This window comes from Vibrio harveyi NBRC 15634 = ATCC 14126 = KCTC 12724 (genome assembly GCF_001591145.1).
Lineage (GTDB): Bacteria > Pseudomonadota > Gammaproteobacteria > Enterobacterales > Vibrionaceae > Vibrio > Vibrio harveyi.
This window is the reverse complement of the sequence record NZ_BCUF01000005.1, coordinates 114,182-164,371: the sequence shown is the minus strand read 5'-3', so window position 1 is coordinate 164,371 and position 50,190 is coordinate 114,182. Positions and strand designations below refer to the sequence as shown.

The window sequence follows — 50,190 nt, the reverse complement described above, 5'->3', positions numbered from 1 at the left end:
ATTACGCTGCGTCGTTTTCCTTGAAGTCAAATCAATAACAACGCTCTGAACTCTGCATCTTGAAGTCACTTGGGTATATCTGTATCGTTTGTTTGAAAGAATAAGGCATAAAAAAACCGAGCTCTTAAGCTCGGTTTTCGTCTATCAGTTTTGTCACTTTCGCTAAAGATTAATCTTCAGAACTTGGTGCTGCTGGCTTCTTTTTAGGGATAAACACGTTATCACCCACTGCCACGTTTTGATAGAAACCTTTGTCGCGCTGAGCTGGTTTCTTCGGCGTTTTCTTAGCTTGAGGACGTGCTTTCTTAGGAGCCACTTTCTTATTGCGGAAATCTGGCTTACGTGGCTTCAGACCTTTGAATTTACCTTTTAGATCTTCAAACACAGAGAAGCTCAAATCTTGCTGTAAGTATGTTTCTACACGCTTGAAGCTATCCCAATCTTTAGGGCCGACCAATGAAACTGCATCACCTTTGTTACCCGCACGACCAGTACGACCAACACGGTGAACGTATTCTTCTGTATGCTTAGGCATATCGAAGTTAATTACGTGTGTCACAGTCGCGATATCAAGACCACGAGAAGCAACGTCCGTTGTCACCAGAATCTTAAATACCGCACGCTCAAACTGGCTCATGATGGTATTACGTTGAGTCTGGTTCAAGTTACCGCTTAGTGCGATAGCTTTCAGTTTCTTCTCGTTCAACTTCGCTGTTAGACGCTCAGTATCATCGCGAGTCGCAGTAAAGATGATCACCTGACGGTATTCAGCTTCTTCTAGAACTCGTTCAAGAATCGCTTCTTTGTGATCTAAGTGATCACATAGGTAGAATTTCTGAGTAATGTCTTTGTGTTCTTCGTTCGAAACACCAATTGCAATACGTTTTGGCGCATTCAGCATTTCTGCCGCGATGTCATTCACTTCTGCGTGATCAAGTGTTGCAGAGAACATCAAAGTTTGACGACGACGGTGTTTTGCCGCTTTATGAATGCGACGCAACTCCGGAGCAAAGCCCAGATCCAACATACGGTCAGCTTCATCTAGAACCAATGTTTCCAGACCATCAAGGAACAAAGAACGGTGCTCCAGATGATCAGCCAAACGACCTGGAGTGGCAACGATAAACTTAGGGTAGCGACGCAGTGCTTTAACCTGATCGTTAAAGTTTTCACCACCAAGAATCAATGCAGCGTCGTAGGACAAACCACCAAGCATTGAGCGAAGCTCACCATATACTTGTTTTGCTAGCTCACGCGTTGGCGCAAGAATCACAGCTCGTGGGTCTTTTGCAGAAAACGACTTATTCTTTAGTGACTTATGTAGCATTGGCAATACAAACGCCAAAGTCTTACCCGAACCCGTTTTCGAAGATGCCAATAGATCCTTGCCTGCAATCGCAACAGGAATCGCCTGCTGCTGAATGTCAGTCGCTTTTTTGAAATCGTAGTGTTTTAGGTTCTTCAACAATCGGTTGTCTAGGCCTAGATCTTTAAATTGCAAAGTATTCTCCAATAAATAGTCAGCGTCTTGAGCGCTTTTTCAGTGTCGTTTCCGCTCTAACGCAGCAAAAAATAAAAGCTCGATATAATACCGCAAATCATAGGAGTATAGATAGAGATCACACAAACTAATTCCAATAGAAAAAATAAAGTTTCCGCTTAGAAACTTTCATTTGTGTCAATATCGTCTAAATTATTGATATCAGGTAGTAGCAAAAGAGCTGCTGTACTACCTGATACTGGCGTTAGCAAGTGAGTAATCACTTACATTTGTAAGAAGAAAGTTAGCGTCCGTATCAGGTACTCTATGAAATCCTTGGATTTTTTTGACTTTTGCTACATCATGTTCTGATAGAATGTATTCACATTTGTCCCTATGACTATATGACACAGAATTTATAGCGTAGGAATTTCACTATATGCAAGGAGTTCTAATATGAACAAAACGTTGATCGCAGCTGCAGCAACTTCAGTACTTCTACTAGCAGGTTGTGCTTCTTCTGACGAAGCAGCAACAGCTACTAAACTAGACGAACTAAGCAACCAAGTTAGCCAACTAAGCCAAGACGTACAGTCTCTACAATCTGACGTTCAAAAGTCTAACGACGCGGCTATGGCAGCTCAAGAAGAAGCTGCACGTGCTAACGAGCGTATCGACAACATCGCTCAGTCTTACACTAAGTAAGATTTGATTCCGCGCTTTAACGCCCGTTAAGGCGCGGTTATTTCAACTGGAACACCATTCTGCGCAGCAATCGCTGCTTTCGCTTTAGCATTCGTCATACCAAACTCATCAAGCCACCAGTCCAATTCTTTTGGAATGACTAAGTGATCCTTCTCGCCATTGCTGCGAGTTAACGGCTCGTGGGCTTCAACAAACACACTACGATCTGGTTCTAATGCGACTTTAACCGGTTGATTGATGATTTTTACTTTTTCGCCACGACGTACTTTATCAAATAACCATTCGATGTCTCTTGGGTCCATACGAATACAACCCGCACTCACACGCATACCAATACCAAAATCTTTATTGGTGCCGTGGATCAAGTATTCACCATGCCCATATGCCAAACGAAGTGCAAACATACCTAGTGGGTTATCTGGTCCAGCAGGAACGACAGCAGGTAGGTCAATCCCCTTTGCTTTGTACTCTGCACGAATAGAGGCAGGTGGCGTCCAAGTCGGATTAGGACGCTTTTGACTGATGCTTGTAGTCATTTCTGGAGTGTCTCGACCAATTCGACCTATACCTACAGGAAAAACATGAACCACGTTTTCGTTTTCTGGGAAATAGTAAAGTCGCAATTCGGCAAGGTTAATGACAATACCTTTATGAGGGACATCAGGAAGAATAAGCTGAGTAGGAATCGTTAAAACGTGACCATCTTGAGGGAGAAACGGGTCAACCCCTTTGTTTGCAGCCATTAGCGCAAGCATGCCAACATCATATCGCTTCGCAATATTCGCCATGGTTTCGCCTTGTTCAACCACATGGTTTTCCATGCGACCTATAACGCGAGCTCCGTCCTCTGGTAGTTGGTACATTTTAGCGAATGACAAACTACTCACTAAAGACAACGATACAGACAACAGGGTTCTTTTAGCGATACTCATTGGACGCTTCTTGCTAGGCATCTCTCTCTATTCCTTGGCATTTTTGAAGAGCCGTAAGGTTATCTCTCTTTCCACCTTGTGATCAACCATCGGCTTGTGATAATCCAGTAAATTAAAGCCACTCCATAGCCAAGGGTTATGAATGAATTTGTTTGGTACTTGTTTTATTTCCGGCACCCAATGGCGAACAAAGGTTCCGTCAGAGTCAAATTTCTCGCCTTGGCTGATCGGATTGAATATGCGGAAGTAAGGCTGCCCGTCGCACCCTGTTGATGCCGACCATTGCCACCCACCATTGTTGGCGGCAAAGTCTCCATCCACCAGCTTACTCATAAAATAAGCTTCACCCCACCGCCAATCGATATGAAGATCTTTGGTTAAGAAGCTTGCCACTATCATACGTAGTCGATTGTGCATCCAACCTGTTGTATTAAGTTGGCGCATTGCCGCATCCACGATAGGGTACCCAGTATTTCCTGCTTTCCAGCGCTCGAAGGCTTGCTCATCGTACGACCACTGAATCTTGTCTTCCCAAGCAATGAAGCCTCTGCCCTTGACCAACTTTGGCTCGAATACCAATAAGTGTTGATAAAATTCTCGCCAAATGATTTCGCTCAGCCACGTCGCTTTACCATCTGATAGGTCAACCATAGGGCTTTCAGTATACAACCTAGCGATGCACTGCCTTGGTGACAGAGCGCCGATAGCCAAATACGGAGACAATTGACTCGTACCATCAACAGAAGGGATATCCCTTTCAGCTTGGTAGGCATCACTACGGTCTCGAGCAAATTCTCGCAAATGCTGAACAATATCACTGATTGCTGCGAACCATCGCTTGCTAGATTCTCTAGGATAAGAGAATGCGACACCATCATGGTAGCGATCTGGCTGAATCGGCTGGATGGTAAACGGTGACAGCTCGGCTTGCGGCTCAGGTTTCGATACAACTGGCATTTGAAACTTTGCCAACCAAGCACGTTTAAACGGGGTGAATACTTTAAAGTACTCCCCCTGTTTATTTAAAACGGTAGTCGGAGCATGAACGCACTTATCGTGAAAAGTATCAAAGGCAATGCCTCGAATTGAAAGTGCGTGAGAAACCTCTCTATCTAGTGCTTGTTCATTAACCTCGTAATGGATGTTCGCCATGACACGTTGAGCGCTTAAAGAAGTAGCCCAATCATTTATGACCTCTGTTACATCGGCAAACTCGGGCACCTCTTTGTATAAAAATGGGATGTTGAGTTTGGCGAGCTCTTCATTAAGGTGAGATAAACGTCGAGCAATCAAATCAGCTTGCATCGGTGCCATATGGTGCTCTCGCCACTGCTCAGGGGTCGAAACAAAACAAGCAACAACCGGAAGCCCAGTATCCAATGCAGCCTTAAGTGCTGTGTGGTCTAACGTTCTTAGGTCACGTCGAAACCATACAAGAATCATGTCGCCTCCTTACGAGGATGGATTTATTGCGGGAAATGCAGTTTTTCGATGACTTCAGATAGCTGCACTTGCTTCGGAGCTTGCTCTAATAACGTCGCCAAAGCTTCAACTTGCTTGATAGGCAGCGCTTTATTCGAGAAGAAATGCACGTATTGGTAACGTGACATCACATCATGCTCAACTAAACCCGAGATGTCTTCGACTTTATCAATCAGAGTAATGTGATACCCCTGTTCACACAGCTTTGCCGCCTGAATCCAGCTCTCTGAGTCACGAACTTGTTCAAAACTCAAAAGCAAACATTTTCCCTTGGAAGATGCCTTATTTTCCGAATCGACAACCAAGGCTAATCGAGTAATCAAGCAAGTTTGGAACAAACCAAGCTGTAAAGAACGTAGCGAGACTTTCACCAAATCTAACGCTTCAAACACAGGATTGACCAGCTGTTCAATGACAATGTTGAGTGGGTACTCTTTTAGCACATTCGATAACAGCGTTTCTGTTTTGCCACGATTGAGTTCAGATAACGCTTTGAGCATTGACTCCACTTCTTCTAGTCGTTGGATATCGGTCACTAAATCCACATCTGATTCCTGACCTAGCAAGCCTTTGACTTTGCCAATCGCAACGCCTTTTGCAAGCCAACCTTGAATTTCACGAATAGTATCTAAATCCTGCTGTCGATACAGGCGGTGACCCTTCTCTGTTCTTTGTGGTTGGATCAAGTTATAGCGTCTTTGCCAAGCGCGCAGAGTAACGGGTTTTACTCCCGTTAACTCTGATACATCTCGAATTGCGTATAGTTTTTCTTCTTGGCTACAATCCATAACGAAGTCTCATCTCCTGTGGATACGGTTCTAAGTATTTTTGTTTCTGTAAGTACGCGTCGGGGTACGTATTGAGATAGTGCTTAATTAACGTTAACGGGGCAAGTAATGGTAACAAGCCCGTACGATAATCACTGATTACCGTCGCCAGCTCCGCTTTTTCATTAGCGGTTAAAGAGCGTTTAAAATAGCCTTGCAAATGCATCAGGACGTTCGTGTTGTTTTTTCGACTGGCGCGATTCTGTAACGCTTTCATCAGACCTAGACGATATTCGTTGTAAAACTGTTCCATTTCGTAACTTGATACATCTGCAACCAAGCGTCCCAGCGAACGATAAGACTCTGGATGGTGCGCCATTAAAGTCAGCTTATAGCGAGAGTGAAAATCAATAATTTTGCCGCGTGTGGGCTCGCCGCCCATCGACTCATAAAAGTCATTCAAACAGTAAACACGCGTAATGAAATTTTCTTTTAAAACTGGATCGTTTAGACGACCGTCTTCTTCTACAGGCAACCACGGCATTTTTTCCATTAATGTTCTGGTATACAAACCAATACCTTCTTTCGCCGCACTATTTTTGCTGTATACCTTCACTCGCTCCATACCACACGTTGGTGACTTCGCACAGACGATGTAACCACACAGCTCTTCACCCTCTAATTCGTTCACTTTATTTTCTGAGTACGCAAGCATGTTGTCAGTGTGGTCGTTTTCTGGATTTTTCGTTTCTACCAGCGCGATTCGCTCCTCATTGCTTACCAAACGAATGGTAGGGCGGGGAACAGACATACCAACACCGACTTCTGGACATACGGGAACAAAGCTAAAGTAGCCGTCGAGCTCTTTCGTTACGAAGTTACTGATTTTATGTCCCGAATCGAAACGAACTCGTTCGCCTAGTACACAAGAACTGATACCAACTTTGATTGAAGATTCCATAACGAAGCGTCCTATACAAAATGTTTTGTTGTATAACTTATAGCAAGTCAGATTACATTGTACAAGAAAATAAATTGTACAATTTAATCGTTTTACTCACTCTCTTCGAATATCGATCAGAAACTTTTAAGAAAAAATTTTGTGCTGAAAGACGAGATTTTGTGCGCGCAATCGACAAACTGCTCAAAAGCAAATCGATTGCCTTTTTGCTTTCAACAGATTTAGTTATCAACAGATTATTTAAACAATAAAACCGACCATTTTGTGACTCAACTCTCATGCCCCCTTACCCCGTCCCGATATTATTGCCTCAACGAAAACGAACAAGTTCAACAGAATTGGTAATAGCATTCTATAATTGATGCGTTTTACCTGAACAAAACTTTGGAGAGCACTTATGGCAACCCCACACATCAACGCACAACCAGGTGATTTCGCTGAAACAGTACTAATGCCAGGCGACCCGTTGCGTGCAAAATACATCGCAGAAACTTTTCTAGAAGATGTGAAACAAGTTTGTGACGTTCGCAACATGTTCGGCTTTACTGGCACATACAAAGGTAAGAAAGTGTCTGTTATGGGTCACGGTATGGGTATCCCATCTTGCTGTATCTACGTACACGAGCTAATCGCTGAATACGGCGTGAAAAACGTTATCCGCGTAGGTAGCTGTGGTGCAGTACGTGACGACGTGAAACTAATGGACGTTGTTATCGGTATGGGTGCTTCTACAGACTCTAAAGTTAACCGTATCCGTTTCAACAACCACGATTTCGCAGCAATCGCTGATTACGGTCTTCTAGAAGAAGCGGTTAACCAAGCGCGTGCTCAAGAAGTACCAGTTAAAGTAGGTAACGTATTCTCTGCAGACCTATTCTACACACCAGAAGCTGACATCTTTGAGAAGATGGAAAAACTAGGCATCCTAGGTGTAGATATGGAAGCGGCAGGTATCTACGGCGTAGCTGCAGACCTAGGCGCGAAAGCTCTAACTATCCTGACAGTTTCTGATCACATCATCCGTGGTGAAAAACTAAGCTCTGAAGAGCGTCAAAAGTCGTTCAACGACATGATGAAAGTTGCTCTAGAAACAGCAATCAACATCTAAGAAATACTTAAGTAGTAATTTGCAGCCGGAGCCTGACCGGCTGCCTGAATTATCCCGAGGGGGCGATTGTGTCTAACGGCGAACTGCCAAAGGACGCAGATGGGTTACAACTCAACTTTTGTAAAACATTGGCGTGTGACAACTTTGGATTGAGTGATGCAAAGCGTTACGTCTTGCAGCATGCTAACCCTAAACGTCCGGCGATGGTGTGCCGTGAATGTGGAGCTTTCCCCCCCTTACTTAACAACCGCGATGTGGTCAACGAACTTCATCGTTTGAGACACGTCCACAGTGATGGACTACCTGCTTGTCGCAATGATGACTGCGACAACTTCGGACTTTCTGTCCATACTCATAAACACCTCTATCACGCTTTTGGTTACAGTGGCGATCGCCAACGTTACCGCTGTAAAGTGTGTCAAAGTACTTTTGTCGATAAATGGTCTGGTGCCAACAAAAAGCTTCAATTTCAAGAGAACTTGATGGGCTTGCTGTTCACGGGATATTCCGTCCGAGAAATCTGCCGTAAACTGAGCATCAATCCAAAAACCTTTTACGATCATGTTGATCACATTGCTAGTCGTTGCCGCCGTAAGCTTGCAACCATTGATGCACGCTGGGTAAACCACGCGCAGCATTATGAGCTCGCTTCTAGCTACGTTGCATTGCAACCCCATAGTAATAATGGCGTGTATTGGATTGCTTCTGGTGAGGCACATTCGGGCTACATTCTTTGTCAGCATGTGAACTATTCATCTGATGATGAGCCAGTGGCGTCCTTGGATCACAATCCATACGATGAAGTTTCTCGCTTTGTATCACAAGAATACACCGCTGAAGCAAGTGAACCACCACCAGAGCCATCAAAAAAGCTGCGTGAGCGCATCGATCAGAAATACCAAACGATTTTGGCCCGTGGTAACGTCGAAGATCCAATGGGAAATCTCTCTGTTTTCCACTATCCGTCTAAAGGTGCCTTAATTCGTCCACCTTATACCTCGTACGCACACTATCTTCATGTATTAGATATGTGTTGCCCAGAGAAGCGCGTATCGATCTACATGCCACAAGATCCCCTGCTCCGCTCAGCGGCGTTGAGCGTCTGTTTGTCTCGTATTCAAGAGAAAAACGTCGATCTTATGTACGTAGAAGAAGACGCAATTTGGGATATGAATGCCCCGTTTGGTAAGGTAGATATCGCTTATATGAGTTGGTGGCGAGATCGCTGGGCGATTTCTAGTCAATACGAATGTAACAAAGGTATTTGTTATCTAGCTGGTGATAAAAATGAACCTGAAGCTTGGTTCAATGTAGCAACAACTCGCCACATCCAATTCTATCAAAACCGTTTCCAACTGCTGTTTGAGAGCTTCATCAACGAGCCACGTCGCAAATTAAGACCTGCTGGTATATTGCCTCTTTTAGATATATTCAGAGCTTGGCATAATTTGTGCTATCAGGATAAGCAAGGACTCACTGCCGCTCAGAGACTGAAAGTCACCGACGCACCACTAACGATCAAACAATTGTTGTCATGACTATTTAACAGTTTACTCATTTAGAAGTGGTAAGTAAGCGCTGAACACGGTATACATTACAGTATCCGATCCCTTATTGGTGTGGCGATTTTCCACACCGAAATGATAAACGCATCTAACCACTTGTTTTTAGGTGTAAATTCCAGTTCTATAGTCATGGATGTGAACGTTGGATAAAAGCCAAATTCAGCTCGAAACTGAGCTAACTGCGCTTGAAGGTCAGATAAAAACTGATCCTGAGCGCGCATTTCGAATTGCAGAACAATGCCGGATACGCGCAGAACAAATTTTGTTTGTTGACGGTGAGATTCGTGCGCTTATTGTTATGTCCCATGCCTGCTGGTGTAGCATGGATTATCGACACGGCTTAAAGCTGGTTAAAGACGCCTATAACCTTCAAATTCAACTCGACACTGACGACCACTTACCTGAAATACTTCACTTATTTGCCCTACAATACTGGGGACAAGCTAAGTACTACTCTGCTCAGCAATACTGGATTAATGCTCTAGAGCAGTCTGCGCTAGTCGACGATATCGAGATTCAAATCGAAGCTTTGATTGGTCTTGGTAATGTTTGGCGAATCACCAATGAACACAAACTTGCCGCCTCAACCCATGAGCTCGCGGTAAAAGTGGCAAACAACGTTCGCATAGCTTGGCTAGAAGGGAAAGCCAGAATCCTGCTTGCTTGGGATTACTACTTGCTGAATAACTTTGTCGAAATGCTAACAGTGCTCGACGGTGCAACCGAAGTACTTCGAGATCACGAAGACAGCACTTGGCACGCAGAAATCTGGGATTTCAAAGGTCTCGCTCTACTGGGTTTAGAACGTTTAGACGCAGCGGAAGAAGCTACTCAAAAAGCCCACCAGCTCGCAATTGAACAAGATCTTACGTGGATGAAAGCGCATTCTTTCATCAGCCGAGCAAGACTCGAATTACTGCGTAAAAATACCGAAAGTGCATCTGAGCTACTGCAATCAGCAGAACAATCCGCCCTCGCGTTTGATAACGGCGAATTGCTCAGTCAAATTTGTTTCCAACAATCGCGCGTAGCGGAAGAGCAAGGTGACTATCAAGGTGCTTTCCAAGCGTTTCAGAAATACCGCAAACACGCACTCAAAATGCTGAAAGAGCAAACGCATCGAGTCAGCATGGACAAAGCACGAGGCTCAAAACGCCAGTTAGAACAGCGAGCACGCAAGCTCATCAATCGTATCCGTGCTCAACATGAATATGACCCAGAAAAGCAGTTCTCAAATGTAGTATCAGAAACTTACTGGTGGGAACAACTGGTTCTATTTAAGACCGAATTAAAACGCTCTAATCATGCGATCATCATGATCCGCCACGCTGAGCCCGCATTTCTCGATATTTGTACCGAGCTGGTTCACTCATTGACCACTTCCAGTGATTTAATTTCCCGCCTAAGCAGCGATCGCTTAGCCATGCTTATCGCAGAAAAAGACCAAGCGGCAGAAGATTTGTATCAAACCGTGTGTTCGATGTTAGACATCTATCCTTGGAAGCGTCGTGGTCTTGATGGTCCAAAACCGACACTTTATCTACAGGACATCCTAACCTTCCCGTTCACCTTAGAGCAATTGGAAGAAAGCCATATTGAGGTATTGAAGAATGGAACAACTGCTTAGTAAGGTCACTGATGCGGGAATGGATCCCTCTTCTGTCGCCGGTGAAGAGGCATTGATTCTGTGGGAGCACATTCGCCTTCATATCGCCTCGACCAACAAAGAAAAAGCGCATTGCTACATCATTAGTGCTGAATATCGTAGCAAGATTAAACAGTTAACCGAGAGTATTGAAGAGCTACGTCTCGCGCTTGATCTACTAAAACTCCCAGAGGATGTAGAAGATATCCTATCGGTAAAAGCGAGTTTAAGTGATCGCTTGGTAGAAAAAGGGGACTATAACGCAGCACTGACCGAATACATCGCCTCAACCAACATCGCCGTTGAGTACGGCTATATCGATGAATATGTTCTCGCCATCATTGGTATGGGCAATCTTTGTGATGCGTATGGGGATCATAATCGTGCCCTACGTTATTACCAGAAAATCGACGCGATTGACCATGCAATCGGTAGCCGTTCACTAAGACTGCGTTACAAACTCTACATGCTAGCGTGCTACATCAGCCTGCAACGCATCGGCGCAGCAACCGAGCTACTAAGTGAATGCGAAGAACTGAGTATCCTAGTAAGTGATAAGAACTTAACTGGGCAAATTCATTTATATCGCGCAAAGTTATCTCGTCTCCAAAAGGAATATGAACAAGCCTTACTTGCGATTTCGCAAATCCAGTATGCGACAGGCAAGCAACATACTTACTGGCTCTCAACCATGGTAAAAATTGAAACGGCTTACTGCTTAAATGAGGTCGGTCATCAATCTTTAGCGAACTTGCTGCTGGCATCAACGGGCAAACGCATTAATGAGCACTCCTCACCACTTATTGCGAACAGATTCTACAATGCAATGAGCCAAGTATGCGCGTCGCAAGGCTTGTTCAAAGAAGCGTTAAACTACGAGAAGAAAGCTTTTCGAGTTGAGTCTGACTTAGTCAAACATATTCCGATTAGTGAGTTGGGACCAGCACAGTTGCGCCGCCTCACTCGCTTTGAGCTGCAACTAAAACTCATTCTGTCTGAGATTGAAAACAAAGAACTCAAAGAGACCACCAAGCAACACAAAAATACCGTAGCTCAGCTTCAACAAGATGTATTCACCGATCCGCTGACTTCTTTACATAACCGACGTTGGTTGGAAGTGAAACTAAAAGATCTGCTGCTGCACGACACGCCATTTGCACTTATGGTGATCGACATTGACCACTTCAAATCGATTAATGACGAACTCAGCCACCTTGTTGGTGACAAGGCGATCGTCAATGTGTCGAAAGAACTCTCAGGTTACTTCAAGTTCCGCGGTTCATCGTGTGTGCGCTTCGGTGGAGAAGAGTTCTTGGTCATTTTAGAGAACACCGAAGTGAACAAAGCAGAAATGCACGCAGAAAACTACCGAGAACGTATTTACCAATTTGGGTGGCATGAGATTCTTGGTGAACGAGGTCTGACCGTGTCGATAGGCATTACTTTGCATCGGGAGGGAGAGAATACGCAACGTACCTTCTATCGCGCCGACAAAGCCCTATACCGCGCCAAAGCCAATGGTCGAAACCAAGTCTGCACTGAACTATAAAAAACGCCCCAGCAACAACTGGGGCGTTTTGATAAGCCGAATGACAAGCTTAAAGAAAAAACAAAGAAATACCGCCAAGTGCGACTAATGTACCAAGCATACTCTTCACGCCGACCTTTTCTCCTCGCAGAGCATAAATCACCAAAATAAACAGTGGGCTGGTTGCAATTAACGTCTGAGCAATGGCGGGGTTAGCGTATTTCAACGCGATTTGTTGTAGCCATAATGCCAGAAATGTCCCCACGAAAATTGCCAACAACAGCCAAACTAGCGCTTTGTTGCCCATTGCTTTTAGGTGCTGTTTAATGCTGCTAAACGGCGCCGGTTCGACAATTTTCACCACCAAACACACTGCCAACACGCCAACACTAAGACGAATGAGAGCACCGAGTAGCGGTGGAAGATCGCCCGCAACCAACGCATAGTGAGAGATCACCACACCTGAGGCTTGGCACACACTCGCGAGTAACCCAAATCCGATACCGCTCCAGTTTGTTGCCGCTCCCGAGGTTGATGGTTGAAATACCACAAACGTAACCGCAACCGTGGCCACTACCACGCCCAGCCAACTTTGTAGTGTGAGTTCAGACCCAAGAAAAACCATGGCAAGCACGCCGGATAAAGGCGGTGCAAGGGATTCTAAGAGTAATGTTTTGTTCGGACCAATGCGCTTTAATGCAGCAAAATAGGCACTGTCACCAACAGCAATACCAATCACACCAGAAATTGCCAACACCGCGAGATGTAACGGCTCAATGTACGCAGGTATACCTTGAGGTAGAAAAGGAATAACAACCACCATCATCATTGAGGCGATCACACCTTTTACTATGTTCAACTGCATTGCTGAAAATCGGTGGCTGAATTGGCTGTAAATCCAAGTCGCAACCGCCCAAACGATGGCTGCACTTATCGCGGCAAGTTCACCAGAATAATGCACTACTCACTCCTTAGTATTCCATGCCGTATCTCTCAATAACTGTGTATCAAATTATAAATTACTTGATCCACCTATTGTTCTATCAAATACTTAAACAGTTAATTTACGTAAGTTTTTCTATTTAGCAACAAGCACAGGGAAGTAAGATGTTTCTAGACTATTTTGCACTTGGGTTACTCATTTTCGTTGCTCTGGTTATCTTCTACGGGATCATTGTCATTCACGATATTCCTTATGAAATAGCGAAGGAACGTGAACACCCTCATCAAGACGCCATTCACTATGCAGGCTGGGTCAGTCTTTTCACACTTCATGCTCTTTGGCCATTTCTGTGGATCTGGGCAACCTTATGGCGCAAAGAACGCGGATGGGGTTTCAAACAACTTGAGCAAGAAACGCATGATATCCATCATCGCCTCGAAGAGCTAATTGACGAAGTCAATGAATTGAAAAAAGAAGTCTCAACACTCAAAGGTCAAAAACCTGCACAAAGTGTTCCTGCACAAAAAGAACAAGGTAAGGAGGAGCAATAATGGATTTACTACTGGTTCTGACTTACGCCGCATTATGTATCGCCATTTTCAAAATCTTTAACATTCCACTTAACAAATGGACAGTGCCAACCGCAGTGCTTGGCGGCGTTGTATTGGTCGGCACACTAATCTTGTTGATGAACTATAACCACCCGTTCACACAAATTGGTAATCAAGTATTCTCTACCACACCGGTGGTGTCAGGCGTTCGTGGGCGCGTCATTGAAGTACCTGTACAACCAAACCAACCTCTACAAAAAGGCGACGTTCTTTTCCGTATCGACCCGATTCCATTCCAAGCAGAAGTCGATAAGTTACGTGCAAAAGTGAAAGAGGCAAGCCAAGGTGCACTTGGGCTTGAGTCTGGCGTGCAAGAAGCGGAAGCAGCGGTTATCAAAGCGCTTGCCGAGCGTGACAAAGCACAGCGAGAATTTGACCGTTATCAACGCGGTTTTGATCGCGGAGCATTCACTGAGCAGCAATTGGATACTCGACGCCAAGCATACAAAGCCGCACAAGCCGCATTGGAAGTCGCACAATCTAAGCAACAACAAGCGCAAATCGCGCTGGATTCTGAAGTGGGTGGTGAAAACACCCAAGTCGCTTCATTGCTTGCAGAACTTCGCCAAGCAGAGTTCAACCTAGAACAGACCGTCGTTACAGCTCCTACTGATGGCTATGTTACCCAGCTCGCACTGCGTCCTGGTGTTATGGCAGTACCATTGCCTCTTGCTCCAGTGATGACCTTTGTTCATACCGAAGATAAACTCTATACCGCTGCGTTTCGCCAAAACTCACTACAGCGTTTAGAACCGGGATTTGAAGCGGAATTTATGTTCCGCGCGCTACCAGGCAAAGTCTTTAAAGGTGAGGTTGTTGATGTATTGCCAGCCATCGGCGAAAGCCAATTCCAAGCTCGTGGCTCCCTGCTTGGTACAGAGGCATTGCGTACCAGCGGTCGTGTATTCGTGACGCTGAAAATTACCGATGACCTTGCTGAATATCACCTGCCTATGGGTACGGCGGTAGAGGTTGCCGTTTATTCTGACAGCTTCACTCATGTCTCCATCATGCGTAAGGTTCTCATTCGAATGAAGAGCTGGCAAAACTACCTATACTTAGACCATTAATTTATCGATAAAAATCGCATTAACAAGTGTAATCAGGGGCTGACAGTTAGCCCCTGATTTCATTCTAGCCATCCAGACAGATAGCATTCCCACTTTTATCAATATTCTGTATAATGCGCGCCTTATTTTTGATGCTTGCTGAAAAACTAAGCCAGTCAATAGAGTGCGTGAATCCAATCACACATTTCTTGAAGAAAAACAGAGCAAACAATAAGCAGCTTGGTTGTTTCTTAACTTTGTTACACAATCAGCGCTATACAAAAAAGCAAGTGAACGTTCTTTAAAATCGACAATTGAACTGAGGTTATCTATGAATCTTTCCGCTAAAACCGTTGTGGTTATTGCAATCGGTGCTGCATTGTACGGCATCGGTGGTCTGCCAATGTTCGGTATTCCAGTATTTGCAAACACGACGCTAAAACCAGCAATGGCGGTATTAGCATTGTTCTCAGTACTATTCGGTCCTCTTGTGGGCTTCTTGGTTGGATTTATTGGCCACTGGGTCACTGACCTGTTCGCAGGTTGGGGGGTATGGCTTACTTGGGTACTTGGTTCAGGTATTGTCGGTTTAATTATCGGTCTTTTCCCTTCTCTGACGCGCAACCGCTTGGAGAAAGGTGATTTCAATATGAAAGACTTTGTGTTGTTCGTGGTACTTGCTCTATTGGGTAACGTATTTGGTTACGGTTGCTCAGCCTTCCTAGACACCATCTTGTACGCAGAACCGTTCACTAAGGTATTTACTCAGCTATCTATCATTGCAGCTGGTAACACCATTCTTATTGCTATTGTGGGCTTCTTCATTCTTAAGTCTGTCGCAAAACGTAACAAGCAAAGCCGCAACTTAACAGAGGCTTAATGTCGAATGACAATCGAATTTTCTAACTTCTCTTTTAGATATGAGTCGCTGGACAAACCGACGCTAAAAAATATCAATCTAAGGATAGAGAAAGGAGAGAAAATCGTCATTATCGGTCCAAGTGGTAGTGGTAAATCTACCCTTGGCCAATGTCTTAACGGACTAATCCCACACGCAATCAAAGGGGAGAACAGTGGCAAACTGACCATCAATGGTCAAGACACAACCCCTTTTGACATGCACCAATACACCGAGCAAGTTGGCACCGTTTTACAAGATACAGATAGCCAATTTGTTGGGTTAAGCATCGGCGAAGACATCGCGTTTGCACTAGAAAACCAGCTCACTTCTAACATCGACATGTACCCGTTAGTCAAAGCAACGGCGAAAATGGTCGACCTAGAACAAATGCTAAACCGCTCCCCTCATGATCTATCTGGTGGTCAGAAGCAGCGTGTTTCTTTGGCTGGTATTTTGGTGGACGATGTCGATATCCTACTGTTTGACGAGCCTCTAGCGGCACTCGACCCGAAAACCGGTAAAAAGACCATTGAAATCATCGATGACTTGCACCGTGAAACAGGGAAAACCATCATCATTATCGAGCATCGTCTTGAGGATGTGCTGCACCGTTCTGTCGATCGCGTTATTTTGATGGAAAGTGGTGAGATCATCGCCGATACAACACCTGATGCAATTTTGGCGTCCCCATTGCTGGAAGAATATGGCATTCGTGAACCTCTGTATCTTTCTGCATTGAAAGAAGCGGGCTGCGCGATTGAAGGTGACGCGAAACCATCAAGCCTAGATACGTTGCCACTGGCTCAGTACCAAGCAGCTGTCGACTCTTGGTTTAACACTTCACAAGAGACTTCAATAGCCGCCCCACTCGACTCACTGCTAGAAGTGCGTAACTTAACCTATTCTTATGACGGCGAGAAAAATGCCCTCGAAAACGTCAGCTTTGATGTTAAACGTGGCGAGTTCGTTTCTGTTTTGGGAAAAAATGGTTCTGGTAAATCTACGATAACAAAGTTGGTGATGGGCGTTATCGAAGCTGATCAAGGCTCGATGTCGCTAAATGGTCAAGACCTTAGTGAACTCTCCATCTTCGAACGCAGCCAAAAGGTTGGCGTAGTCATGCAAAACCCAAATCATATGATTTCACATCACATGATTTTTGATGAAGTGGCATTTGGTCTTCGCAACCGTGGTGTTGAAGAAAAACAAGTCGAAGCGAAAGTACTCGAAGTCTTAGAGTTATGCGGTCTCAGTAAATACCGTCATTGGCCAATTGAAGCTCTTAGCTACGGTCAGAAAAAACGCGTAACCATTGCTTCTATTTTGGTGCTAGAACCTGAGCTATTGATTCTTGATGAGCCTACAGCTGGTCAAGATTACCGCAACTACACATCGATGCTGAGCTTTATCGAGAAACTCAACAGAGAACTCGGCATCACCGTGATGATAATCTCTCATGACATGCATTTAGTCTTGGAGTACACCACTCGTTCCATCGTGATTGCCGACAGCAAACTCATTGCTGACGCGCCGATGACGGCAGTTTTCAGTGACCCTGCACTGTTAGATCAAGCAAACTTAACGACCACCAGTTTGTATGAACTCGCAACTAAGTTGAATATTGAGAATACGAACGGCTTTATGCAGCACTTTATCGATGTAGAGAAAGCGAGGCGAGCAAACAAAACCGAAGCTGAGATTACCGTTCAAGCACGAGAAAACGTTGAGAAAGTAGTGGCATGAAAGACAACAAAATGAAGTTTGGTATCAACTATATTGATACACAGTCGCCACTGCACAAGCTGAACGGCATCACTAAGTTCTTGATGTTTATCGCTTGGGTGACAGTAGTGCTGACGACATTCGATTTACGCATCATCGCATTATTGATCATTGTCGGTCTTGCCCTGCTCAAAATGACTAAGGTGCCATTCCACGTATACAAGCCATTGTTAATTGGTACAGGTAGTGTATTGCTTATCAACGCATTGTTTATGTTTGCATTAGCCCCACAACAAGGCACTGAGTACATGGGGTCAACGACCGTTTTATTCTCATTGCCAGGTAACTACTCCCTGACTCAGGAAACCTTGTTTTACCTTGTAACGGTAACGCTGAAATACTTCAGTATGTTCCCTATCGCTTTGGTGTTTGTGTTTACGACACATCCTACTGAGTTTGCGGCAAGTTTGAACCGTTTGGGAGTGCCTTACAAAATCGCTTATGCCGTCAGTTTGACCTTACGATACTTACCTGAGGTGAAGAAAGACTTTGTAAATATCATGCATGCACAACAAGCTCGTGGCGTAGAACTTAGTAAGAAAGCACCGTTGTTTACTCGAATGAAGAATGTCGCCAAGATTCTGGGGCCGTTGATTTTCTCTAGCCTAGATCGCGCAGACCAAATCTCCAATGCAATGACATTACGTGGTTTTGGTCGTCACTCATCTCGCACTTGGTATAGCTTAAAACCGCTAACTAAAGCAGACATGCTGTATATGGCGGGCATCGCTGTTATTGTTGCGGCAGCAATCGCTAAACGAGTATTAGACGCTCAACTGTTCTGGTATCCGCTGTAATACCGCAACACTAACAATAAAAAATGGGATGCCGCAGCATCCCATTTTTGTATCTAACATCTCATTTATTGAGAAGTGAGCACTAACTCAGTTCCATCTCAACACGCGTGTTTCATTACCCTCTTGCGGCTTGGCTGGGATGTTCAACGAAAGCAACAGGCTCACCACCGCCATGCCTGCGCCTATATAAAATACGCTTGATGGCGATACCAACCAAATCACCCCGAAAGTAACTGGGATGACGACAGCTGCAATGTGGTTAATCGTAAACGCCACGCCGGCAGTTGAAGCCATATCGGCAGGATCGGCAATCTTTTGAAAATACGTTTTGATCGCCAATGCTAACGCGAAGAACAGATGATCAATAACGTAAAGCGCAGCTGCCCATTCCGCTGTTTGAACCAAACCATAGCCAACAAAAACAAAAATCAAACCAACGTATTCGAACATCAAAGCCTTACGCTCACCAACAGCGCCGATAAAACGTCCAATACGTTTAGCAAACAAAAAGTTAAAGACGTAGTTAATAAGGAAAAGTAACGTAATGTCCGCAGCCGAATAACCGAACTTCTCTACCATCAAAAAGCCAGCAAATACGGTGAAAATTTGGCGACGCGCCCCGCTCATAAAAGTCAGAGCGTAATACAACCAGTAACGCTTACGTAAAACCAGCTTCTTATTTTGTGGTACTTCGGTTTTAAACTCAGGGAAAGCAAACGCCATCACGATAATCAAGACAAAACCAATCCCCCCAGCAAGTAAGTAAACGGTTTTGAAATCGAACTTAAGTTGCTCTAACAGCACCCAAATCGCACCGTAAGTAAAGAGTGAAGCCAACGCACCAACCGAGATGAATTTACCCAGCATCTCTGGCGCCTCTTCTTTAGAAAGCCACTGCAGCGACAAAGATTGCTTTAATGTTTCAAAATAGTGGAAGCCCGTCGACATCAACAGAGTTGTAAAAAGAAGTCCAAATAAAGATGGGAAGTAACCTGTTATTGCCGTCCCTAACGTCAGCATTGCCAACGACACCAACATAAAGCGCTGCTCACGAATAAACAGCAATACAAATACGACGGTAAAGGCTAGAAAGCCAGGGATCTCTCGCACGCTCTGTAGTAACCCGATATCTGCGCCATCAAAGTTAGCTTTTTCAATGACAAAGTTATTTAACAGCGCCATCCAAGTCGAGAAGGCGATAGGAACGATAATGGAAATCAGCAGAAGAAAGTTTTGTGGTGTTCTCCAGCTTTTCGGTGACGTGCTCATGATGTGTCCTTAGAATATGAAGCCGCCATCATACCGCCAAATGTAACAAATTCGCAATATCATTATTATTTCCTTGTTTGCTTGGCTTTCTTTTTTATTTCATCGTGTTAGCTTAAGAAGCAGATTCATCTCCTCGTTTATCAAACGATTTTATGTGACTATTTTTAAAGTATATTTTACAAAATTATTCCGTATTTCTAGACACCAACATTGAACCGCAACATCGTGATGAAGAGATAGGTGATGAGATAAAGGAAAGATACGTGCTTCTTGTTACACACCGGCAGGGTTATACTGTGCCAATCAACGTTCATTTTGACGTAAGTCTCTGCAATTCCTAATTTGATATGATGAAAAAACAAGTTTTGTTCCTTTGCACAGGTAACTCCGCGCGCTCGCAACTTGCCGAGGCAATTTTCAATCACATGGCGGGGGAGTTGTTTCATGCGGACAGCGCAGGTCTTCATCCTAGTGAGGTCGATGAAAGAGTATTTGAGGTATTACAAAGCCATGGAATGAGTGGCAAAGGTTTACGCTCAAAAGATTACGCAGAAGTCGAAGACAATCACTACGACTTCGTTATCACACTGTGCGATAACGCAAAAGACGAATGTGTCATCTTCGAACAAGATATCGACCAGCTGCACTGGAATCTTACCGACCCAAAACCGCTTGATGGTATTCAACCATTCCAGAATACGGCAAAAGAGTTGGTCGAACGTATTAGCTTGTTTTTGTTGTTAAATAGCGAAGAAAACACCAGTCATGTGGACCCAAGCAGTTTCTTCAAACTGATGAGCGATCCCTTGCGTCTGAAAATTTTGATGTTGCTGGAAGATGAGCAAGATCTGACGGTGACTGATCTTAAAAACGCACTAAATGAGAGCCAACCAAAGGTATCTCGCCACTTGGCATTACTGCGTGATACCACGTTTTTAAAAGACACACGCCATGGGCTTTGGATTCATTATCGTCTCTCACCATCGCTACCAATGTGGATTAAGCATCTGTTGCAAACGGTGCGTGTCGGTAATCCTGGTATCATCAATATTGAAAAAACACGTCTGAAATCACTCCAGAATCCAGAGTGATTTCACTTCTTTTAGTGGTCCATCTTTCCTAGCGTCAGCTTAACTGGACCACTAATCAATGTTCTTCACCTTGAGTCGGTTTTGGAATTCAAACACTTTTTCAGGGCACACATCTAAGCATCGACCGCAACTCATACAAGTTTGATCCATGACTCGTCGGTCACCTTCTTTGAGGGGTTGGCGCAAAATATCTGGTTCAGGACATACATAAAAACAGTCCATGCATTTGGTACAACCTTCTCGACGAACAGCCGTCACTCGCAACAAACTCTTACTACCAATTACGCCATACATTGCTCCCAGAGGGCACAAGTGACCACACCAACCATGCTCAACCAAGAGTAAATCCAGCACAAACACAAGTAGTATCAATACCCATCCAGCACCCATGCCAAAGACTAAGCCTCGATGAAGGGCGGCGACGGGGTCCAACCATGTCCAAAGCACAGAACCTGATATCGCACTGCCAAGCATTAGAGCAGGGATCAACCAATAACGGATGTTCGGCGACCAACGGTAGCTCGCTTTAAGGTTAAGCTTTCTGCGCAACCACGCCGCAAAGTCTGTGACAATGTTCAAAGGGCACACCCAAGCACAAAACGCTCTCGGGGCAAGAATCGCGTAAAAAACTAAGACAATCACAACCCCTAGCAGAGCATTAAACTCTGGGATATGACCTGTCGCCAGCGATTGGAGAACAATCAGAGGATCGCTTAACGGCACTTTGTTAAGCAACATACTCGAAGATAAGTTACCTTGCAGAATGCCCCATGTGGGACCGGCCATAAACAGAGCAATGATCGTCAATTGGCACAATCGGCGAACAATAAGAAAACGATGCGCTTGCCACCAGCCAAGCTTCTCGACAGCTTCTTTGCCAGCATCTTGCGCTAAATTCTTGGCCATCACTGACCTCCTTTAAGCGACTCTAGAGCACCACTAGGCACAGGTGTTTCTTCAGGCAATACGTTTTCGAGCGGCTTGTCGATTTCTTGCCAGCCAAAATTGTAGTGACTACCAACTTTGCCCTTGGCTAAATCTGTTGGAACAACTTTAATCGCCGCAACATCTAGCACACATGCTTGCTCACACTTACCACAACCAGTGCACACATCAGAATTAACCGTTGGAATCAATTTAGCGTGATAACCCGTTCGATCATTTCGGATGTTTTCTAGCGTTATCGCTTCATCAATCAGCGGGCATACGCGGTAGCAAACATCACAGCGCAAACCTTGCCAGTTGAGGCAGGTTTCATGGTCAATAAGCACAGCCGTTCCCATTCTTGCATCGTCAATGTCCGTTAAATCATGGTCTAACGCCCCGCTTGGGCAAGCGACGACGCAAGGGATGTCTTCGCACATTTCGCATGGAATATCACGCGCAGTGAAGTAAGGAGAACCAGTTGCGACAGGAGACAGTAAACTAGCAAGCTTTAACGTGTCGTAAGGGCATGCTTGAACGCACAACCCGCAACGGATGCAAGCCGATTCAAATTCACCTTCAGGTAACGCGCCAGGAGGTCGAATCGGTACGCCTTTAGTTTCTCGCGCTTGGCTTTGCATTGACTGCAAGCCAAGAACACAAGCCGCAGCACCAACACCAGCCGCAGTGCGTGCGGTGTCACGCAGGAATCGTCGCCGACTTTGCGAGACTTTTGATTGAGAGGATTTCATTATTATATTCCTCAACTACGCTCTAATTGCTCTTAAATAAGTTAAGCATAAATAGCGTTAAAAAGGCGGTCTCCCCATACCCCATAAGAGGTAACTCCAACCTGTCTTGATTAAAATCAACTCGTTGCAGATACCCAGTTCACATTTTGGTGAAATGGCTTTATTTCGATCAATATACCCAAGCAACTTCAAGATGCTGGACTCAGAGCGTTGTCATTGATTCGAGGTCAAGGAAAACAACTTGGAACGGCGAGCTCTTTCCAAGTTGTTTGAAGCAGAGATCGAGTCAATGACCCCCTCCCTAAGGGCACTCTTTGCAAATAGTAAGGGCCTTGGCTTATATACTTTGTTGTTGATTCTTGATTTAGACCCACTAGACCTTTAAATCGTCGCCGCATCTACAAACCAAGTCATTCTCGCGGAACCAAGCATCTCAAGGTTACTTGGGTATGCAACTTCACCATTATTCCCCATAAAGGTGAAGTTCTTTAGTATAAAAATTCAACACAAAATCACTCTCATTGGTGTTTTCAATGATAATTCACTATAAAAAGTTGAAATAAGCACTCGATAACCCACTAAATTAAAAGCGGTTTAGCCTATAAAGTTCAAAAAATGCTATTCAAAACAGAATTCTCTCGTTAGATTGAAGTTAATTCCAAAAAACTACAAAGGAGAGAAGCATGGAAATTATCGTTCGTCCAACCACTGTTGAAGACGCTGCTGCGCTAGTCGAAATTTATTCACAACCAAAAGCACAACGTGAAACCCTGCAACTCCCTAAGCCATCTATCGCTATGTGGGTCGAACGGTTATCGAAGATACCAGCAGGTGTGTATAGCTATGTCGCAGAGATCGATGGCAAAGTAGTCGGAAATATAGGCTTTCATCACTCACAGCGTCCAAGAACATCACATACCGCATCATTTGGTATTGGTGTTCATGATAAGTACCACGGTTTAGGGGTTGGCAGCGCATTGATCAGCACGGTCACCGAGTTGGCGGATAATTGGTTGAATGTAAGACGCATACATATTGAAGTAAACTCAGACAATGAGGCAGCCATTGGCTTGTACAAAAAACATGGCTTCGAGATAGAAGGCGAGTTTGTCGATGCATCTTTTCGTGATGGTGAGTTTATAAATACTTACAGTATGGCTCGCATCAAAAAACCGAAAAACTAACCAACACTAACGATAAACCTCCCAAAGCACCAATACCCAAGTAACCTAAAGGTGCTTGGGTATAACGCGGCAATTTCCTGGGAGTTTTTATTTACTGGTGAGAACCTAAATCGAGCTCATCGAGTGCGCGTTTGGTGAGTGATTCCGTATAGGGATTAATTTTCCAGTGTTCTGGACTCCATCCTTTCACAAATCGTTGAAAATCAGCCCAAGCAAGTGCGAACAATGGTCGCCATTCTTGCTCGACGACGTTGTTATCAAGGTCGGGCTGGTAGTGATTCAGCGCATTCGTTAACGCAGAAAAATAGTTATCTAACACCCAAGACTCCATCTCAGTACACTGACTCGGCTCGATTGCACTGCTCATAAACAACGCAACATCTTTCATCGCACAGCCATGCCCCACGTACTGGAAGTCTACCGCTGCCGCCGCTGAGCCTTGTTCGTTAAAACAAAAGTTTGCCAGCTTGGCATCACCATGCACTAAGGTTTGAAACCGAGCCTGACGCAACGTTTGGTCAATGCGCTCCGCGCGTTGCTTGAGCCTATTATCTTGTAACGCAACCAATTCATCCGGTCGCGTTTGCAAATGCCAGTAGGTTCCGGTTTGCCAAAGTTCATCATGGCGAACCCCAATATGGCGCGCATGAAAGTTGGCTAACCACGTCAAGCAAGCTTTTAACTGAACTTTGGTCGCGTCTTTGACGACGTTTGGATAACCCGCCAGAGCCAGATCTTCCATCACAATCAACCACTCTGTTTCATTCTGAAAGCACTTCAATCCTTGTGGAATTCGACAACGTTCATCAACAGGTTGGCTGAAGTGCTGATACCAACTCACTTCAACTTGATAAGAATGCAGTTTACGTTGATGCGAGCGGTCTGTATTCCACCCTCTCGGATGTTGTGACGGTCTTGGTAATTTGACGTGTTTTACGATAACGGAACGGTCTGGAAAAGTCAGTCGAACTAACTCCCCATAACCGCCCCATAAAGATTGAATCACATCGATGTGCTCTAAAGTGCCAAGCGCTAGCTCGTCACCTATGTTCTGATAAAGCGGATTATTCATTGGCTCCATTATGCGAGTAAATGTGCCCATTCAGGGTGCGTTGCCATGTATTTAATCACGTATGGGCAAACGGGTACAATGCGATAACCTTGCGCTTCGATCTCTGGTAAAACAGCTTCCATCATCACTTTGCCATACCCCTTCCCTCTTACTTCTTCAGGAATAAGCGTTGAAATGATATGCATCTCTTGCCCATCGAGCTTATAAACCACTTTCGTTTTGTGGTTTTCCTCCAAATCGACCCAAAAAATTTGGCTTGTTGTGTCTTGTGTCACTTTCTGCATTATCCGTGCCCCACTTTTCACTTGTGCTTTATTGAAACTCGCTATGCGACTGCATAGAATGATATCCACGCAATAGTCTAGTAATTTAGTATTACCATAACATAGCGCGAAACGTCTTCTCACATTAGGTACGACAATAATAATGAGAAATATGATGACGAGTGCAAGGGACAATCGTTCGTCTCAGCCAAGCAAAAATGCACCTGAACGTCAGGCAACAACATTAAACAGCACTGATGCAATGGCAATGGTGGAGCACGGTAGTGAAGTGACATTGAATGTTACGACGCCCGTGGGGACTAAGTTCATCACCACCAGCACCTTTATGGGCTGTCATTCCAACAATACCGCGCTAATTGAGATCCCAAATATCTCCGATGACGATTTAAAGTTTTATTTTCAAGAGGGATTTTGGATTAACGTGAAAGCTTATTCACACCGTGGTGAAGGCGCTGTTATTCCTTTTCGAGCACAACTTCAACATCGCCTTGGAGACCCATATCCACTCTTAGTTTTAGGCTTGCCAAATACCATGCAGGTCTACCAATTGAGAAAAGAAGTGCGATATGAAGTGAACTTACGCTCTCGACTCCAGTTTGAACAATTCCGTGCAGAGTGCGAAATTCGAGATCTATCAAAAAGCGGTTGTCGCTTTGTGACTTCACCGATGAGCCGAACACTTCAAGTTGGTGATCTTGTCACGTTGGATATCGCGATGCCCGGGAATGGGCGTATGCTCGCACCACTCAAAGGGCGAATCTGCAACTTACAGAAATCCACACATTATGCGCGATATGGCATGGAGTTTGATGACTTCGGCAAAGCAAATGCAAAGAACCTATTGAGCCATCTTAAATTTGATGGCACGAAACTGAAGCTGAAGGGATAACCCTCCTCAGCACCCAAAACAAAAAGGCACCGATAGTCGGTGCCTTTTGCTTTTCTGCTCAAATTACAATTTGAAGAAGCTTAATTGCTCTTTTTGCTTTTCCGCCAATTTAGACAGCTCGCTGCTTGCACTTGCACTTTGGCTAATACCAGCAACGTTCTGGTTGACCAGTTCAGACATATTGACCACATTACGGTTGATGTCTTGAGTCACCTGAGATTGTTGTTCTGCCGCCGTTGCAACTTGTGTATTTGAGTCGTTGATGTCTGCAACAGACTCTGTAATTCCCACCAACGCTTGGTTCGCTTGATGAGCCAACTCGTTGTTGCGAGACAACATATCTAAGCTCACTTGCATGCTGTCATTCGCCAAACCCGATTGCGCTTGCAGTTCTTCAATGATGGATTGGATCTCTTGTGTTGATTTCTGAGTGCGAGCAGCCAGCATACGAACCTCATCCGCTACGACCGCAAAACCACGTCCGGATTCACCTGCACGAGCGGCTTCAATCGCAGCATTCAGCGCTAACAAATTCGTTTGTTCTGATACACCGCGAATCACCTCAACCACGTTGCTGATTTGCTCAGACTGAGTTTGAAGACGCTGAACCACCTGAGCTGCGTCGTTCAGTGCTTCTGACATCTGTTCACTAGCGTGTGCACTCTCTTTGAAAATGGACAAGCCCGACTTCGCCAAGCCATCAGCTTCACGTGCCGTGGAGTCTGCTGCTGTTGCATTACTGCTTACATTGTCTGCGGTACTTGCCAATTCATTGACTGCCGACGCGACTTGTTCAATCTCGATCAACTCTTGTTGCGCGTTAGCTTCTGCTTGAGTCATCACAGCAGCCAGTTCGGTTGACGCCGAAGCAACCTCTTCACTGATACGCATCAATTGATCTACGGTGCTACGCAATTGTTCTGCGGTTAGGTTTACATCTTGGCTTAGTTTCGCCATTTCGTTTTCACCATCCGCTTCCGCACGCACGTTCAGATTACCCTGGGCAAGCTGACGCATCACACCTTGTAGATTGATGATTGGTGTCACTATCTTGCCAGACAGTAACCATGCACCGATAAGCGTTAGGGCAAACACTGACAGAACCGTGAACGTCGCATTGTCTTGTACACGTAGGTTTTGACGTTCACTTTCTGCCATGCTTTCTGCAGCAACTTCATTAACACGCTTAGACAACGCATTCATTACTGTCACCATGTCGTTACCTGCACGGCGGTATTGAGTGATCATCTCCTCACGCTGATCTGCGCTGAGTAAACCTTGATCGTATTTTGTCACAGCATCAATCACTCGATGAGCTTGCTCGATATATGCGCTTACTTTCTCACGCACATCGTTAGTTTGCGAATGGTAAGCAGGGTTCGCACCAATTTGACTTACCTTATTGTCTATCTCTTTTGCGATGTTGTTGAGCTCATTGATGTAATTTGTGCGACGCTCAGGGATGTACATGGCGTAAATGCCGTTAATTCGAAGGGGATAAACCAAGTTGTCGATTTCTGACAATAGGTCTTTGTACAGAATGACAGACTCGCTATTCTCCGTACTGCGTTTTAACTCTACTTGTAGCTCATTACGTGTGAACCACAGAGCAATAACCACTGCTAACGCCGTTGCCAAAACTGGCAAAAGTACCTGCATTCTGACTGACAGGTTTTTTAATAATTTCTGCATTTCCGAACCAATAAAAAATAAAAGACGTGGGGGCACGTCAAGTTTTGTAAAATGGGCGGGAATGTTATAGATATCAGTAACTTTCAGCCAACAAATTATGTTTATCGTATTGATAAGCAAGCTCAATAAAATGCTGGAATTATGGATAAAAAAATCCCCAAGCCTTCGCTTAGGGATTCTCGTAATATCAATTGGCGCGGATTGCTTATAGTTTAAAGAAGCTCAATTGCTCTTTCTGTTTCTCAGCAAGGTGAGAAAGCTCTGTACTTGCGCTCGCGCTTTGGCTGATGCCTGCTACGTTTTGGTTTACCAGTTCAGACATGTTAACCACGTTACGGTTGATGTCTTGAGTTACTTGAGATTGCTCTTCTGCGGCAGTCGCCACTTGCGTGTTTGAATCGTTAATGTTTGCAACAGACTCTGTAATGCCAATCAACGCATCGTTCGCTTGCTGTGTCAGCTCGTTATTACGGTTAAGCATTTCTAGGCTCACCTGCATGCTGTCGTTTGCAAGACCAGACTGCGCTTGAAGCTCTTCAATAATTGATGAGATTTCTTGCGTTGAGTCTTGAGTGCGCGCTGCCAGCATACGAACTTCGTCTGCTACGACAGCAAAACCACGACCAGATTCACCAGCACGTGCAGCTTCGATCGCTGCGTTCAGTGCGAGAAGGTTAGTTTGCTCAGATACGCCACGAATCACTTCAATCACATCGTTGATTTGAACAGACTGCTCTTTTAGGCGCAATACCACTTGTGCTGCATCGTTCAGTGCTTGAGACATCTGCTCGCTTGCTTGAGCGCTCTCTTGGAAGATCGACAAGCCAGACTGTGCTAGACCATCAGCTTCACGCGCAGTCGCATCTGCAGATGTCGCGTTATCACTCACATTGTTTGCTGTGCTTGCTAGCTCGTTAACCGCTGATGCAACTTGCTCGATTTCAGCCAATTCTTGTTGTGCATTCGCTTCAGCTTGCGTCATTACCGCTGCAAGTTCTGTTGAAGCAGACGCCACTTCTTCACTGATGCGCATCAATTGATCAACCGTATCGTGAAGCTGTTTCGCTGTTTGGTTGACGTCTTTGCTTAGCTGAGAAATTTCGTTGTCGCCATCAATGTCTGCACGCACTGACAGGTCACCACCTGCTAGCTTACGCATCACTTCTTGCAGTTTTTGGATTGGCGTAACAATCATGCCAGATAGGAACCAAGCACCCAGCAAAGAGAACGCAAATACCGCAATCACAGAGATCATTGCGTTGTTTTGTACGCGAGTATGCTCACGAGCGCTTGCTGCAGTTGCTTCAGTCGCAATCTCATTCACACGTTGTGATAGTGCGTTGATGGTTGCCACCATTTCGTTACCAACACGGCGGTAACCTGAGATGAAGTTTGTGTATTCGCTATCAGAAACCAGACCACGATCATGACGGTTGAAGAACTCTACAGCACGTGTTGAGTAATCAATGTATGCATCGATGCTTTGACGTACTTTTTGCGCTTCTTTACTGAACGTGCCGCGCTCATCAACAAGATCAAGATCGATATCAATCGCTTTCGCGCCTGACTTTAGATCAGCAAGGAATGCATCACGACGAGAAGCATCATAGATCGCGTAAACCGCGCTTATGCGCAATGGGTAAACTTGGTCATCGATTTTCGCTAATGTGTCTTTATAGAACACAAGAGAATCGGAGTTAGAAGCAACCAATTCTTGCTCTGCTTCTAGGTTGTTTTGAGTGATCCACAATGTAATAAACAGAGTGATCGCGGTGAATAAAACTGGAACCAAAACTTGCGTACGTACCGACAAGTTTTTCAGTGATAGCTGCATGAGTAACCTCAGGTATTTGAGTGTTGGCTTCCTTGCGATGGGATTATTCCCAGACGAATAAACAAGGAGGCAAATACTAGAGGTAGATCACACTTTTGTCCAGAACGAAAAGCCATCAATTTCATAACTTTATCGACAATATCCCGTCAAGTGCGACGGGATATTGTCGTTATGACAAGTTATGAAAATTTGTACGCTTTTCTATCAATTTTTATGTTAATAAGCGCCTATTTTCTCAACGCATTGAGCTTAGCTTGTGCCAAACCAAAAATAGTATCGATTGGGTATGTGCCTTCATCTGTTGCTTCGCCCGCCGCTTTGCCAGTGAACAGCTCAACAGCCTCAGTAACATGGTCGATTGCCCAGATATGGAAGTCCCCTTTCTCTACCGCTTTAACAATGTCAGAACGAAGCATCAGGTTATGTACGTTTGAGCGCGGAATAATCACCCCTTGTCCATCGTGACGACCTTTAATTTCGCACACATCGTAGAAACCTTCGATCTTCTCATTTACCCCACCGATAGGCTGTGCTTCACCAAATTGGTTCATCGAACCTGTGATAGCAATGTCCTGACGGTTTGGCTGCTTCGAGAATGCCGATACTACCGCACAGAACTCCGCCATACTCGCACTGTCACCGTCAACACCACCATATGATTGCTCGAAAGTAATCGTGGTTGTCAGTGGAACACGTGCCGTCTTACCAAATACAGACGATAGATAAGCCGACAGAATCATCACACCTTTCGAGTGAATGCTGCCGCCAAGATCAACGCTTCGCTCGATATCAATCACGTCGCCATCACCATAACAAGTAGTCGCTGTAATTCGGTTAGGTGCACCGAACATGTGATCGCTGGTGCTCAGCACTGACAATGCATTTACCTGCCCAACCGCAGAACCTTCGGTATGGATCAAAGTCGTGCCGTTGACAAAGGTTTCCATCACGCTGTCTTGCAAACGACTCACTCGCATTTCCTGATTACTCAGCGCCTCTTCTACGTGCCCGATACGAATCATATTGGAGTTCGCTTGGCGAGCCACGTAGTTAGACTCACGTAATAGGTTTGCAATGTTGGCAGAGTGCAGTGAAATCTTCGTCTGGTCACCAGACAAACGAGAGCTGTATTCAATGATGCGTGCGATGGCTTTCTTATCGCAATGCAGCATATTATTGTCATTCACCACGCTTGAAATAAAGCGTGCATATTGTAGTTCTGAATCCGGTGTACGCTTCATCTCATCTTCGAAATCAGCTGTAACACGGAATAGTTCACCAAATTCTGGATCGTAGTGCTGTAGCAATTGGTAAGTGCGGTAATCACCAAACAAGATGATCTTGATATCCAATGGAATCGGTTCAGGATCGAGCGAAACCGCCCCAGTCAACGTCACCTCTTTCTCTAGCGAAGTGAAGCTCAATTGGCGAGAACGCAATGCGCGCTTCAACCCATCCCACACATAAGGTTGCTCCAGCACCTTTTGTGCATCCATCAGCAGCACACCACCGTTCGCTTTGTGTAAGCTACCAGCTCGAATCAAAGAAAAGTCCGTGAACACGGTACCTTTGAACGTCGCCGTTTCAATTGAGCCAAACAGTGAGTGATAGTTTGGGTTTTCTTCCACCACAATAGGGAATTCACAATCTTTACGACTCACCAACACGTTTACTTTGTAGCGGCGTGGGAGCTTCTTATCTAAAGATGCTGTTGCAATCTCACCTTGCTCTCCACTCTGCTCCAAGAAGATCTCTGCATTTTCAACAATGTCTTTTTGCAGATCGGTCAGGTACGTTTTGATTTCTGGGTACTCTGCATAATCCAATTTCAATTGCTTAATGAAATGGGTGATCACATCCAGAGTCACGTCATCGTTGAGCTTTTTAATCTTCTCGCTGAACGTGTCTTCCCACTCGGTCAACTCGCGAACCATGTTGCGCAGGCTGATTTCCAATTCATCAATGCTGCTGCCGAAATACTCTTGTTCTTTCTTACTTAGCTCATCGAAAGATTCTTCGGTGTGCAGATCTTCACCGTTCATCGCCACAAATTGGTAATCGCCTTGTGCCGTAATCGTTAGACTAATGCCCTTCTCTTTGGCTTCTTTACTGATACTGTCTAACTCTGATTGCTGCTTATTCGCCAATTGGTTTTTTAGGCGATCGGCACGGCTATAATACATCTCGTTATCGAAGGCGAGTGGCAATGCGTTAAGCAATTTGCCCATCAGCTTTTCAATATCCACTTTCAGCTTATTACCAATGCCACAAGGCAGCTTAAGCACTTTCGGTATACGCGTATCTTCAAAGTTTGCAACGTAACACCAATCAAACAGTGCCGCAGCATCATGTTGATGACGGTTTAAATAGCGCAGGATCATCGTGCGCTTACCTAGACCATTCTGACCTATGGCGTAGATGTTGTACCCTTTCTCCTTGATTGACATAGCAAACTCAACCGCTTTTTGTGCGCGCTCTTGTCCAACAATTTCGTCAATCGGAGGTAATTCCTTGGTCGACTTACATGGCATATTCTCTAACTCAGCTACAGAATACAGCTGTTTAGCTTCCAATCTTTGTACTGCCATACTTGCCTCCTTTTCTTATTGTCTTTACCTCAGTGTAGAGATTATTTGTTTAAATTTAAGTGATTTATCTTCCACCCCGGTTCGTTTGCACATTTTACGAGCAGCTGTTCTAAGTTTAAAATGCTAATAAGTCGCACTTGCAATTGATAATTAATTTCATTTAATATCTATCCAAATCGAATTTTGTGGAGACGAAGATGAATATTGAGCAATGCTGGATGCGCTACTTGAAAGCAGAGCAATTGATGGAGCAAGGTCACTGGCCTGAAGCCCATCGTCTGTACGAAGATGTGCTCAACCATTTGCCAAATCACATTCACTCCGCTCTTGAAAATGAACAAACTAAGCCATGCCAGTTCGTATGTTTAGTGAGTGGTTTACGCGATGCCAGCGTGGCGCAATCTGAAATCCTAAACAAACTCGGAATGCAGCAAGAGGCGTTCTCGGCTCTTAATCAATCTTATGCGCTACTCCAGTTTTTACAGCTAGAAACCCACGATTTAATTGGTCGAGTGAGCCAGATGCTCAGCAAACACAGTGAAGATTTGTTGGCTCATATGGCAGCGTTTTGCTCTGCTCAGAGAAATGCAGAGTGGATGATAGAACTCGATCATGTCACTCGTGCTCATGAGCAGTTCTTGTATTTACAAACCATGAGTTCTGCAGAAACCGGAGCGACTCAGCTATATAATTGATCGTTCAAGATGATTGATCATTTGAGCGATAAGGCATAGGAATTTGCCACGGCAAGGCGAGAGCATAAAAGTAATAACAACTCGATACACAAGGAAACGTGATGTCCACACAAACCATTCTTTCGGTGAGTAACCTATCTGTCAGTTTTACGACAAACGATGGTATCGTCGATGCAGTAAAGAAGGTGAGCTTTGATCTCAAAGCTGGTGAAACACTGTCTATCGTAGGCGAATCCGGCTCAGGAAAATCAGTATCAACCAATGCGTTGATGAAACTGCTGCCAGACAATGCCATTTTGCACTCAGATTCTTCTATCTTCTTCGAAGGCGAGTCCATACTAGATAAAACCGAACGTCAGATGCAGAGTATCCGCGGCGATCGTATTGGCATGATCTTCCAAGAGCCGATGACCTCACTCAATCCTTACATGCGCGTTGGTATTCAAGTGGCAGAAGCCATTATGTGTCATCGTCCTGTAAGTAAAAAACAAGCCAAAGCAAAAGTACTTGAACTGTTCGATTTGGTGCATCTACCAAATCCTCAACAAGCTTATGATAAGTACCCGCACGAATTTTCAGGTGGTCAGTTGCAGCGCATAATGATTGCCATGGCATTGATCAACGAACCAGATATCCTGATTGCTGATGAGCCAACCACTGCGCTCGATGTCACCGTCCAAGCAGAAGTGCTTTATCTGATTAAAGAGATTCAAGCCAAAATGGGCATGGCGATCCTATTTATCACTCATGACTTAGGCGTTGTGAAGCACTTTGCAGACCGAGTATTAGTCATGTGTAAAGGTGAAGTCGTCGAAGAGGGCATCACTGAAGCGCTCTTCTCAGACCCGCAACATGATTACACTAAGATGTTGATTAATTCGATTCCAAAAGGCAGCAAAGACCCAATTGAAGAAGATGCGACTGAACTGCTAAAAGCCGATGACATCCGCGTTAAGTTTCTTGTTAAACCTCACTTCATTGCGAGTAAAAATGAATACTTTGAAGCCGTGAAAGGCATCTCCTTAGCGTTAAAACAAGGAGAGACCCTAGGTATCGTTGGCGAGTCAGGCTCCGGCAAATCGACCCTTGGTCGTGCATTGATTGGCTTACTGCCGTCAACGGGTAAAATTCAGTTCAAAGGGCAAGACCTAGCGCTTCTGACGGACAAAGAACGCTTTGCGCTGAAGAAAGACGTGCAGATGGTTTTCCAAGACCCATACGGTTCGCTTTCGCCTCGTATGACCGTTGGCGAAATCATTACTGAAGGACTAACCGTTCATCAACCTCAAATGAACAAAGCGGAACGAATGCAAAAGGCGCGTGATGTGCTGCGTGAAGTGCGTCTAGATCCAGCATCTATTAACCGTTACCCACACGAGTTTTCTGGCGGTCAGCGTCAACGTATTGCGATTGCGCGCGCGTTGATTCTTGAGCCTTCTTTCATTTTGCTTGATGAGCCAACCTCAGCTCTCGACCGCTCTGTTCAGTTAACCGTCATTGATTTGCTAAAAGATCTGCAGAAAAAGCACAATATTGGCTACCTCTTTATCAGCCATGACCTTTCTGTCGTTAAAGCACTCTCTGATCGTGTATTGGTCATGCAAAAGGGTGAGGTAATGGAGCAAGGGACTGCGGAGGAGATCTTCCATAACCCGAAAAGTGATTACACTAGAAAGCTGATTGATGCCTCATTTGATCTTGAAAACAATGAAAATCAACATGATGCTGCTTAGATTAGTCACAGTTTCATATTCATACACTAGGATTAAAGTATGGTGAGATTTTCGCCATAACTACGAAAATGGTATAGCTGCCATTCGGTTTGGCCGCCGAGACTGGTTGGTTCAAAGTTAGGCTTAGTCACCCTAACTATCAAATTGAGTTCCCCCAACCATGAAAAATGCCGCGAATGATTTCGCGGCATTTTTTATTGTGTTTCAGATGGTATCTCGCACCTGACTGGCTGCTAGCCTCTGACGCCAAGGAAAACAACTTAGCGTCAGGTCGTTAGCCTTTAAATATCGAGTGCCGTAATGCCCATGTTATGTAACGCAAACGCGTAAACATCCGTGGTCAGGTCGATTTGTTTACTCAAAGGCATACCCGCGCCATGTCCTGCGTTAACATCAATACGAATCAATACTGGATTGTCTCCCTGATGCTTGTCTTGCAACTCTGCGATGAATTTGTATGAGTGTGCAGGTACCACACGGTCATCGTGGTCTGCGGTCGTGACAAGCGTCGCAGGGTACGACTCGCCCTCTTTCACGTTGTGTACGGGTGAATAACCGAGTAGATACTTGAACATAGACTCAGTTTGCTCTGACGTGCCGTAGTCGTACTTCCAGCCTTCACCAGACGTAAAGGTGTGGTAGCGAAGCATATCCAATACACCAACCGCAGGAATCGCGACTTTAAACAACTCTGGACGTTGAGTCATACACGCACCAACTAACAAGCCGCCATTTGAGCCCCCACGAATCGCAAGACGCTCTGAACCGGTGTAGTTCTTCTCAATCAAATATTCCGCCGCGGCAATAAAGTCATCAAACACATTTTGCTTTTGTTGTTGAGTACCTGCATTGTGCCAAGCTTTGCCATACTCACCGCCACCACGCATGTTTGCCACCGCGTAGATGCCGCCCAGTTCTAGCCAGTTCGCAATATTTCCCGAGAACATCGGCGTCAAACTGATATTAAAACCACCGTAGCCATAAAGCATGGTTGGTGCGCTACCATCGAGTTTGGTGCCTTTTTTGTAAGAGATGATCATCGGTACTTGCGTGCCATCTTTCGAGGTATAGAACACTTGTTGAGATTCGTATTCTTGACGGTCAAACGGCGCTTTTGATTCTTGGTAAAGCGCTGAACCACCACTTTCTACATCAAAAGAGAAGATGGTTGGAGGGGTCACGTAGTTAGTAAAAGTATAATAAAGCGTCTTGTCTTCTGCTTTGCCTTGTAAGCCATATACGGTGCCTTGATCGGGTAGAGTGACTTCGCGTACCAACTCCCCCTGATAAGTAAACTGCTGAACCTTGGAGAGAACATCAACCATGTAAGTGGCAAACAAATAACCACCACCTTTGCTGATATCCAGTGGTTGTTCCTGCTCGGCTATGATCTCTGTCCATTGTTGAGATTGAGTGTTGTAGCCAACCACCTTGCCGTTTGGCGCATCCAAATTGGTGTAAAAGATCAATGTGTCATCTTGGTTATCGATAAGATAAGTGTCACCTTCGACAGTATCTTGAAGCGTACTCACTGCTTGCTCTTCTGAAGTAAGATCGACATAAAACAGTCTGTTTCCTGATGTCGATTCCGCACCAGTGATAATCAAGAAACGATCATCTTTGGTTGTCACTCCCCCTACATAACGGTGCTTTTGTGACTCCAATGCACCAAAGATCACTTTGTCTTCAGATTGTGATGTGCCTAGCTCATGGTAGTAAAGCTTGTGCTGCTCAGTGCGTGCTGAAAGCTCACTGCCTTTTGGTTTGTCATAACTTGCATAATAAAAGCCTTTGTTGCCAAGCCAAGAAATCGTAGTGAACTTAGCATCTACGATTTCAGGCTCAAGTTGCTCTTTCGTTTCGACGTCAATGACAAAGATCTTACGCCAATCACTACCACCCTCAGAAATTGAATAGGCGACAAGAGTGTCGTCATTAGAGAACTTCACTTCCCCAAGCGATGTCGTTCCTTCCTCTGAAAACGTGTTTGGATCGAGAAAGATTTCCGCTTCTTCATCCCCTTTACGGCGGTATAAAACGCTCTGGTTCTGCAAACCGTCATTTTTATAGAAGTAGGTATAGTCACCATGAACAAAAGGTTGAGAATACTTTTCATAGTTCTGACTGTTCGCCACTAGTTCACGAATTTGTTGACGGAAAGGAATCTGACCTAAGTAATCGAAGGTGATTGAGTTTTGTCCTGAAACCCACTCTGCGGTTTCTTGGCTCAAATCGTCTTCCAGCCAACGATATGGGTCTGCGATGTCGTGACCAAAATAAGTGTCGACGACAGAATCTTTACGAGTTTTTGGGTAATGCATAACGTCCGTGTTACTCCATTTGAAGTTAAGTGTTTAGTTTTATTATTTTATTGAGATTTATTCTCAATACCTACCTTAGGGTTCAGGTACAGAATTTCAACCAATAGATTGAAACATTTCTTATATTTATGAACCGACTAAAAGTAATGTGAGATAGTGAGATATCGCTCTCGAATGTGTTCTATTAAAAGCTTCACTTTGTTAGGCGGTTGACGAGTAAAAGGGTAAACCGCGTAGATACCTAGCTTTTTACCAACCAATTCTGGGAAGATATCCACCAACTCCCCACTACGAATGTCATGATAAACCAAGCAACGCGGTACGTAGGCAATGCCGTGCCCACCCAAAGCTGCTTTTCGTAATGCGGTAGCGTTATCTGTCGATAAACATCCAGAGACTCTAACGATGTAATCGCCATCTTTGCCTTTGAACTGCCAATCCGTTGCCCCCGTGGTTTGATAGGCGTATTGCAAGCAGTTGTGTGTCGTTAAATCGATCGGTTCGATCGGTTTACCATGTTTAGCAATGTAAGAAGGAGAAGCACATACTACCCATTGAGAGTCCAGAATATGCCTCGCAATCAGACTGGAATCTTCCAAGTAGCCGGTACGAATTACCAAGTCAAAACCACCAGCAACCAAGTCGACAAAGCGGTTATCAAGCGACATATCCACTGTTAAACCAGGATGCATATTACAAAACTCTGCAACCGCGTCCGCTAGAATCAAATCACCGGAGATAGTCGGCACCGACATTTTAATATGACCACTGACATTCTCACCAAAGCCTGAAACTGCATCCATAGCCTCCTGAGTGGCTTGCTTCACATTTTTAGCACTATGTAACAAAACCTTTCCCGCTTCGGTCAGGGTCAATTTACGCGTTGTTCGATATAATAGCTGAGCGCCAATTTCTTCTTCCAATCGAGCAATTCTTTTACTAACTACCGAATTTGTAAGGTTATTTTCTTCAGCCACCTTACTAAAGCTGCCCATTTCTACTACCTGAGAGAATAGGATTAGGTCGTCTGCACGCATCGATTATGTCACTTTTGGAATAAATTAATTTCATTATTTCCCTATATCTATAAAAAATAAAGGGGTAAATTCACGCCAAATTAACAAAACCATTACAACAAAAATCATCTCTACAGCATAAAGCCGTTCGAGAAGTCAGCGTACGAGGATGTACCAATGAGTGAAACCCTACTTGCCCTTGTGGCGTTTTCGCCAATTGTTGTCGCCGCCATATTATTGGTTGGTCTCAACTGGCCTGCTAAAAAAGCTATGCCTGTTGCGTTCGGTCTAACCGTCGCTATCGCCCTAATGTTTTGGGATATGTCAGCTACTCGCGTACTGGCCTCTGTATTCCAAGGGTTAGGAATTACTGTCTCTGTTCTATGGATCGTGTTCGGTGCCATCTTCTTGCTCAACACTTTAAAACATACCGGAGCGATCACGACTATCCGCAATGGATTTACTGATATTTCGGCAGACCGTCGAGTGCAAGCCATCATCATCGCTTGGTGTTTTGGTTCATTCATTGAGGGTGCATCGGGCTTCAGTACACCTGCAGCCATCGCAGCACCACTATTGGTTGCGATTGGTTTCCCTGCTCTTGCAGCGGTCTTGATGGGCATGATGATCCAATCAACACCAGTATCATTTGGCGCGGTTGGTACACCAATCATCGTGGGTGTGAATAAAGGTCTAGATACACACAACATTGGTGAAGCACTTGTCGCACACGGTTCAACGTGGGATGCCTACCTGCAACAAATCACCGCAAGTGTGGCAATGATTCACGCGACCGTTGGCACGCTAATTCCTGTACTAATGGCAATGATGCTGACTCGCTTCTTCGGTAAAAACAAGAGCTGGAGCGAAGGTCTAGACATTCTGCCATTTGCACTATTTGCTGGTGTTGCTTTCACCGTTCCTTACGCACTTACAGGCGTGTTCTTGGGTGCAGAGTTCCCATCACTCATTGGTGGTCTAGTGGGTCTAGCCATTGTGGTTACCGCGGCGAAGAAAGGCTTCCTTGTTCCAAAAACAAAATGGGATTTCGAAAGCGAAGATAAATGGCCAGCAGAATGGCTCGGCTCTCTAAAGATCAATCTGGATGACAACCCGGCAAACCAATGAGTCTGACCAAAGCATGGGCTCCATACGTACTACTAGCGATTATCCTTGTTGCAAGCCGTGTTAGCCCTGAGTTCAAAGGTCTACTTAAGAGCGTAAGCCTTTCGTTTGGTAATATTCTTGGCGAGACAGGCATCAGCACAGCGATTCAACCTCTATACCTTCCTGGTGGCATCCTAGTCTTCGTAGCATTCCTTGCGGTTCTTCTACAAGGTGGTGGTGCGAAATCATTGGGTAAAGCGTTTGGCGAATCGAGTAAGACGTTAATTGGTGCAGGTTTTGTTCTTGTGTTCACCATTCCTATGGTTCGCATCTTCATTAACTCAGGTGTCAACGGTGCAGATCTCGCAAGTATGCCAGTAACCACGGCAAACTTCGCAGCAGACCTAGTTGGCTCAGCATTCCCGGCGTTGAGTGCTACCGTTGGTGCCCTTGGTGCATTCATCGCCGGCTCTAACACAGTGTCGAACATGATGTTCAGCCAATTCCAGTTCGAAGTAGCACAGACACTGACCATCTCAAGTGCCATTGTCGTGGCTCTACAAGCGGTAGGCGCAGCTGCGGGTAACATGATTGCTATCCACAACGTGGTTGCTGCATCCGCAACCGTTGGCCTGTTAGGACGCGAAGGTGCAACGCTACGTAAGACGGTCATTCCAACGTTCTATTACCTCGTGGTAACTGGCATCATCGGTCTGATTCTAATTTACGGTTTCCAAATCACCGACGCTTTAATGAATTAATAATAAATGCAGGGCTTCCCCCGCCCTGCTCTTTCTCTGGTACATCGGTCTGCACTACTACCCCGACACTTTTGGTGTGGCTTGCTGCATCAATCCCCCGACCGGTGTACCAGTCTTTTTCAGTGCAGATAATTGATTGTTCAGTGTATGGAATCCACCACAGCTCAATCACTTATCTATACTCTATTCTGACGTCGACTGCCGAAAGGATGGCAGTCAGTGGAACACTGACAGAGCAGGTGCTCATTGACTCAGGACGCAATCTTAGAATAACAGCCAGGACACACTATTATGATTATCTCTGCTTCTACAGATTACCGCGCTGCTGCGAAAGCCAAGCTGCCTCCATTTCTTTTCCATTACATTGATGGTGGTTCATACGACGAGCGCACGCTGAAACGCAACACCGATGATTTAGGTGATGTTGCGTTGCGACAACGTGTTCTGCGTGACATGAGCGATCTAAGCCTAGAGACTGAGATCTTCGGTGAGAAACTTGCTATGCCAATCGCACTTGCTCCTGTTGGTCTTACTGGTATGTACGCAAGACGTGGCGAAGTACAAGCCGCGAAAGCCGCAGAAAAGAAAGGCATTCCTTTCACCATGTCAACGGTATCCGTTTGTCCTATTGAAGAAGTCGCACCTGCGATCGAACGCCCAATGTGGTTCCAACTGTATGTTCTAAAAGACCGAGGCTTTATGAAGAACGTACTTGAGCGCGCGAAAGCGGCAGGTGTAACGACACTGGTTTTCACCGTAGATATGCCAGTTCCAGGTGCTCGTTACCGTGACATGCACTCTGGTATGAGTGGTCCAAATGCAGCGATGCGCCGAGTATTCCAAGCCATGCGCCATCCAAGCTGGGCACTGGATGTCGGTGTATTAGGTAAACCTCACGACTTAGGGAACATTTCTACTTACCGTGGCGAACCAACGAAGCTGGAAGATTACATTGGCTGGCTCGGTGCAAACTTTGATCCTTCGATTTCTTGGAAAGATCTAGAGTGGATTCGTGACTTTTGGGACGGACCAATGGTCATCAAAGGCATCCTAGACGAAGAAGATGCAAAAGACGCAGTTCGCTTCGGTGCAGACGGTATCGTTGTATCCAACCACGGTGGGCGTCAACTTGACGGTGTCCTTTCGACAGCGAAAGCTCTGCCTAGCATCGCAGATGCAGTAAAAGGCGACCTGAAGATTTTCGTCGACTCCGGTATCCGCACTGGTCTGGATGTCGTTCGTATGTTGGCGCTTGGTGCTGACTGTACGTTGCTTGGTCGCTCTTTTGTTTACGCTCTAGCGGCACAAGGCGGTGCGGGTGTTGAAAACTTGCTTGATTTGTATGACAAAGAGATGCGCGTAGCGATGACACTCACTGGCGCAAAAACTATCGCCGATCTGTCGCGTGATTCTTTGGTGAAGATTCCATAGACCTTGCCGACTCTCCCCCTAATAAAAAAGCGAGCTCAATAAGCTCGCTTTTTTAGAAATTTGAATTAGCGGACGTGATGTTCGTATTCAATCACCACTTGGTTGCCTTCAATAAAAACGTTACGAATGTCGCCGTCTACGGTCACTCTGTTTTGTAAGTAAACCGAACCAGAACCCGATACATCGCGTTCGGTCATTGATGGGATAACTTGTCCGGGACGAACGTGCAATTGCTCACATAACTGCTTAACAAAGCCCAAAGTTAACGGTGCGTTACCGCGTAACAACGAAGAGAACTCATGTAGACTTAAACCTAGACGTTTTGCCATCTCCATTTGGGTAAGGTGCATTTTTGCTTTTTGCGACATCCAAATGTCGTAGAGCGCATTTCGGTCTAGCTCTGTAAATTCCATGGTTCATCTCCGCATTTCAAAGTGACCTTAAAGTCTCATATTTAAATGTGATAAATGTTAGCGATGAGTCAAAGAACCTACAATTGATGGTTCGTATGGTAGTGCTTATCTTTCAATCTACGAGTTCTATCACATCTCATAGGTTGATTTACTCATACTTTACATTTCGTCATACCTATCATCATCTTGAATTAATATAAAAGTCATTAATGGCAATGTAAACAGCAAAACATCCCTGTTACAACACAACGAGACTTTGTCACTTTCGTTCCGCCTCATCATTTTTCTAGGGCGAATTGGTAAATTCTGCTACCTTTCCCCCATTGTTCTATAAAAAGAAACTTTACTTATGCCACAGTGGTTTACAGAACTTCAAACTTACGTCATGGCTAACCACCAAGATTGGAGCAGCAGCGTTTTATTTATCACGATAGCCAGCTTCTTTGCTTGGATTGCTTGGCGTGTCTTGCATTCGCGCCTCGCGATTCTTGTAGAGAAAACCCCCTTCCATTGGGATGACCTTTTATTAGAAGCGTTAAAAACCCCCGTCAGCACACTCATTTGGTGTTGGCCCGCTACGGTATCAATCGGCATTGTTCTGCAAAGTGAGTTAGGCAACGAGTTCAACTGGCTTAGCACACTCAAACTCATCCTAGTGATCAGCATATTAGTTTGGATAGTGATGCGTCTTATCACTAATGTTGAGGACTATGTGCTGGAACAGAAAACTCGTGATGAAACCACGGTGCAAGCGATCGCCAAAGTCGCGCGCCTGTTCTTCATCGTGATTGGTGTGCTTACCGTCATGCAAGCATTCGGGCTTAGCCTTTCTGGTTTGCTAACCTTTGGTGGCGTCGGTGGTTTGATTGTCGGTTTAGCAGCAAAAGACTTACTGTCCAACTTCTTTGGCGGCTTAATGATTTACTTCGATCGCCCATTTAAAGTTGGCGATTGGATTCGCTCGCCAGATCGTAAAATCGAAGGCACTGTTGAACGTATTGGATGGCGCATGACCAGTATCCGTACTTTCGATAAAAGACCGCTCTATGTACCAAACTCAGTGTTCAGCAATATCGTCGTAGAAAACCCATCGCGCATGCTAAACCGACGCATCTTTGAAACGATAGGATTACGTTATGATGATGCAGAAAAAGTCCCCGTCATCATCGATGCGGTACGTGAAATGCTACAAAACCACAAAGATATTGATACGCGTCAAACGCTGATTGTGAACTTTGATTCGTTTGGAGCTTCCTCACTGAACTTCTTCATTTATACCTTCACTAAAACGGTGAACTGGGTGCGTTACCATGAAGTGAAGCAAGATGTGTTACTGCAAGTAATGGCGATCATTAAAGAACACGAAGCGGACATCGCATTCCCAACTCAAACGCTCAAACTCGATCCAATTCAAATGGCGAAAGCACAAGCGCAAGAAGATCAAGGCTACTAGCGATTGCAGACTGCCATCATCTAACGATGGCTTATCAAATAAGGACCAAGCCCCGGACGTTATGCTGGGGCTTTCTTTTTATCTATAGGGCAAGTTCGAGCAACTATTGTTAAAAAGTGTAGGAATTGGATAAGCTAGCTTCTAGCTCAAGCGAATGAAAAGGACAGCGCAGTGAATTTAAGACAATTGGAAGTCTTTTACGCCATCATGCAAACCGGAACCGTTTCTGGTGCCGCGCGCTTATTGCATGTATCGCAACCCAATGTCACTCGGGTACTTGCCCACACGGAACAACAACTTAGCTTTGCCCTGTTTGAGCGCGTCAAAGGCCGCTTAGTACCGACCCAAGAAGCCAAAGCCCTATTACCAGAAGCCGAGAAAGTCTACCAACAGCTTGGGCAATTTCGTTCCCTCACCAGTAAAGTGAAACAAGGCACTCAGCACTTGAGAGTCGGAGCACCTCCTGTCTTAGCTTCCCAACTGCTTGCTCCAACGGTTGCTGCACTGTCGAAGCAACAAGGCATCTCATTTGAACTATTAACGGCAAACCGTGATGAGCTGTGTTCAGGCTTACTTAAGCACGAATTGGATGTGGCGATTGCCTTCGGTGAAGAAGCGCCACCCGCAATTTTGAGTGAGGTGTTACTCAAGCAACAACTTGTTCTGATTGCGCCAAAAGAAGCGCTCAGTTCAACTGAGGACTCGGTATCGTTTGATGATTTGATTCAGCACGAATTGCCAATCATCGGCTTGGACAGTCGAGACCCACTCGGTTTGTTGCTTCATCAAACACTCTCGGCACGCGACGAACATTATCACCACGCAATCATAGTACGCAGTTACGCCGCTGCTGCTGAACTGGTCAAACACCATGCCGGCTTTGCGATTGTCGATCCATGGACAGCAAAACAGTATCAAAATGATGAATCGGTAAGCGTGCGCTCACTTTCTCCTGCACTGTCATTTTCAATCTCTATCATGTTTGCGGAACATACACCGCAATCCATTTCGACCAAGCTTTTTATTGATTCACTTAAGCGACATGTGAATCAGTAAGTTAGCACTCACCTTACCCTATAACCTCAAGTTATAGACGCACAACAAATAGGCATTCGGCTTCCCTCTTCAAACTGGCTACATTGTTTGAAAACGCCATTACTTGAACGTATTGGTTAAAAACGTCTTGTTTGAAAACGTACTGTTTAAAAACATACAGAATGACAGAGGGAACCATCATGCAAATTGCTCAACCTTACTTACTTTTTCTTGGTGACGTCACCGATCCATTAGCCGCAAAAACTGCACGCGGTATCCATCAATGGCGCCCAGAGATTTGCTTAGGGCAGCTTCGTCTTACGTCAGAAACCGTTTCATTAGGTTTAACCGATATGACGCTGCAACAGGCTCAGCAGCAAGGCGCAAAAACGCTCGTCATCGGCACAGCAAACCCTGGTGGTGTTATTCCTGAATCATGGCAAGCGACGTTACTAGAAGCGGCGGAAATGGGGTTTGAAATCGCCTCAGGTATGCACCAACGTCTTTCTGAATTCGCTCCTTTAGATGACTTACAACAACGTGGCTTAGCCAAGTTACACGATGTACGCCATTACGATGCCTCGCTCAAAGTGGGCAATGGTAAAGCGCGCTCGGGGAAACGCTTACTAACGGTTGGCACCGACTGCTCGGTTGGCAAGATGTTCTCTGCCCTCGCGATTGAGAAAGCTTTACAGCAATCTGGTTGTAACGCTGAGTTCAAAGCCACAGGTCAAACGGGCATCTTAGTCGCGGGCAGTGGTATTTCGATTGATGCTGTTGTCGCGGACTTTATCTCTGGTGCGGTGGAAGCCATCAGCCCTGAGTTCACAGACCATGAATGGGACATCATTGAAGGACAAGGCTCGTTGTTCAATCCTTCTTTTGCGGGCGTGAGTTTAGGCTTGCTTCACGGCGCACAAGCGGACGCTTTGGTATTGTGTCACGAGATCGGTCGCCCACACATTCGCAACCTTCCCCATGCGAAATTGCCAACGATTGAACAAACCATCGAGGCAAATTTACAAGCAGCACGTTTAACAAACCCTGACACACAACTTGTTGGAATCTGCTTGAATACCTCTGCAATCAGTGAAGATGATGCCGCACAGCTTTGCCAAGAATGGACGGAGAAATACCAAGTGTCCGTAACCGATCCTGTGCGTTTTGGCGTAGAGCAAATTGCTCAACAGATTATTGCGAGTTAAGTTGCGATTTAAGGATTGTAGACGCGATGAAAATTCATGTAGAGCCCGTCACCATTGCAATGGCGACGCCTTTCCGTATATCCCGTGGCAGCCGAACCGAATGTCACGTGGTGCGCGTAACCGTAGAACAAAATGGCATCAGTGCCCAAGGTGAATGTACGCCTTACCCTCGTTACGGCGAGTCGGTGGAATCGGTAATCAAAGCCATTTCTCAAGCCGCTCATGAACTGCAAGGTTTGTTTGCCAAAGGTGACGCGAACATAGTCTCCCTCAGAGAAAAACTACAAACTCTTCTCCCTGCCGGTGCGGCACGTAATGCGCTCGACTGCGCGATGTGGAACTTACAAGCCAAACTCGCAGGCAAGCAACATGCCCAAGATCTATTTGAATTGCCAACATCGATTGTTACTGCGATGACCGTGTCGATTAACACGCCAGAGGCAATGGCAAACCAGACCCGCAACTACATCGAACAAGGCGCAAAACTACTTAAAGTGAAGCTCGATGGCGAACAAGTGATTGAACGCGTTCGCGCTGTTCGTGAGGCGGCAGGCGATGCGATGATCGTGCTGGATGCAAACGAAGCATGGCAAGAGCTGGATTTAGACGCCACGTTTGCCGCGTTAACGCCACTGAATATTGCGATGATTGAGCAGCCTTTACCCTCGAATGACGATGATAAGATAAAAGACATTTCGCACCCAATTCCACTTTGTGCCGATGAAAGTTGCCATACACGCCAACAATTGCATGAATTGGTAGGCAAATACGAAATGGTCAACATCAAACTCGACAAGACAGGTGGTCTTACCGAAGCCTTATTGCTTGCAGAAGAAGCGAAACACCTTGGTTTTACCTTGATGTCCGGTTGCATGTTAGGCACTTCATTGTCTATGCGTGCAGCGCTACCCATCGCGGTCCAATCGAAAGTGGTTGATTTAGATGGTCCGATTTTACTGGGTCAGGATATTGAGCCCGCTTTGGTATATCGAGAAGGAGAAATCGTTCTGTAAAGAAGCGATGATAACCCCATCACCGATTTCATGACCTAGATTAAAAAACAAACACCATCAGCATGAAATAAGTCACATAAATTACGAGGTTATTACGGCATGCTAACACGGTAGTAACCTCTAATGCGCTTTTTCAGCAAGGTGGTGGTTGTATGTATAGAGTCATCCGAAAAATGACATGGAAGACGAACAGGCGGTAAACCCGCCCTACTCCAATGCAGTTCGTACCTGATATCAGGTTTGCTTTGGAACCGTTGATTTGCCGATAACGGCTCACTCGGTTTCGCACGTCATTTGCAAGGAGGCTCTATGCCTATCAATAAGATCCGCAACGTCGCCTTTGTCGGTCAAACGGGTACCGGCAAAACCACACTGATAGAAAAACTGCTCTACACCTGCCAAGCCACTAGCCATTTAGGGTGTGTGGAAAAAGGCGATACGGTGACCGATTTCGACCAACAATCCATCCAATATCAACACAGTATCGAAGCCACACCAGTCGCCCTCAGTTGGAACAAACACCGCCTCAATATCATCGACACTCCCGGACAAAGTGAATTACTCGGGCGCACACTCAGCGTGTTCCCTGCCGTCGAAACTTCTGCGTTGATCATCGACCCACAAATGCCCATCAACCAAACTTCTGACCGCTTGTTCGCCTTTGCTAAAGAGCAGCAAAAGTGCCAGATGATCATCATCAACAAGCTCGACAATCACGGCAACCAACTTGAAGCCGTGATGGAAAATATCATCGAACACTTTGGTGATAATTGCTTACCAATCAACTTACCTTCAGCCGATGCTCAATCGGTGGTGGATTGCTATTTCGAACCAGAGATCGAACGCGACACCTTGCTCGCCAAAGTCGAAGAAGCGCATGAAACCTTGATAGACCAAGTGATTGAAGTCGATGAAGAGCTGATGGAACTGTATCTCGAACAAGGCTCAGAACTGACAGCAGAACAGCTGCATGATCCGTTTGAAGAAGCATTGAGAACCGGACACGTAATTCCAATCTGCTTTGTGTCATCCAAAACAGGCGCGGGGGTAGAACTACTGCTGAGAACCCTAGCGGAAATCATGCCGATGCCAAATGAAGGCAACCCACCGCTGTTGGAGAAAAACGGCAAGAAGGTCAAAGTAAACTGTGAAGCACTTGAGCACAGCGTGGCGCATGTGTACAAGATCAGCGTCGATCCTTACATGGGTAAACTCGCCTATTTGCGTGTTTACCAAAGTGAAATCAACGCAGGCAGCCAACTCTACATTGGTGAAAGCAACAAAGCGTTCAAAGTTGGTCATCTTTACCAGTTGCAAGGCAAAGACAGAACGGAGATCCCAAGGGCGCTTGCCGGCGATTTCTGTGTGCTCGCCAAAGTGGATGAGTTGGAATTTGATTCCATTGTTCATGACTCTCATGAAGAAGATGGCGTACAACTCAAAACCCTCAACTTCCCAGATTCGATGTACTCACTGTGCCTCAAGCCCGTTAAGCGTGGCGACGAGCAAAAGCTTGGGGATGTGCTGAATAAAATCGCCAGCGAAGATCCTTCTCTTCGAATCGAACATCGTGCACGCACCAATGAAACCATCATCAGCGGTCAGGGTGAATTCCACCTCAAAGTAGCGCTTGAGAAAATGTCTGCAGTCTACAAACTGGAAGTGGAAACCAGCCAGCCAAGCGTCGAATACTTTGAGACCATAACCAAACCAGCAGAAGGCCACTATCGTCATAAGAAACAAAGCGGCGGCGCGGGTCAATTTGGTGAGGTGCAATTAAAAGTACGCCCACTCGAACGCGGTGCGGGCTTCAAGTTCATTAATAAAGTGGTTGGCGGCGCGATTCCTACTGCACTCATCCCTGCAGTGGAAAAAGGCATTGTTCAGGCATTGGAAGAAGGGGCGATTTCTGGCAACCCAATCAAAGATGTCGAAGTGACCGTTTACGATGGTAAATACCACTCGGTTGACTCGAAAGAAATCGCGTTTGTCATCGCAGGTAAGAAAGCCTTCTTAGATGCGATCAACAATGCAGACCCGATAGTGCTCGAACCGATTGTACAAATGGAGCTTCATATTCCAACCGCAAACGTGGGTGATGTATCCGGCGACTTATCCGGTAATCGCGGGCTAATTGAAGGAACAGAGCCTATCGACGCAAACTTCACCATGTTAAGAGCCAAGTCTCCAGTCAACGAACTGCAAGATTATGCTCGTCGTCTGCGCTCAATTACTGGCGGTGAAGGTAGCTTTAACATGACACTCAGCCACTACGAACCAGCGCCACCAGCTGTGCAAAAACAGGTCTGCAACGAAGCGACGCAGCAAAGCTAAGGCTTAATACGTTTAACCTCACTAACAAAAAACGCCCTCAAAACTTGAGGGCGTTGTTGTATTCAGTTGAGGTCTATTTGTCTAACGACATACCAATATGTTCAAGCTTGGATTGGAACTGTTCAACACTGTCGGCTTTATAGGTAGGAGAACCGTTAAAATAGCGTGGCTTCTCTGGCAACATCGCATTCTTGAGTTCTTGTTCCTGATCGACATTGTCATGGTACACCGTTACACGGTTTGGGATATCCTGCTTCATAAATGCCATTTTGGTTCTCCTTTATTAAGACGAATCTTAAGCGTAGAACTGAACAAAAAATGCGCAAAAACTCATCATTAAAAATTTGATCTTCTAGACAATATTAGGATCTATTGACCTTTCGAACTTGGCTCTTGGATCTGATAGAGGCGGCGTTCATTCTCTGCGCAAGTAGTCTCACAGTTACACACTTTGTCAACGCCGACGTTATTCAAGCCGCCGCAACTGCCTTGAATGCGTTTATTGTGAAAGATCACACCCAGTGACATCAACAAAATGATGGCTAAGAACCCAAGAAAAGTGAACAACCAAACCATTACTTCACCTCTTTCACGTAAGAAGAAACCAATGCTTTAAGTTTAGTTGGGCGCAACGTCATGAGTGTGTTTTTTGATTGAGATTGAGGATTGATCAATAGCGAAGGCGCTTTTTTGCTACCACAGCCACCGCAACCACCTTTTTTGACGTGATTGGTCGAAGGGCGACCTTGCGTCGCAACCGTTAATGGCGATCGAGGCACACCCATTACATCATCCAGTGAGCTGCGAGTCGATAGCTTAAAGACTTTTTTACCACTGCTCAAAAGCTTACCAAGCGCACGTTCCCCAATGTTGCGAACCAACACTGCATCCACATGATATTCTTGCAAAGATTGAATAAGTTGAGATTTTGCTTTACAGCCAGCTTGTGGCATAGAAGCAATATTAGCTAGGTTTTTCAACAGCCCTTCCGTGTCGGAATAAATCGCAATGTATGGGGCTTTAACAAAATGATTGGCGACGCGTTCGCCGTCATTCGGAATAGCGTAAATCATGAGTTTGACTCCTGGTCAGGAAAAACAAGTGCATGACCCTCAACTAGGCTTTTCGCGACTTTAAAACGCGCGCTTTTAACCGTATTACCAAAGGTCTGGCGAGAGACTCCCATTTGGTCGGCAGCTTGCTGCTGGCTCAATCCTTCCAGATCGGCTAATCGCAATGCCTCTAGTTCTTCTGGCAATATGTTGACTTTCTCCAGCTCATAAAACGGTACGCCATTGGGCTTAAAACAATGGTGTGCTGCACGTCCACATATGCGTCTTTCTATTTTTGGTCTCGCCATCACATCCTCTCTACAAAACGCCTTAACCTTACGCTCGTTTATGGCATATGCCAATTATAGTTTTTAGCATATGCCAATATCTTAGTTTGCAAAAATCGTATTCATAGCGAAATATTCGTTAGACATCTAATAATAATGCAACAGTACATACAAACCACCATACGATTCATTGACATGAGTCGATAAAAAACCTTTCATTTCTGTGGCTATTTTCATCAAAAATTCACCAACACTTTCACGCTCATTAATAAACAAAGCTATAATTCACCTAACACATTAGTTTGAACACTAATGATTAATTAGTTACCCTAAGTGAGCAATTTAGAGAAAGGAAACTCAATATGACGTACAAAACTCCCTTACTACTAGCGATTGGTGCGCTAGCAGCGACCAACGCAAACGCAAGTGAGTGTGGAACGGTTACCATTGCAGATATGAACTGGAACTCTGCAACACTGATTGCCAACGTGGACCGTTT

43 protein-coding genes and 1 pseudogene (1 of these 44 running past the window's edge) are annotated in these 50,190 nt (G+C 45.2%); 23 read left to right on the top strand and 21 right to left on the bottom strand.

The window, feature by feature from the left end; translation table 11 throughout:
- Positions 1-169: 169 nt before the first annotated feature.
- Positions 170-1,513 (bottom strand): DEAD/DEAH box helicase, encoded by a 1,344-nt coding sequence (locus VHA02S_RS04675; protein WP_017818510.1) that lies wholly within the window; start codon positions 1,511-1,513, stop codon positions 170-172.
- Positions 1,514-1,936: 423 nt separating this feature from the next.
- Between VHA02S_RS04675 and VHA02S_RS04670 the strand changes: the two genes are divergently transcribed.
- On the top strand, positions 1,937-2,185 hold the full coding sequence (locus VHA02S_RS04670) for an Lpp/OprI family alanine-zipper lipoprotein (protein WP_005441096.1): 249 nt from the start codon (positions 1,937-1,939) through the stop codon (positions 2,183-2,185).
- 26 nt (positions 2,186-2,211) lie between these two features.
- Here VHA02S_RS04670 and VHA02S_RS04665 read toward each other — a convergent pair whose 3' ends face one another.
- Genes VHA02S_RS04665 through VHA02S_RS04650 form a run of 4 tightly spaced genes read right to left on the bottom strand, consistent with a single transcriptional unit; the run spans position 2,212 to position 6,327 of the window.
- Positions 2,212-3,138 carry a L,D-transpeptidase family protein gene (locus tag VHA02S_RS04665; protein WP_009697873.1) on the bottom strand — a complete coding sequence of 309 codons (927 nt, stop codon included), beginning with the start codon at positions 3,136-3,138 and terminating at the stop codon, positions 2,212-2,214.
- A gap of 6 nt (positions 3,139-3,144) precedes the next feature.
- Positions 3,145-4,560, bottom strand: a complete 1,416-nt coding sequence (gene phrB / locus VHA02S_RS04660; RefSeq protein WP_038899353.1) for a deoxyribodipyrimidine photo-lyase — start codon at positions 4,558-4,560, stop codon at positions 3,145-3,147.
- 23 nt (positions 4,561-4,583) lie between these two features.
- Positions 4,584-5,387, bottom strand: coding sequence for a MerR family transcriptional regulator (locus VHA02S_RS04655; RefSeq protein ID WP_009697875.1), 804 nt, complete (start codon positions 5,385-5,387; stop codon positions 4,584-4,586).
- On the bottom strand, positions 5,377-6,327 hold the full coding sequence (locus VHA02S_RS04650; protein ID WP_005452880.1) for a YbgA family protein: 951 nt from the start codon (positions 6,325-6,327) through the stop codon (positions 5,377-5,379). Before VHA02S_RS04650 ends, VHA02S_RS04655 begins: the two co-directional genes overlap by 11 nt.
- Before the next feature lie 397 nt (positions 6,328-6,724).
- Here VHA02S_RS04650 and deoD point away from each other — a divergent pair, with 397 nt between their 5' ends.
- The 4 genes from deoD (at position 6,725) to VHA02S_RS04630 (ending at position 12,194) form a co-directional block, all read left to right on the top strand.
- The gene (gene deoD / locus VHA02S_RS04645; protein WP_005375140.1) at positions 6,725-7,435 is read left to right on the top strand and encodes a purine-nucleoside phosphorylase; all 711 of its coding nucleotides are present in this window, start codon (positions 6,725-6,727) and stop codon (positions 7,433-7,435) included.
- 68 nt (positions 7,436-7,503) lie between these two features.
- Positions 7,504-8,973: a hypothetical protein gene (locus tag VHA02S_RS04640; RefSeq protein ID WP_005452883.1), complete on the top strand. Its 1,470-nt coding sequence runs from the start codon at positions 7,504-7,506 to the stop codon at positions 8,971-8,973.
- Between the two features lie 169 nt (positions 8,974-9,142).
- Positions 9,143-10,627: a tetratricopeptide repeat protein gene (locus VHA02S_RS04635; protein ID WP_017818509.1), complete on the top strand. Its 1,485-nt coding sequence runs from the start codon at positions 9,143-9,145 to the stop codon at positions 10,625-10,627.
- Positions 10,611-12,194 (top strand): GGDEF domain-containing protein, encoded by a 1,584-nt coding sequence (locus VHA02S_RS04630; protein ID WP_038899352.1) that lies wholly within the window; start codon positions 10,611-10,613, stop codon positions 12,192-12,194. Before VHA02S_RS04635 ends, VHA02S_RS04630 begins: the two co-directional genes overlap by 17 nt.
- A 49-nt stretch (positions 12,195-12,243) precedes the next feature.
- On the opposite strand, the gene VHA02S_RS04625 is transcribed toward VHA02S_RS04630, so the two are convergent.
- A complete protein-coding gene (locus VHA02S_RS04625; protein WP_038899351.1) occupies positions 12,244-13,134 on the bottom strand; it encodes a DMT family transporter in 891 nt (296 codons plus the stop codon).
- 146 nt (positions 13,135-13,280) lie between these two features.
- On the opposite strand from VHA02S_RS04625, the gene VHA02S_RS04620 reads away from it, so the two are divergent.
- From VHA02S_RS04620 to VHA02S_RS04600, 5 genes are all read left to right on the top strand, one after another.
- A complete protein-coding gene (locus VHA02S_RS04620) occupies positions 13,281-13,667 on the top strand; it encodes a DUF3302 domain-containing protein (RefSeq protein WP_009697879.1) in 387 nt (128 codons plus the stop codon).
- Complete coding sequence (locus VHA02S_RS04615; RefSeq protein ID WP_005452888.1) at positions 13,667-14,797, top strand: HlyD family secretion protein; 1,131 nt, start codon at positions 13,667-13,669, stop codon at positions 14,795-14,797. The genes VHA02S_RS04620 and VHA02S_RS04615 overlap by 1 nt, the downstream gene beginning before the upstream one ends.
- Before the next feature lie 310 nt (positions 14,798-15,107).
- A complete protein-coding gene (locus tag VHA02S_RS04610) occupies positions 15,108-15,656 on the top strand; it encodes an ECF-type riboflavin transporter substrate-binding protein (RefSeq protein ID WP_005452889.1) in 549 nt (182 codons plus the stop codon).
- 6 nt (positions 15,657-15,662) lie between these two features.
- Positions 15,663-17,420, top strand: a complete 1,758-nt coding sequence (locus VHA02S_RS04605; protein WP_017189592.1) for an ABC transporter ATP-binding protein — start codon at positions 15,663-15,665, stop codon at positions 17,418-17,420.
- On the top strand, positions 17,417-18,256 hold the full coding sequence (locus VHA02S_RS04600; RefSeq protein ID WP_038899350.1) for an energy-coupling factor transporter transmembrane component T family protein: 840 nt from the start codon (positions 17,417-17,419) through the stop codon (positions 18,254-18,256). The genes VHA02S_RS04605 and VHA02S_RS04600 overlap by 4 nt, the downstream gene beginning before the upstream one ends.
- A gap of 87 nt (positions 18,257-18,343) precedes the next feature.
- Here VHA02S_RS04600 and VHA02S_RS04595 read toward each other — a convergent pair whose 3' ends face one another.
- Positions 18,344-19,525, bottom strand: coding sequence for an MFS transporter (locus VHA02S_RS04595; protein WP_038899349.1), 1,182 nt, complete (start codon positions 19,523-19,525; stop codon positions 18,344-18,346).
- Positions 19,526-19,872: 347 nt separating this feature from the next.
- Between VHA02S_RS04595 and VHA02S_RS04590 the strand changes: the two genes are divergently transcribed.
- Positions 19,873-20,616 (top strand): metalloregulator ArsR/SmtB family transcription factor, encoded by a 744-nt coding sequence (locus tag VHA02S_RS04590; protein WP_017189594.1) that lies wholly within the window; start codon positions 19,873-19,875, stop codon positions 20,614-20,616.
- Positions 20,617-20,667: 51 nt separating this feature from the next.
- Here VHA02S_RS04590 and napH read toward each other — a convergent pair whose 3' ends face one another.
- On the bottom strand, positions 20,668-21,522 hold the full coding sequence (napH, locus tag VHA02S_RS04585; RefSeq protein ID WP_038899348.1) for a quinol dehydrogenase ferredoxin subunit NapH: 855 nt from the start codon (positions 21,520-21,522) through the stop codon (positions 20,668-20,670).
- Positions 21,522-22,292: a ferredoxin-type protein NapG gene (gene napG, locus VHA02S_RS04580; protein ID WP_005452896.1), complete on the bottom strand. Its 771-nt coding sequence runs from the start codon at positions 22,290-22,292 to the stop codon at positions 21,522-21,524. The genes napH and napG overlap by 1 nt, the downstream gene beginning before the upstream one ends.
- A 683-nt stretch (positions 22,293-22,975) precedes the next feature.
- Between napG and VHA02S_RS04575 the strand changes: the two genes are divergently transcribed.
- On the top strand, positions 22,976-23,476 hold the full coding sequence (locus VHA02S_RS04575; RefSeq protein ID WP_017818499.1) for a GNAT family N-acetyltransferase: 501 nt from the start codon (positions 22,976-22,978) through the stop codon (positions 23,474-23,476).
- Positions 23,477-23,567: 91 nt separating this feature from the next.
- Here the strand turns inward: VHA02S_RS04575 and VHA02S_RS04570 are convergent, their stop codons facing one another.
- Positions 23,568-24,557, bottom strand: coding sequence for a phosphotransferase (locus VHA02S_RS04570; protein WP_038899347.1), 990 nt, complete (start codon positions 24,555-24,557; stop codon positions 23,568-23,570).
- Positions 24,557-24,832, bottom strand: a complete 276-nt coding sequence (locus VHA02S_RS04565; protein ID WP_038899346.1) for a GNAT family N-acetyltransferase — start codon at positions 24,830-24,832, stop codon at positions 24,557-24,559. The genes VHA02S_RS04570 and VHA02S_RS04565 overlap by 1 nt, the downstream gene beginning before the upstream one ends.
- Positions 24,833-24,974: 142 nt before the next feature.
- On the opposite strand from VHA02S_RS04565, the gene VHA02S_RS04560 reads away from it, so the two are divergent.
- Positions 24,975-25,721 carry a flagellar brake protein gene (locus VHA02S_RS04560; RefSeq protein ID WP_017189597.1) on the top strand — a complete coding sequence of 249 codons (747 nt, stop codon included), beginning with the start codon at positions 24,975-24,977 and terminating at the stop codon, positions 25,719-25,721.
- Between the two features lie 63 nt (positions 25,722-25,784).
- On the opposite strand, the gene VHA02S_RS04555 is transcribed toward VHA02S_RS04560, so the two are convergent.
- The 3 genes from VHA02S_RS04555 to VHA02S_RS04545 form a co-directional block, all read right to left on the bottom strand.
- The gene (locus VHA02S_RS04555; RefSeq protein WP_005452906.1) at positions 25,785-27,413 is read right to left on the bottom strand and encodes a methyl-accepting chemotaxis protein; all 1,629 of its coding nucleotides are present in this window, start codon (positions 27,411-27,413) and stop codon (positions 25,785-25,787) included.
- 205 nt (positions 27,414-27,618) lie between these two features.
- Positions 27,619-29,247 carry a methyl-accepting chemotaxis protein gene (locus VHA02S_RS04550; protein WP_005452908.1) on the bottom strand — a complete coding sequence of 543 codons (1,629 nt, stop codon included), beginning with the start codon at positions 29,245-29,247 and terminating at the stop codon, positions 27,619-27,621.
- A gap of 227 nt (positions 29,248-29,474) precedes the next feature.
- On the bottom strand, positions 29,475-31,835 hold the full coding sequence (locus VHA02S_RS04545; protein ID WP_005452910.1) for a Lon protease family protein: 2,361 nt from the start codon (positions 31,833-31,835) through the stop codon (positions 29,475-29,477).
- Between the two features lie 197 nt (positions 31,836-32,032).
- Between VHA02S_RS04545 and VHA02S_RS04540 the strand changes: the two genes are divergently transcribed.
- The gene (locus VHA02S_RS04540) at positions 32,033-32,530 is read left to right on the top strand and encodes a hypothetical protein (RefSeq protein ID WP_017189599.1); all 498 of its coding nucleotides are present in this window, start codon (positions 32,033-32,035) and stop codon (positions 32,528-32,530) included.
- 101 nt (positions 32,531-32,631) lie between these two features.
- Complete coding sequence (locus VHA02S_RS04535) at positions 32,632-34,263, top strand: ABC transporter ATP-binding protein (protein WP_005452912.1); 1,632 nt, start codon at positions 32,632-32,634, stop codon at positions 34,261-34,263.
- Positions 34,264-34,544: 281 nt separating this feature from the next.
- On the opposite strand, the gene VHA02S_RS04530 is transcribed toward VHA02S_RS04535, so the two are convergent.
- A complete protein-coding gene (locus tag VHA02S_RS04530; RefSeq protein WP_038899345.1) occupies positions 34,545-36,584 on the bottom strand; it encodes a prolyl oligopeptidase family serine peptidase in 2,040 nt (679 codons plus the stop codon).
- A gap of 137 nt (positions 36,585-36,721) precedes the next feature.
- Complete coding sequence (locus tag VHA02S_RS04525; RefSeq protein ID WP_038899344.1) at positions 36,722-37,621, bottom strand: LysR family transcriptional regulator; 900 nt, start codon at positions 37,619-37,621, stop codon at positions 36,722-36,724.
- Positions 37,622-37,777: 156 nt separating this feature from the next.
- Between VHA02S_RS04525 and VHA02S_RS04520 the strand changes: the two are divergent.
- Together VHA02S_RS04520 and lldD are read left to right on the top strand one after the other, a co-directional pair.
- A pseudogene (locus VHA02S_RS04520) lies at positions 37,778-39,468 on the top strand (L-lactate permease).
- 291 nt (positions 39,469-39,759) lie between these two features.
- Positions 39,760-40,899 (top strand): FMN-dependent L-lactate dehydrogenase LldD, encoded by a 1,140-nt coding sequence (gene lldD / locus VHA02S_RS04515; protein ID WP_005452916.1) that lies wholly within the window; start codon positions 39,760-39,762, stop codon positions 40,897-40,899.
- Between the two features lie 65 nt (positions 40,900-40,964).
- Here lldD and VHA02S_RS04510 read toward each other — a convergent pair whose 3' ends face one another.
- Positions 40,965-41,312, bottom strand: coding sequence for a helix-turn-helix domain-containing protein (locus VHA02S_RS04510; RefSeq protein ID WP_005452917.1), 348 nt, complete (start codon positions 41,310-41,312; stop codon positions 40,965-40,967).
- 349 nt (positions 41,313-41,661) lie between these two features.
- On the opposite strand from VHA02S_RS04510, the gene VHA02S_RS04505 reads away from it, so the two are divergent.
- The 5 genes from VHA02S_RS04505 to fusA all read left to right on the top strand — a co-directional run bounded on the left by VHA02S_RS04505 (position 41,662) and on the right by fusA (position 48,352).
- Positions 41,662-42,765: a mechanosensitive ion channel family protein gene (locus VHA02S_RS04505; RefSeq protein WP_009703553.1), complete on the top strand. Its 1,104-nt coding sequence runs from the start codon at positions 41,662-41,664 to the stop codon at positions 42,763-42,765.
- Between the two features lie 171 nt (positions 42,766-42,936).
- The gene (locus VHA02S_RS04500; protein WP_038899343.1) at positions 42,937-43,821 is read left to right on the top strand and encodes a LysR family transcriptional regulator; all 885 of its coding nucleotides are present in this window, start codon (positions 42,937-42,939) and stop codon (positions 43,819-43,821) included.
- Positions 43,822-44,000: 179 nt separating this feature from the next.
- The gene (dgcN, locus tag VHA02S_RS04495; RefSeq protein ID WP_038899342.1) at positions 44,001-45,005 is read left to right on the top strand and encodes an N-acetyltransferase DgcN; all 1,005 of its coding nucleotides are present in this window, start codon (positions 44,001-44,003) and stop codon (positions 45,003-45,005) included.
- A gap of 26 nt (positions 45,006-45,031) precedes the next feature.
- Positions 45,032-46,018: an N-acetyl-D-Glu racemase DgcA gene (gene dgcA / locus VHA02S_RS04490; protein WP_038899341.1), complete on the top strand. Its 987-nt coding sequence runs from the start codon at positions 45,032-45,034 to the stop codon at positions 46,016-46,018.
- Positions 46,019-46,327: 309 nt separating this feature from the next.
- Entirely contained in the window at positions 46,328-48,352 is a 2,025-nt protein-coding gene (gene fusA / locus VHA02S_RS04485; RefSeq protein WP_038899340.1) for an elongation factor G, read from the top strand.
- Between the two features lie 73 nt (positions 48,353-48,425).
- On the opposite strand, the gene VHA02S_RS04480 is transcribed toward fusA, so the two are convergent.
- The 4 genes from VHA02S_RS04480 to VHA02S_RS04465 form a co-directional block, all read right to left on the bottom strand.
- Positions 48,426-48,620 carry a hypothetical protein gene (locus VHA02S_RS04480; RefSeq protein WP_009697894.1) on the bottom strand — a complete coding sequence of 65 codons (195 nt, stop codon included), beginning with the start codon at positions 48,618-48,620 and terminating at the stop codon, positions 48,426-48,428.
- Between the two features lie 101 nt (positions 48,621-48,721).
- The gene (gene nqrM, locus VHA02S_RS04475) at positions 48,722-48,928 is read right to left on the bottom strand and encodes a (Na+)-NQR maturation NqrM (RefSeq protein ID WP_005452936.1); all 207 of its coding nucleotides are present in this window, start codon (positions 48,926-48,928) and stop codon (positions 48,722-48,724) included.
- Positions 48,928-49,425, bottom strand: coding sequence for a NifB/NifX family molybdenum-iron cluster-binding protein (locus VHA02S_RS04470; protein WP_009697895.1), 498 nt, complete (start codon positions 49,423-49,425; stop codon positions 48,928-48,930). The genes nqrM and VHA02S_RS04470 overlap by 1 nt, the downstream gene beginning before the upstream one ends.
- Positions 49,422-49,712 (bottom strand): DUF134 domain-containing protein, encoded by a 291-nt coding sequence (locus VHA02S_RS04465; protein WP_005452940.1) that lies wholly within the window; start codon positions 49,710-49,712, stop codon positions 49,422-49,424. The genes VHA02S_RS04470 and VHA02S_RS04465 overlap by 4 nt, the downstream gene beginning before the upstream one ends.
- A 341-nt stretch (positions 49,713-50,053) precedes the next feature.
- Between VHA02S_RS04465 and VHA02S_RS04460 the strand changes: the two genes are divergently transcribed.
- Positions 50,054-50,190, top strand: partial view of an ABC transporter substrate-binding protein gene (locus tag VHA02S_RS04460; protein WP_005452943.1) — the beginning only. It continues 856 nt past the right edge of the window; the window shows 137 of its 993 coding nt (coding positions 1-137); its start codon is at positions 50,054-50,056; its stop codon lies beyond the right edge, outside the window.

What these genes read in the sequence shown, in the direction of transcription:
- VHA02S_RS04505 (WP_009703553.1), top strand. Translation starts at nt 41,662, where the DNA reads ATGCCACAGTGGTTTACAGAACTTCAAACTTACGTCATGGCTAACCAC.
- VHA02S_RS04560 (WP_017189597.1), top strand. Translation starts at nt 24,975, where the DNA reads ATGAGAAATATGATGACGAGTGCAAGGGACAATCGTTCGTCTCAGCCA.
- VHA02S_RS04600 (WP_038899350.1), top strand. Translation starts at nt 17,417, where the DNA reads ATGAAAGACAACAAAATGAAGTTTGGTATCAACTATATTGATACACAG.
- lldD (WP_005452916.1), top strand. Translation starts at nt 39,760, where the DNA reads ATGATTATCTCTGCTTCTACAGATTACCGCGCTGCTGCGAAAGCCAAG.
- VHA02S_RS04540 (WP_017189599.1), top strand. Translation starts at nt 32,033, where the DNA reads ATGAATATTGAGCAATGCTGGATGCGCTACTTGAAAGCAGAGCAATTG.
- VHA02S_RS04630 (WP_038899352.1), top strand. Translation starts at nt 10,611, where the DNA reads ATGGAACAACTGCTTAGTAAGGTCACTGATGCGGGAATGGATCCCTCT.
- VHA02S_RS04615 (WP_005452888.1), top strand. Translation starts at nt 13,667, where the DNA reads ATGGATTTACTACTGGTTCTGACTTACGCCGCATTATGTATCGCCATT.
- VHA02S_RS04595 (WP_038899349.1), bottom strand. Translation starts at nt 19,525, where the DNA reads ATGAGCACGTCACCGAAAAGCTGGAGAACACCACAAAACTTTCTTCTG.
- VHA02S_RS04650 (WP_005452880.1), bottom strand. Translation starts at nt 6,327, where the DNA reads ATGGAATCTTCAATCAAAGTTGGTATCAGTTCTTGTGTACTAGGCGAA.
- VHA02S_RS04575 (WP_017818499.1), top strand. Translation starts at nt 22,976, where the DNA reads ATGGAAATTATCGTTCGTCCAACCACTGTTGAAGACGCTGCTGCGCTA.
- fusA (WP_038899340.1), top strand. Translation starts at nt 46,328, where the DNA reads ATGCCTATCAATAAGATCCGCAACGTCGCCTTTGTCGGTCAAACGGGT.
- VHA02S_RS04590 (WP_017189594.1), top strand. Translation starts at nt 19,873, where the DNA reads ATGATGAAAAAACAAGTTTTGTTCCTTTGCACAGGTAACTCCGCGCGC.
- napH (WP_038899348.1), bottom strand. Translation starts at nt 21,522, where the DNA reads ATGGCCAAGAATTTAGCGCAAGATGCTGGCAAAGAAGCTGTCGAGAAG.
- deoD (WP_005375140.1), top strand. Translation starts at nt 6,725, where the DNA reads ATGGCAACCCCACACATCAACGCACAACCAGGTGATTTCGCTGAAACA.
- VHA02S_RS04550 (WP_005452908.1), bottom strand. Translation starts at nt 29,247, where the DNA reads ATGCAGCTATCACTGAAAAACTTGTCGGTACGTACGCAAGTTTTGGTT.
- VHA02S_RS04620 (WP_009697879.1), top strand. Translation starts at nt 13,281, where the DNA reads ATGTTTCTAGACTATTTTGCACTTGGGTTACTCATTTTCGTTGCTCTG.
- VHA02S_RS04605 (WP_017189592.1), top strand. Translation starts at nt 15,663, where the DNA reads ATGACAATCGAATTTTCTAACTTCTCTTTTAGATATGAGTCGCTGGAC.
- VHA02S_RS04555 (WP_005452906.1), bottom strand. Translation starts at nt 27,413, where the DNA reads ATGCAGAAATTATTAAAAAACCTGTCAGTCAGAATGCAGGTACTTTTG.
- napG (WP_005452896.1), bottom strand. Translation starts at nt 22,292, where the DNA reads ATGAAATCCTCTCAATCAAAAGTCTCGCAAAGTCGGCGACGATTCCTG.
- phrB (WP_038899353.1), bottom strand. Translation starts at nt 4,560, where the DNA reads ATGATTCTTGTATGGTTTCGACGTGACCTAAGAACGTTAGACCACACA.
- VHA02S_RS04665 (WP_009697873.1), bottom strand. Translation starts at nt 3,138, where the DNA reads ATGCCTAGCAAGAAGCGTCCAATGAGTATCGCTAAAAGAACCCTGTTG.
- dgcA (WP_038899341.1), top strand. Translation starts at nt 45,032, where the DNA reads ATGAAAATTCATGTAGAGCCCGTCACCATTGCAATGGCGACGCCTTTC.
- VHA02S_RS04570 (WP_038899347.1), bottom strand. Translation starts at nt 24,557, where the DNA reads ATGGAGCCAATGAATAATCCGCTTTATCAGAACATAGGTGACGAGCTA.
- VHA02S_RS04670 (WP_005441096.1), top strand. Translation starts at nt 1,937, where the DNA reads ATGAACAAAACGTTGATCGCAGCTGCAGCAACTTCAGTACTTCTACTA.
- VHA02S_RS04610 (WP_005452889.1), top strand. Translation starts at nt 15,108, where the DNA reads ATGAATCTTTCCGCTAAAACCGTTGTGGTTATTGCAATCGGTGCTGCA.
- VHA02S_RS04535 (WP_005452912.1), top strand. Translation starts at nt 32,632, where the DNA reads ATGTCCACACAAACCATTCTTTCGGTGAGTAACCTATCTGTCAGTTTT.
- VHA02S_RS04470 (WP_009697895.1), bottom strand. Translation starts at nt 49,425, where the DNA reads ATGATTTACGCTATTCCGAATGACGGCGAACGCGTCGCCAATCATTTT.
- VHA02S_RS04465 (WP_005452940.1), bottom strand. Translation starts at nt 49,712, where the DNA reads ATGGCGAGACCAAAAATAGAAAGACGCATATGTGGACGTGCAGCACAC.
- VHA02S_RS04525 (WP_038899344.1), bottom strand. Translation starts at nt 37,621, where the DNA reads ATGCGTGCAGACGACCTAATCCTATTCTCTCAGGTAGTAGAAATGGGC.
- VHA02S_RS04655 (WP_009697875.1), bottom strand. Translation starts at nt 5,387, where the DNA reads ATGGATTGTAGCCAAGAAGAAAAACTATACGCAATTCGAGATGTATCA.
- nqrM (WP_005452936.1), bottom strand. Translation starts at nt 48,928, where the DNA reads ATGGTTTGGTTGTTCACTTTTCTTGGGTTCTTAGCCATCATTTTGTTG.
- dgcN (WP_038899342.1), top strand. Translation starts at nt 44,001, where the DNA reads ATGCAAATTGCTCAACCTTACTTACTTTTTCTTGGTGACGTCACCGAT.
- VHA02S_RS04545 (WP_005452910.1), bottom strand. Translation starts at nt 31,835, where the DNA reads ATGGCAGTACAAAGATTGGAAGCTAAACAGCTGTATTCTGTAGCTGAG.
- VHA02S_RS04510 (WP_005452917.1), bottom strand. Translation starts at nt 41,312, where the DNA reads ATGGAATTTACAGAGCTAGACCGAAATGCGCTCTACGACATTTGGATG.
- VHA02S_RS04480 (WP_009697894.1), bottom strand. Translation starts at nt 48,620, where the DNA reads ATGGCATTTATGAAGCAGGATATCCCAAACCGTGTAACGGTGTACCAT.
- VHA02S_RS04565 (WP_038899346.1), bottom strand. Translation starts at nt 24,832, where the DNA reads ATGCAGAAAGTGACACAAGACACAACAAGCCAAATTTTTTGGGTCGAT.
- VHA02S_RS04530 (WP_038899345.1), bottom strand. Translation starts at nt 36,584, where the DNA reads ATGCATTACCCAAAAACTCGTAAAGATTCTGTCGTCGACACTTATTTT.